This is a genomic window from Limosilactobacillus gastricus PS3 (genome assembly GCF_000247775.1).
Classification (GTDB): Bacteria; Bacillota; Bacilli; order Lactobacillales; family Lactobacillaceae; genus Limosilactobacillus; species Limosilactobacillus gastricus_A.
Genome location: NZ_AICN01000072.1, coordinates 1 through 57,671 on the forward strand (window position 1 = coordinate 1; position 57,671 = coordinate 57,671).

A 57,671-nucleotide genomic window follows, 5' to 3' on the forward strand; every position below is an offset into this window, starting at 1 on the left:
GCGCCCCATCGGACTAACCTAGAACGAATGTTGGTACAGAATGGACCGATGTGAGTTCGTAGTTAGGCTCGTGGAGCGCTTTTTGACCGTAATTACAAGTGTGATCAAAAAATGAGAGTGGGAAGAAATGTTAATCAACATTTCTTCCCACTCTCTTCTTTATTATTCAGGAATTGAAGTAACTGGTGTGTAACTTGTTGACGGTTGTACCGGAGTGTAGGTTACTGTATTGTTTGTAGTCGTCGTTGCATTGGTATTGCTGTTGCCGGCAGTGGTGTTAGTATTACTGCTTGTCCGACCGGTAGTCGTCGAAGTACCACCATTATTCGAAGTAGTTTGATTGTTGGTCGTTGTCGTCGAGTTAGAATCACTATCGTCATTATTGTTGTTAGTAGAAGTAGTTGAAGCGGCACTCGTCGTGGTTGAGCTAGTTTCATCGCTAGTCGATTCAACTTCTGATGATGACGAAGAACTCTTTTTATCCTTCTTGCTAGATGAAGATGACTTCTTTTTGGTAATGTGCTTCAAAGCCGAAGTGGCAATTTCATCGGATCCGCCTGAAGTCAAGCTGATAATTCCCCCACTTAAGCTAAAAATCATCACCAAAAGCAAAATCCAGGTGGTTACGACCCGAGGACGACTAACGGGATGCACCCCATTTTTCCGAAAGTCCCGAATTTGCATCACATACATAATGGCGTAGATGGCGATTGCTACAATTAAAATCCCAAAAAAGATCATTTCATTGTCTCCTGTATAAATATCATTCCAATTTATCATTGTAGCAAATAATCATCATAAATTCTACCTTATTTCAAACAAGTCACTTTGCTTGACCCTATTTTCATGATCGTAGATAATCATGGTAATACAAAAAGGAGGTGCTGATGATGCCAGCACAAACCATTACTACGGATACTTTCGCAACGACTATCAAAGATGGCGTGACCCTGGTCGATTTTTGGGCGACTTGGTGTCCCCCTTGTCGGATGCAAGGTCCAATTGTTGAAAAATTAAGCGAAGAATACAGTGATCAAGCCAAAGTTGCTAAGGTCGACGTTGATAGTAATCAAGAATTAGCGACCCAATTTGGGATCCAATCAATTCCGACTTTATTATTATTTAAAGATGGCGAATTAGTTAATAAATTTATTGGTTTACAAAGCAAGGATGTTTTAGATGGCGCCATAAAAGACGCTCTCGCCTAAGTTGTTTTATAAATGAGGGTGGAAAGGAATGTCAATTGACATTTCTTCCCACCCTCATTTTTTAATCGTGATAATTTACCCGCCAACTGCCACCAAAAAGTTCTTTGGCTAACAAGTCGGCCGATAAGTTACCATTATTTTCTTCAAAGCCATGGAAAGGTTTCAGGGCTTGTTGCGCCCCTTCTTGATATTTAATGGCTTTACGCATGGCATAATCGACCAATGAACCGTTGTGCAATTTTTCAACTAAGCGACCACTCGGCGTTGTTTCGGGATGATTGATCCGATATTCAAAATCATAGAGAATTTCTTGGTATTCAGGACCTGCTTGAATTTGATTAACAAATTGTTGTAAGCGTTCGATAAATGCTCGTGCCTCTTCATAATATTGAGTCCGCTCAGTCGGCATTTCTTCGGCTACTTCCCCATTCATTTGATCCGCTCGTTTTAATACGTCATTAACATCGCGATCGTTAATCGCCGGGCTCATCAAAAAGTAGCCGGCTAATAGGCGAATAAAGCGAATCGTCCCCGTTCGAATTCCTATCGAACTCGTTGGATCTAGATCTAACATCCGCAACTCCAGGTACTTAGCCCCTTCTTTAGCCAAGTCTTTCATTTCGTCGGCGCCCTTAAAGCGTACACTCCCATGATAATCAGTAGGTTTCAATAATTCACCAGCATCCACGGCTTCTTGAATCTTTTGAGCATATGTTTCGACCGAAGTGTAATCGGCGATAAAATCGTTGCCTAATCCATAACGATGGCTCTGCCGAATAGAGCGAACTGGATGATCAAAGGGTTGTTGATCGGGACCATAAAAATTAGCTTCAGCGACAGGAGAAGCGCCAAAAAGATAAGTAATGACCCAGCGATAGCGAATAAAGCCTTGCGCTAAGGTTTTATAAAGGTGGTTTTTAACCGCTTTCTCTGAGAGATCCAATTCCTGGCTCAAAAGCTTAATAACATTTTGGTTGATACTCAAATTAATATGGGCCCCTTGGGGAGTTCCTTCCGAAGGTTGATGACGTTCTAGCCAATGATCAAAATATTCCCGTTTTTCTGGCGTAGTCGCAGCAATTGGCAAATCATGAGGATCATCAGGTAAAATCGGTGGCATTGACATAGGCCAAAGATACTCACCGGGAGCCAAGGCCGTCCGTAAAGCCGTATTAATACTATATAAATAATGCATGGCATCAGTCGCATTATCAGCTGCTGGTGTCACAATTTCTGACATCGTGGAAAGAAAATCATTGGTTAACCATGGATTTTGGGCTTGGTCACCAACGGCCGCCGGGTATGGTTCGCGACTCAAATGGCCCCGTTTATCAACCCGGTTCATTTCAATTTCAATCCCCATTTTAAAGTCCGAAGCTTCCAATACGGCTTCGTGATCAAAGATAATTTGTCCAATTCGACTAAACATAGGCCCACCTCTTCATTTATTGTAAATATATTAACGTATCTATCGGCGTTTGACTAGAATAAACCTCATCATTTTCTAATTTTAGATATTTCTAACTATTTATCATCTGATTAGTGAATAAATGTCATTTTTACCGATAAAATGGTATAATGTGGTTAGATAAAAAATAGCCATAAGGAGTTCATATCATGAAACATGTTGTTATTTTGGGGGCTGGATATGCCGGCTTAAAGGTTGTTCACGAATTACAAAAGCGGGTTAAAGGTGATGTCAAACTGACTCTAGTTGACCGCAACAATTATCATTATGAGGCAACTGACTTACACGAAGTAGCTGCCGGGACGAAAAAGCCTAGTGACATCAGCTATCCAATCGCTGATGTCGTTAAACCAAGTGTTACCACTTTCATTCAGGATGAAGTGACTGCGTTAGATTTAGCCAACCAAACGGTTAAATTAGCTGACCATAAAGATTTAACTTATGATTATTTAGTTTGTGCTTTAGGCTTCGTTTCCGAAAGCTTCGGTATTCCTGGAGTTGACGAACACGCTTTGCCAATGGCAACTCTGAAAGAAGCCGAAGCAATCCACCAACACCTCCTAGCAATGATGGATAAGTATCAAGAAGTTCAAGATCCATCCTACTTAAACATTGTCATTGGTGGGGCTGGCTTCACTGGAATTGAATTAGTTGGGGCCCTTAACGATGCTCGTAAAACCTTAGCCGATCGGGCTGGAGTACAACCATCCGACATCAAAATTAACGTAATTGAAGCTTCCACTCATCTGCTACCGATGTTTAGTGAGAAATTAGCTACTTACGGAATTAATTTGGTTAAAAGTTTCGGCGTTAACCTAGTTACTGGCGCACGAATCACCAAAGTTGATGATGGACAAGTTGAATTCCAACAAGGTGACCCCGAAGATGCTGTTACCAGTACGATGGAAGCCAAAACGATCATTTGGACGACTGGGGTTAGCGGGAGTCCAATCATTGATGAAGCCGGCTTTAGCGCCCGCCGGGGACGTGTGATCCCAAGCGAACATCTGACCGATAATGATCATGATAATGTCTACCTGATCGGTGATGTGGCAGCGGTAATGCCACCTGATGGAAATCGTCCTTACCCTACTACCGCGCAAATTGCTTTAGGAATGGGTAAATACGTGGCAAACGACCTTGCCAGTCGCTTGACGAATGGTCAACATCTGACGACTCCATTTACTTATAAGTCACTTGGAACAGTGGCCTCGGTTGGTAATACCCATGCCTTTGGTGAAGCAATGGGGCATGAAGTTCGAGGCTACATGGCTTCAGCAACGAAGAAAATGATCGCCAATGAATCCCTCTTCCGGGTTGGTGGTTTCCGTGAAGTAATGAAAAAAGGCCGCTTCGATTTATATCACTAGGATATCTTAAAAGGAGATTGAGAAGAATTTCTTCCCAATCTCCTTTTTCTTAACTAATTTCCAATAAAATTCCCAGCGCAAAAGTTATCACTTGGGTTAAGGAACCAAAAAAGAGAATCTTGACGGCCGTTGAAAAAGTTTCTTTTTTGACCTGTTTATAAAATAGTAAGCGCGTTTGCTGAATAATAAAGGGAATCAATAACCAAGTTGCTAAAACGGTCCATGGTTGTAAACCGATTAATACAGTAATGGCAATCGCCATTAAGGCCACGGCATTTTTAATCGCAAAGGCCCATAAACCAGCACGGATTCCGATAAAATGAATGATCGTATGACGATGGTTATCTTCATCTTCTTTAGCATCGCAAATATTATTAGTTAATAACAAATTCGAAATCCATAACTCATTGGCCAAAGCCACCGCCCAAATTGATAATAAATTGGACCAGGACCATGTAAAGACTGAAAAAGTATTGACATAGACGCTAATCAAGGTAATCATCACACCCATTGTAAAGCCCGAAAAGAATTCCCCCACCGGCAATCCAGACATAGGAAATGGTCCTGAGGAGTATAAAAAGCCAATCGCAAAGCAGAAGATCCCCATCCATAAAACTGGGATCCCCACTAGATAAACTAGCCATAAACCTAAAGCACCAGCAATCACTACTAACACGATTAAAGCCTTTAAGATTTGCTGAGCTGATAAGGATTCACGACCAATGATATTGGTATTCTGCTGATAATCCTCAGTATCAACCGCATGAACAAAATCATGATAATTATCTAGCATATCCACGGCCATATTGAAAAGCACCATGGCCACGAAAAAGACCAGTGCTGGTAACCATTCAAAGCGTTGATAATGATACCAAGCAAAGCAGAAGCCTAATAAACACGGTAAAATACTTGCAGTCTTGGCTTTAATTTCTACTAATTCTAAAAATACTTTTAATGTCATCTGTATCCCCCTCCCCTTGATTATAACGGACTGACACAAAGAAACCACCTTGGATTTTAACCCGCGGTGGTTTTAATTTTTATAACTCCCCGGCATCGATAAGTTTCAGTCGGCGATAGCGTTCGTTAGTTTTCATTAGTGATTGCGGAGTTCCATCCATTTCAAGTTGACCATCTTCAATAAAAATTACTCGATCCATTGCTTCAATTCCTTGTAAATGATGCGTAATCCAAATGATGGTCTTTCCTTCTAACTGTTTAAAGAAGGTATCAATCACTGCTTGTTCCGTAATTGGATCCAAGCCAACTGTCGGTTCATCTAAGATTACAATCGGGACATCTTTTAACAGGATTCGGGCTAAGGATAAACGATGACGCTCCCCGCCTGAGAAACGCAGACCGGCTTCATCCACCATGGTTTGTAAACCATCTGGTAATTGAGCAATCGTTTCTTTTAGACCAACCCGGGCTAAAACATACCAAATTTCAGCTTCGCTCGCCTCTTCATTCCCGATCCTCAAGTTATTTAGTAAGGTTGTATGGAATAAGTATGGCTGTTGTTGAATGACCCCAATATAATTGGCCATTTCATCACCAAATTCACTAGTTGGAATCCCATTTAAAGTTATCTTGCCATGTGTAGGTTTCCGATCACCACGTAACAAGGCGGCTAAAGTACTCTTTCCCGAACCAGACCGACCTAAAATAGCTAACTTTTGACCCGCTTGAAGATCGATGGTGACTCCCTTGAGCACTTCCTTGGTCGTTTCAGGATAAGTATAATGAACATCTTGGACTTCCAAGTTATAGGGTCCCGTTAATTCAACGGGCGCCGATTTCGTATTCGCAACGGCTGGTAATTGATTTAATCGATCAATCGAATCCACATAGACATTGGATTCTTGCGCGGCGGCTGGCAAACCAGCGAAAGCCTCAACTAAAGGAAAAGTTGCGAGAACAAAAGCAGCAATCCAGTTGGCGGAGCCACCATAATGACCACCAAATTGCGCTACTCCCCAAAAGGCTAGACTAATCGCAATTAATAAAAACCACACTTCAATTAAGAAGGTCCGCATTTGATTAAAACGATTCAATGATTCTTGAATTCGGTATAACTTATCTTCATCAGCTATATGTTGACGGACATATTCTTCACCCCGGTTAGCAAAGACCCAGTCAGTGATCCCCATTACATTATCAGTTAGATCCTGGTACAAGTCATTTTTAAGCTGCTTCTCGGCTTCTTGCTTAGCACCATTCACCACCACTGACCAGAAAGGAATCGCCACCATGATCACGCCCAGTAAAAGTAGCATTACTAATCCATACCACCAGGAAAGAATTCCTAAGGCCACTACGATTAACAAGTATAGGCCAATGGCAACGAATTCGGGAAAGATCGTCCGTAAATAGAGGTTTTGAATGTGAGCAACATCTTCTGATAATAAACCTAAGATGTCACCTAAGCGATATTTGCTATTAAAAAAAACGGCATCTTGTTCTAGCGAATCATACATTTTTTTCCGAAACTCGGAAGTCATCTTGAAGACCCAATTATGACTAGTCAGGCGTTCGGCATACCGAAAGACCGGTCGAAAAATCCCAAAACCACGGGTAATGACAATCGGTACATAGACTGCCAAGATATTAAAAGGATGAGTAGCCGATTTGCTAATCAGATAGCCCGATACAAACATCAACCCACCAGCACAGATGAAGGTTAAAATCCCTAAGCCAATGGCTAAATATAAGGTTCGTTTGTAATGAGTTAAGAATGGTTTCACCCAACGATCATTTTTTAAAGCACGTAATAATGGAATCTTATGCATCGGTTTCCCCTCCTTTCATTTGATTAACTAGTTTTACAAATGAACCCTGATGAGCCATTAACTCGTCATAAGTTCCCTGCTCGACCAATTGACCGTGATCCATGACTAAAATGTAATCCATTTGCCGCATCCAGTGAAGTCGGTGAGTTGCGAAGAAGACCAAATGATCTTTCATCAAGGGCAGCATCGCTTCTTTTAAAGCAATTTCCGTTTCTAAATCTAGGTGAGCCGTCGGTTCGTCAAAAATCATTACCTTTCGCGATTGATCAAGAAAGGCCCGTGCCAAAGCAATCCGTTGGGCTTGACCACCACTTAAGGCCAGTTCTCCAGTCCCAATCATCGTATCCAAGCCTTCTGGTAATTCATTTACTAGGTCTGTCAAACCCACTACTTTAACCGCTTCTTGAATCTGCTCGACACTAGCATCTGGGGTATAAAAGGCAATATTATTTCGTAAGGTATCATCAAATAGATACGGACTTTGCGGGATATAAGTAATTTGTTCACGCCAAGTACTTTCATCCATTGTCGACATAGCCTGGCCTTGGACAACAAATTGGCCGGCCTTTGCTTGTAAAAAGCCACTCAGGAGATTGATTAAGGTCGTTTTCCCCGAACCACTCATCCCAATAATGCCGATCTTTTGATATCCGCGAGCCGTAAAAGAAAGCGGCTTTAATTGCGCTCCATCCTCACCATATTGAAAGGCAACTTGATCAACTTGTAATTGATCGCTAGCTGACCAGCTGTGCAGCTTGGCCGAACTGGTTTTGGGACTGGGCTCATTAATGATAGCCATAATCTTTTGGAAGGAATTCTTACCATTTAAGGTTGCATGATAATCATTGGCAAAATTCCGTAGCGGCAGGAAATATTCTGGTGCCATAATTAAAATTCCTAAAGCAGGAAAAAGCCCAATTTCACCATCAATTAGTTTAAAACCTAGAAATACCGCCATCATCGCAATTGATAAGGTGGTAAAGAAATCTAGGGCAAAGGTTGAAGTCATGGCAATTCGTAAGGTTGCCATGGTTGATAAACGGAAATTCTCACTGGAACGATAGATCGACTTGGAGTAAGGCTTACTTAAACCAAAATATTTTAAGGTATCAATGCCCCGTAAAGAATCAATAAAGTGATTTGATAGCAGTTGGAAAGTTTCAAATTGACGATCGGCCCGCGCTTGGGCAGCTAAGCCAAGAATAATAAAGAATAAAATGATTAAGGGATAGACGATCACCATAACAATTCCCGACGTTAGATCAAGATAAAAGGTTACAATCAGAATCAAGATTGGGGCAATCATCATGTTAATCATTTTAGAGAAGACTAAGGTAATGTATTCCTCAACTTGACTGATGCCATCCAAAGCCAAGGTCACCATATTACCAGTTCCTTCTCGTTGAACTACTTGTGGACCTAAGACAAAAAGCTTTGCCAATAATGATTGCCGCATTTGACGAACCGTCTGGCGCGCATAATCATCTAACCAGCGACTAGCAAGCCAATTTAAGGCATGCCGGGCCAGATAGCATCCAACAAACCAAGCTAACCAGGGCCACTCATCCAGCACCTGATGTCCTCGCCATAACCGCACTAAGAAATAACTCAGAAAAAGTGACTGACCAATGACAAGAAAAGCCTGTAGGACATATAGTCCCACAAGCTTCCCCATTAATTGTCTGATTCCCGTCAATTTAAACATAAGACGATCAATCATAAATTATTCCTCCACTGGTTGGGCTGCCGGCATGGCAATCCGTTTCCGGAAAATCCAATAAGTCCAAATGATGTAGGCCAGCACGAAAGGTAAAATGCAGACCGCGGCAATCGTCATTACCGTCAAAGTGTATTCAGAAGATGACGCACTTTGAATTAATAAATCATATTTTGGACTGATGCTTGAAATCAATACCCGTGGATACAATCCAGTAAAGATCAAAGCCACAACCCCAACCATCGTTAAACCGCTCATGATAAAGGCTAACATTTCATTATCCTTAAATAAGGCAATGTGGGCCAATAGAGCAAATAAGACGACTAATACTAAACAAACCAAAGTGCCAATTGGATGAACACTTAAGAAATCGGTTTGGAAAATTAGTAAAAGGGCAAAGACCACTAAACCAAGGTAAAGAACCCAATATAAGAACTTCGCATAGTTTTTAGCCCGATCACGGATTGCACCGACGGTCTTTAAGGCAATATAGTTTAAACCGTGAAGATACGACAAGAGTGTAACTGCAACTCCCCCAACAACAGAGAAGATATTCACATAGTCAAAGAATCCAGCATGGAAGTTACCATTAGCATCAATTGGCATCCCGTGGATCATGGAAATGAATAACATCCCGAAGAGGAAGGGAACCATCGTACTACCAAGCGTTAACATCCATCCCCAGAAGACCTTCCCTTTAGCAGCACTTTTAGCCCGGAATTCAAAGGAAACACCTCGTAAAATCAAACCGACTAAAATTAACAAGAAGACTAAGTAGTAACCACTAAAAAGTGATGCGTACCAGAACGGGAACGAGGCAAACATTGCTCCCCCAGCAGTGATTAACCAAACTTCGTTTCCATCCCAAACTGGTCCAATTGAGTGAATAATTTGATCCCGTTCTCCTTCGTTATCAGCTAAAGTATGGACGGCCATACCAACCCCATAATCGAAACCATCAAGGAAGAAGAAGCCCGAAAATAGAACAGCTAATAATAGGAACCAAATTAATTGTAAAATTGTCATTTAAAAGGCCCCCTTATCAAATGGATCTAAGATCTTCTCAGCAAATTGTGGCTGATCCATGGACATTGGATCTTTACGAAGTTGACGTACCACTAGGTAAATCATCACAATTGCTAAGGAAGTAAAGAGTAAGAAGTAAACAATATTCGATGTTAATAATGACGCAACTGAAACATTTGGTGACACACTTTGTTGAATGGTAAATAAACCATACACGGTCCATGGGAACCGACCAAATTCAGTCACAAACCAACCAGCAGTATTCCCAATAAATGGTACGAAGGTCGTTAGCGCTACAACCCATAAGGTCCACTTATGCTTGTACAAGGTTTCTGCCTTCTTCCGTGATAAGAAGAGACCAACAATCGAAACTAGCATCATCCAACCACCAACTGCGGCCATAATCCGGAAACTATAGAAGACCGTGTTAACTGGTGGATAGTATGAGATTTTTTGATTATCAATCTTTGTCCCATACTTTTTCTCAAGTTGGGCATTGATTTCCTTCATCCCTTTTACAGAACCAGAAGTTTTGTCATAGGTTAAGATCGACAAAACATATGGAATGTCAAGGTTACCCTTTGATTCATGAGTCTTTGTATCATATACACCAACGATCGTCCAAGGGGCGTGCTTCCCGGTAGTAGTAACCACCCCTTCAGCGGCCGCAAACTTCATTGGTTGTTCCTTAACCAAGTACTTCATTTGCATGTCACCCCAAGCAACAGTTAAGGCCCCAAAGATTAACATTAAAGTCAATCCTAGCCGCATGGACTTTTTGTATAGGTCCTTAACTTCGCTAGATAGTGATTGCTTTTTGAGTAATTGGAAGGCCGTCAAACCAGCCACGATCGTCCCACCCATCATTAGAGCTGCAAAGACAACGTGACCATATTCAAACCAAAGTTGTGGGTTTTTTAACAAGGCCCCAAAGTCAGTCATTACTGCCCGACCATTCTTAATGGAATAGCCGACCGGATGTTGCATGAATGAATTAGCCGTTAAGATCCAAAGAGCGGAAATCATGGATCCAATCGCAGTTAACCAGATAAAGAGAGAATGCAATCCTGGTTTTACCCGATCCCAGGTAAAGGTCCATAAACCAATGAAAGTTGATTCCATAAAGAAGGCTACTAAAGCTTCAAAGGCTAATGGTGCCCCAAAGATATCCCCCATAAACCGTGAATAATCAGACCAGTTCATCCCAAATTGGAATTCTTGGATTAAACCAGTCACAACCCCGACAGCGAAACTTAATAAGAAAATATTTCCCCAGAAACGAGCCATTTTTTTGTATGTCTCATTTTTAGTATGAACATACATCGATTCCATAATTGCAATCGCAAACGCCGTCCCAATAGAAAAGGGAACGAAAAAGAAGTGAAAGACGGTTGTCATTGCAAATTGGAATCTGGCAAGTGTCACAATTGACATTGTTCCAACCTCCTAGATTTCGTTTATCAAATGATAAACGTGCTTTATTACACCTTTATTCTACAATGATACCATGTCACTTTCAATCAAAACTTAATATAAATTTACGATTTTCTCCCTAATATCAGGTGATTAGACCACCGATTGTGAAAATAAGCGCAATTATATATGGTTACATTGATCTAAAAGCATATTAAATCGCTGTTTTATCGTAAGCACTTCCAATTTAGGCACCGTTATTTGACAAAATAAAAAGTGCCCATAAACGTCTTGCTATGGAGCACTTTAAGTCTCTTCACTCAATTTCAGTTACTTTTGATCGATTTCTTCATCCGTTTGCAAAACGGCCATAAAGGCTGCCTGGGGAACTTCAACTCTCCCGACCGCTTTCATCCGTTTCTTTCCCCGCTTTTGCTTATCAAGTAGTTTGGCCCGGCGATCTGGATCACCAGTATGGATCCGAGCTGTCACATCTTTGCGGTAAGCCTTAATGTTCGTCCGGGCAATAATTTTGGAACCAATCGCGGCTTGGATCGGAATCTCAAAGTTTTGTCGTGGAATAATTTTCTTCAGTTTCGAAGCAATTTCACGGCCCCGCTCTTCCGCAAAGGACCGGTGACTAATGAAACTAAGGGCATCTACCCGATCACCATTTAAGAGAATATCAATTTTAACTAAATCACTTGGCCGATAATCATCAATTTCATAATCTAGGGAAGCATAGCCCCGTGTACTCGACTTGAGCCGATCAAAGAAATCGTAAATAATTTCAGCGAGCGGAATATGATAAATAACGTTCACTCGGGTGTCACTAAGATACTCCATCGTATCAAACTGGCCCCGTTTTCGTTGACAGAGTTCCATGACCGCACCGACATAATCATTTGGTACCATGATCGATGCCTTCACAAAAGGTTCTTCAATCGACTTGATCAAGGTGACATCCGGCATTTCGGCTGGATTTTCAACTTCGATCATCTCACCGTCATGTTGATAGACGTGGTAAGTAACTGACGGGGCCGTCGTAATCAAATCAAGATTGAATTCCCGTTCCAAGCGTTCTTGAATCACGTCCATGTGTAACATGCCCAAGAAGCCGCACCGAAAACCAAAACCTAAAGCCTGTGACGATTCCGGCTCAAAAGTTAAGGAGGCATCATTTAATTGAAGCTTTTCAAGGGCTTCACGCAAATCATTAAACTTAGCATTATCAGTCGGATAAAGACCGGCATAGACCATCGGTTGCATTTGCCGATAACCATGCAAAGCTTCAGGTGCAGGATTATTTGCTGCCGTAATAGTATCCCCAACCCGGGCATCTTTAATGTCTTTAATAGAGGCCGTGATATAACCCACATCACCTGCCATTAAGAGATCACGCGCTAAAGGTTTCGGCGAGTTGATCCCAACCTCCGCAACTTCATATTCGGCGCCACTATTCACAAACTTAATTCGATCGCCTTTTTTGACTGTCCCCTCAAAAACCCGGACTGATAGGACTACCCCACGATAATCATCGTACTTGGAATCGAAAATCAGAGTTTTCAAAGGGGCTTCTAGATCGCCGGTAGGTGCCGGAATATCTTGCACGATTTTTTCTAAAACTTGATCTACGCCTAAACCACTTTTCGCAGAAATATCAACGGCTTCAGAAGTATCCAGACCAATTTCTTCTTCGATTTGCGCCTTGGTCCCTTCGGCATCGGCGGAAGGTAAATCAATTTTATTGATAACCGGTAAAATCTCTAAATCGTTATCTAAGGCTAAATAAACATTCGCTAGAGTCTGAGCCTCGACTCCTTGGGTGGCATCAACCACCAAAATCGCTCCTTCACAAGCGGCCAAGGAACGGGAAACCTCGTATGAAAAATCAACGTGGCCTGGGGTATCGATAAGATGAAAAATGTAATCTTCGCCGTCTTGAGCATGGTAAGTTAAAGCAACGGCGTTTAACTTAATCGTAATTCCCCGTTCGCGTTCCAACTCCATATCATCGAGAATCTGATTCTTCATCTCCCGTTTACTGATTGAATCCGCCATTTCTAAGATTCGATCAGCTAAAGTCGATTTACCATGATCGATATGGGCGACAATCGAAAAATTTCGGATTCGTTGTTGGCGTTCCTTCATTGCTGCTAAATCCATTAGCGTCCCTACTTTCTACGTGTAATGCTACTTACCAGTATATCAATCCCCATGATGACTTTCAAACCAAACAAAAAAGCTGGGAAGCAAAGCTCTTCACCAGCTAATTTATTATTCTTCAAAGGCATCTTTCAATTTTTCCCAGAAACCACCTTTAACGCCTTCAACTTCTTCACCACTGGCTTCGGCAAAAGCCATCATGGCTTCTCGTTGACGCTTATTAAGTTTCTTTGGCGTTTTGACGTGAACTTTTACGTATTCATCGCCATTCCCATTACCATGAAGAATCGGCACACCCTTCCCCCGTAAGCGGAAATCAGTTTCCGATTGGGTTCCGGCCGGAATGCTCAATTCGACATTACCATGGACCGTTTTAACCTGAATCTTATCACCCAGAGTGGCCTGAGGAATAGTAATGTCTTCTTCTACATAAATCGTGGTGCCATCTCGCTTGAAGTCCCGACTTGGGGTAACTCGGAAAACAATGTACAGGTCACCATAAGGACCCCCGTTTTTCCCAACTTCACCTTGGCCTTGTAAACGCAGTTGTTGACCATCATCAACCCCGGCTGGGATAGTTACCTTAACTTCATGACGTTCTTGGATATGTCCAACTCCGTGACACTTATCACAACGATCGGCCGGATCAATTTCTTGACCCGTCCCACCACAAGTTGGACAAACCTGTTGCGATTGCATGACCCCCATCATAGTTTGACGTTGGGTCACAATGTATCCGGTCCCGTGACATTGCGAACAGGTATGGGCTGACTTCCCTGGTTTCGCCCCAGAACCATGACAAACATCACAATTGGTTTCCCGGTTATACTTGATTTGCGATTCTTTCCCAAAAACGGCGTCCATGAAATCCAGGGTCATCGTATATTGAAGATCTCGCCCCGGTTTGGGAGCGGTAGGGTCACGACGAGTTCGCCCCCCACCAAAGAGGTCACCGAAAATATCACTAAAGTCACTGAAGCCACCCTGGGCTCCACCGCCAAAGCCACCAAAACCTCCTTGACCGCCACCGAAGCCTTGCGGCCCAGCCGAACCAAATTGATCATATTGGGACCGCTTTTGAGGATCACTCAGGGTTTCGTAAGCCTCATTAATCTCTTTAAATTTTTCTTCGGCTCCTGGTTCCTTATTTACATCCGGATGATATTTGGCAGCTAACTTCCGAAAAGCTCGCTTAATATCCTGTTCCGATGCATCTTTATCGACACCAAGAGTTTCATAATAATCTTTCTCTGCCATCAGTTCTCCTCTAGCACAAAAGGCTGGGAATTAACTCAGCCTTTTGGGTTAATTTAAATTTAATCGGTCACCGAAAAGGAAACAACTACTTCTTATCTGGATCAACTTCTTCAAAGTCACCATCGACAGTATTGCCATCGTTTGACTTGTTATCGTCAGTACCTTGAGCATCACCACCAGCTGCTTGATTAGCATCTTGAGCTTGTTGGTACAATTTTACAGAAAGATCTTGGACAATCTTGTTTAAATCATCCTTCTTTTCCTTCATGGCATCTAAGTCGTTATCTTCTTGGGCCTTCTTCAAAGCATCCTTAGCGTCTTGGGCTTTCTTCAAGTCATCTTCTGAGACCTTGTCCTTCATTTCATCAAGGACCTTGTCAGTTTGGAAGATTAATTGATCAACTTCATTCCGTAAGTCAGCTTCTTCCTTCCGCTTCTTGTCTGCTTTGGCGTTAGCTTCCGCATCCTTCTTCATTTGTTCAATTTCTTCATCTGTTAAACCAGAATTAGACTTGATCGTAATATTTTGCTTCTTGTGAGTTCCTTGATCTTCTGCGGAAACATTAACAATCCCGTTCCGGTCAATATCAAAGGTCACTTTGATTTGAGGAACCCCACGTGGTGCAGGTGGAATATCCGTTAATTGGAAGTTACCAAGGGTCTTGTTGTCAGCCGCCATTGGCCGTTCACCTTGTAAGACATGAATATCTACGGCTGGTTGATTGTCTGCGGCCGTTGAGAAGACTTGGCTCTTGGAAGTTGGAATCGTCGTGTTCCGATCAATTAACTTCGTAAAGACGCCTCCCATCGTTTCAATCCCAAGGGAAAGTGGCGTAACGTCAAGCAAGACAACGTCCTTAACATCACCAGTCAAGACCCCACCTTGGATCGCTGCTCCTAAGGCCACCGCTTCATCCGGGTTGATTGAGTGGTTTGGTTCCTTGCCAGTTAATTCCTTAACCATTTCTTGAACCGCTGGAATCCGCGTTGATCCACCGTTAAGGATCACTTCGTCAATATCACTAAATGATAAACCAGCATCCTTCATGGCGTTAAGAACTGGTTGCTTCGTGCGTTCTACCAAATCATTCGTTAATTGGTTAAACTTAGCCCGCGTTAAGGTCGTTTCCAAGTGCAAAGGACCATTATCGCCTGAAGTAATGAATGGCAAACTAATTTGCGCTTCTTGAACCCCTGAAACATCCTTCTTGGCCTTTTCAGCAGCATCCTTTAACCGTTGTAAGGCCATCTTGTCTTGTGACAAATCAATGCCGTTTTCAGCCTTGAATTCATCCACTAACCAATCGATAATCTTTTGGTCAAAGTCATCCCCACCAAGGTGCGTATCACCATTAGTTGACAGAACTTCAAAGACCCCATCCCCTAATTCTAGAATGGAAACATCGAAGGTCCCACCACCAAGGTCATAAACTAAGATCTTTTCATCACGATCGGTCTTATCCAAACCGTAAGCTAATGAAGAAGCCGTTGGTTCGTTAATGATCCGCTTAACATCTAGACCAGCAATCTTCCCAGCATCTTTCGTCGCTTGCCGTTGAGCATCGTTGAAGTATGCTGGAACCGTAATAACGGCTTCAGAAACCGTATCACCAATGTAATCTTCGGCATACTTCTTGATGTATTGAAGGATCATGGCCGAAACTTGTTGTGGAGTGTATTCCTTCCCTTCGATTTCAACCGTGTAGCCTTCTTCACCCATGTGTGACTTAATTGACTTAATCGTGTTCGGGTTAGTGATTGCTTGACGCTTGGCCACTTCCCCAACTTGAATTTCACCATTTTTAAAAGAAACAACTGATGGCGTTGTCCGGCCCCCTTCTGGGTTGGTGATAATTTTTGGTTCGCTACCTTCCATTACGGCGACGGCAGAGTTAGTCGTCCCCAAATCAATTCCGATAATCTTATTACTTGCCATATTTAATTCCCTCTTTGAGTTTAATTTCGATTTTATTGACAAACAACTACCATGGCCGGGCGCAAGACCCGATCATGTAAGGTATAACCTGCTTGCAGGACCTCAACCACGGTTTCTGGTTCCTGGCCCTCTTGAGCCGGAACGGTTTGGACCGCTTGTTGAGTATTAGGATCAAATGGATGATTTAAAGCATCAACTTCATGCACATCATGGTCAGTTAAGGCCGTTTCAAGATGATCGTGCACCATTTGAATTCCTTTTTTAAGTTGTTGACCATTCTCATCGGTGACTTCAATGGCCAACGCCCGCTTCAAGTTATCCAAGACCGGCAATAAAGATTTAGCCAGGTCTTGGCCTTCATACTTCAATAGTTGCGCTTGTTCTTTTTTCATCCGCTTTGACATGTTTTGCACTTCAGCTTGTGCGCGCAATTCCTTGTCTTCAGCTTCTGTAAGTTTCGCTTGTAAATCCGCGACTTGTTGACTTAATTCAGCAACTTGATCCTCAACTTGTTCGCTGGCTTCGGTTGTCGTTTCCACTTCATCCGCTGGCGCTTGCGTTGATTGATCTTGCGTTTGTTCTTCTTTTGCCATTCGTGCCTCCTAAGAATCATGGTAGTGATGATACTGATCAAGTAATCGTTTTGCTAACTCGCGTCGAAATGCATCAACTAACCCGATCGTACGCGAATATGACATTCGGGTCGGACCTAACACCGCAATCAAACCTTGCCCATAGCCTTCAACATTATACTTGGCGGTGATCAAGCTATAATGATCAAGCATTTGATCACCAGCTATTTCTTGACCAATTCGTACTTGAATGTCATGACTATTTTGATTAGGCTGATCTAAAATAGCGGCCATTTGATCGTCGGCATCCATCAATTGATAGATGGCCTGCATTTGTTGTGGAGTCGCCTCTTGGGTAAAGCCCAAGAGATTGGTCCGGCCCCCAACAAAGAAGCGTTCCCGCGCCGCCTGATTCAAGACTTGATCGAACAAATCAAGAAAACCTTCTGGTTGGTTAAGGTAACGCGCCATCTTTAATGGAATATCCGTTTGTAAGCGATGCATGACCTCCACTAGGGGCAAACCCTTCAACTGATCATTAATCAGACGAATTACTTTTTCTAAAGTTTCCGGATTAATCTCAGCTGGGATCGTAAAGACTTGGTTCTCCACGTCTCCACTATCTGTCACTAAGATCCCCATCACCTGATGATTTCCCAAGGGAACCATCCGAAAGCCCCCTAAATGTTGCTCTCGCTGATCAGGTCGAATCGTGAAGGTTGTATATGAAGTTAACTTTGATAATATGTCAGCCGATTGCGAGATAATCTCATCAATTTTATGAAATTCAGCCCCCAATGATTGTTGAATGACACTCAAATCATTGGAAGTTACCGCATGTTGATCTAACAAATTATCAACATAGTACCGATAGCCGTGCTTGGATGGAATCCGGCCCGAAGAAGAATGCTGTTTCAATAAGTAACCATCTTTTTCGAGCGTCGCCATTTCATTACGTACGGTAGCGGAACTAACCTTCATTGGCAATTGATCGACTAATCCTTTTGATCCCACCGGTTGTCCCGTGGTAGTATATTGACGAACAACTGCACGAAGGATTTCTTCTTGACGTTTGGTTAGCAATCTCATCACTTCCTTTTAGCACTCGTCAAGTTCAAGTGCTAAAAACTATATATAATATACCAACCCAATTTAGAAATGTCAATAAAAGTCAACAAAAGTCAAACTAATTTTGAAGGGCTCCCCCTATGACAAGCAAACAACCAACCAATCGTTATATTCAACCTCAATCTGTCCATGAAGCTTTAGGGTTAATTCAATCCTTATTTAATTCTTATCGGAATGAACCTTTAACTAACGAGTTACTAGCTTACCATAATAATCTAATCTTTCGCCTGCAATCTGATTTGAAATCAACCGCACAGCGCGATGAACCAGACCAACTTGCCCACATTGATTCGATGACTGCCGTCATGCGGTCGTGGACGAATGCCAAATTAACTGGCAAGCCATTCCAAGGAAGAATGAAAAACTTTAAATTATCGACCGCCCAACCAAAATTTAAAACTAAGGTCCATAAAATTAAGGGCGGGAGTAGTCATCGGGGAACTTGTCACTAGCATCAACAATAAGGCAGGCGCTGAAACTTATTCGTTTCGGCCCCTGCCTCATTTTTTAATCTTCAACTGTTTCTTTAGTAATGTCGACTACTTGATTTTTACGATTATATTGTTTGGTCAAGAAGATAATTAAAATGACACTCCCTACAATATAAAGGCCACTGGCAATATAGTAAGCCGTTGCATAACCACTCATCGTCCTGAATAAGTAGAATTCAGTAAACAAGCCATCAATGAACGACACGATTGCCATCACAATCTGGGTTAAAGCGGTGATAGCTGGCCGTAAATCTTTATCCACAATCGACATTTGCAAAGTATTTTGAATTGGCATTGCCGCATTAGCGATCCCTGACCGTAAGAAGTAAACAATCATGACCGTCACAACTAAGGTTGATCCAGTCCCCAAGGCGCTTCCAAAACCTAAAGTAATCATTAAGGGAGCACAAACAATGGTCGTTAAACCAATACTGACCACGGTCCCGAATTTCTTCTCTAACCACGGGGCACCAAAATATCCAATGAACATTGCAGCTGTCTGGATCGTATTAATGTTGGCAGTCATCCCCCGCGGAATATGTAAGTAATTATTTAAGTAAATCGGGATAAAAGGCGTTACCAGCATTGCCCCTAAATGCACGATGGCAATAAAGGTTAAAAAGACTAGGACTGGTTTAGTCATTAAGCCCTTCAAAGTCCGTAGCGTTAAACCTTGCTTGGATTCCTGACTAATGGTGGACTGATAGTCACTCTTTTGATCGCGCATCAAAAACTGATGAAAAAAGCAATCGCCATCATCGCCGCCGCTAACCAAAGGACAACCCGATACGCTTGGGTATAATGACTTAACATATTGGCACTCATCTGACTTTGATACCCCGACCAATATGAAGCAAGTGAATATTTAAGATGGGCTAGTTTACCAAATAGCCAAACCACAAAGTTCCCCGCAAATAAGGTCACAACCGATTGGCAAGCCAAATTATCAATTAATACGGCCGTAAATAGTTTAGTCTGTTTATCTTTAGGAACATAAGACGCAAACATAATGGGATACAAAATATCATATAGGCCAATGAAGAGCTGACTAACGATATACGCACCAACTACGACCACCACTGATTTACTAGCGGTCATAATAATGATTGATAAGATAGTCACCGGTGGTGCGATTAACATTAATTTCCGGTAACCCAACCAATGAACCGTCATGATCGAAGCCGCTGTTAAAAAGGCGACAATCGATGAACACATGGTAATTCCAGCCACAATGCGTGGGGAAATAATTTGGAGATAGGACAAGAGTTCATTATTGGTGATCCCGGTCACCCCACCTAAAATCCCATAAACAACTAAATAAACAATCACATTTCGCTTATAGCGCGGGTTCCAGCTACTATCTTCTGCACTCTCCATACTCTGATGCCTCCTATGATAGTGAGTACTCACATAACATTGTAGCCATTCTAGTCCCAGTACCTGATTTTATCAATCCTAGATATTTGAAATAATTTAAAACAGAAAAACGAAGCTAGTAAATGAGCATTTCACTTTGTCCATTTACCAGTTTCGTTTTTAAAATTAGTTTAATAAATTCCGGACTTCATCAATTGGCATCTCATGACCAGTCCAGAGTTTAAATGATTCGGCGCCCTGTTGGATCAATAATTCTAAGCCATTAAAGACGTGTTCAACTCCTGCTGTTTTGGCAATCCGCATTAACTTCGTCTCACGGGGTTCATAGACCGCATCAACTACTACCATGTCGGAATGAAACCACGATGGATCATTAACTAACGATAAGTCTGCTAACTTCCCCATCCCCACACTGGTGGCATTACAGAGGATTTGACTATTTGCAATTGATTTTTTTAAGTAGACTTGATCAGCTAAATCAACTAACTCAATTTGACATTTCATTTTTTGATTTAGTAAGCAATCTGCAGCTTGGCCGGCTCCCACTGTGGATCAGTCACCCGGTTAAAAATCACAATCTTTTCCATTCCATCCAATGCCGCTTGGACAGCAATTGGCATGCCAGCTCCCCCGCAACCAAGCATGGTCATCGTCTTGCCTTGATAATCGACCTGACGATCACGTAGGGCGTTCATAAATCCTCTTCCGTCCGTGGTATAACCGGTTAAAAAGCCATTATCATTGACGATCGTATTAACAGAATTGGCTAATTCAGCTACTGGATCGATCCGATCTAAATACTTAGCGACGACCTGCTTATTAGGCATTGATAGATTGACTCCACGAAAATCTAAAGTCCGGATCGCATTAACGGCTTGTTCAATCGTTGTCTGGTTAATCTGAAAGGCTAAATAAACATAATTAATCCCATACTTCTCGAAACTATAGTTGTGCATTCGTGGTGATAAAGTATGTTCGGCTGGATCTGCAATAAAGGCTAATAAGCGCGTGTGACCATTAATATCTTCTAACATACATTTATCCTTTATGATCATAGCGATGATCGATCGCATATTGCCGCCGACCACCAGGTTTAGGGATCATATCTTGCATCATCACGTTAATTCCTCCATCAACGTTAATCAGCTCACCATTTAAATAATCAGAGCGATCGCTAGCCATAAATAAGACAGTATTAGAAATATCATCCAAGTTACCAATTCGTCGACTAGCCACCAACCGACTCCGCCCTTGTTCAACCTTTGGATCAGCATAGAAGCCAGCTGACATTGGCGTCTTAACTAAGCGAGGACGGACACAGTTACTCCGCACCCCAAATTGTCCCCATTCAGCTGCCATTTGCTTTGACAACATGTCTACACCAGCTTTAGTGGTACTGTATGCTGCACTATAGGTTTCCGGGAATTGTGCGGCCACGGTTGAAATATGAACAAAAGTACCATGATGTTGCTTAATCATTTGACGACCAAACCGTTGTGAAACGAGAAAATAACCAGTTAAATTAACATTCAATTCCTTATTCCACTCTTCTAAGGATAAATCTTCAAGGGGCGAAAAATGTAGAATGGCTGCCGTATTAACAACAACATCAACCCGTTCAAAAGTAGCGACCGTTTTCGCAACCGCTTCATCCACTTGATGTTCATCGGTCACGTTAACGACCAAGGGTAACACTTGCACGCCGTATTGATTAGTTAACTCATTTGCTAAATCAGTGATTCGCTCAGCTGATAAATCAATCAAAACTAAACGTGCCCCTTGTTGCGCTAAATCATGGCAGAATTTTGTTCCCATTCCACCACCAGCACCAGTTACGACAATCACCTTATCCTGTAATCCTAACCATGAATCATCCATGACACCCTCCTAAAATTTCATAACGCCAAAGACCAACGCGACCAACATGACTAATAGGTTTGTAACAGTCATAATCGGCATCGCGCGTTTGGTATAGGCTTCTGGTTCGATTTCCAATAATCCAGTCCCCACATAAGTCGACGAGTTCGTCGGCGTAACTGAAGTAGCCAAGGATAAATTACATACAAATGGGGCAATGACCGCCACTGCTGGTACCCCAAAGGAAGCACCTAAGGTAATAAAAATTGGATATAAGGCGTTAAAGATTTGGAAAGGAACAAAGTAAATAATAATAGTACATAAAGCCAATAAGATCATACTAAGATACTTCAATAAGAAGCTAGGCGCATATTGCATCAAACTCTTGGAAAGGGCATCGACCATTCCGGTATTATTAAAGACTGCTTGATACATGTTAATAGCCAGTAACATTACCAAAATATTTAGGTACATCGGACCGACTTTTGCAAAAATCTTCCCATAATCTTTAGGGTAATTAATCATGGCAGTCACAACCGTCGAAACAATGAAGACCAAGTATGGAGGAATCCCATAGATTAAAGCCCCCATGGTAATGATAAAGAACAAAACATTGATCCAAAATAACTTAGGTCGTTCCAAGCCAGTAGCTTCTTTTTGCTGAACCGCTTCAGTCGTTTGTTCAACCTCGCCAAAAGTCCCATTGATTTTCTTGTGACGCCAAGCAAAAAAGAACCATTGCGCAATAATCACTGGAATAAAACACAATGCCCATGGAATTGCAGCTTTAGACAAGGCAGTTGCGCTTAAGCCCGCTGAAGAGGCCGTATAAGCCATCCCAATTCCCCAAGGAATAAAGCACATGGCTGACATTGCCGTTTGCGCAATGATAAAGGCATCCCCTTTATCAAAATTAAATCGCTCATACAAGGGCATTAACATTGGGAAAGTTACCAAATAGGCTGGAGTAAAATTACCAGTTAAAATGGCAAAGGCCCCAATAACCGTAGTTAAAACAATCAAAACGATCGCATTGATTTTTAACTTACTAGTTATCCAAGTCACAATCGTATCAAACATGCCACTATCGGTGAGCATTTGAAAATACAAAAAGGCAAACAACAGCATAAAACCAGCACTTTGCATTAACGAACTAAATTGCGCCAACACAAAAGTACTAATCTTTGTTAAACTGTGGCCTAAAATTAAGGCAATTGCCATCCATGTGATATACATAAAACAACCTCCACATGACTTTTATTCTTTGTTCACTATTATACAATATATTTGTGAAAAAAATCCCCAACATTTAGATTACCATTGTTAATCCAAATGCCGGAGATCTTTATTTATACCTAATCTTAACTATTTTAGGAATGACAAGAATGAACTGAAACAGAAGTCAAGGAATGACATTGTACCATAATTATTGATACTTTCATTTTCATCAAATTGAGTTGGTGCCTTCGCCATCATGAATTCATGTCCTGGCATGACAAAAGCATCCACACCTGGAGAATCCAGAACCTGACGAAGATTCGTTTGAGCCCGAACAGTCCCCTGAATTCCTAGGGAAGCCCCTACAATCATCACTTTCTTATCTTTCAAGGAATGACGTTCACATGATAACCATTCAAGCACACTCTTCAAAGCAGCTGGAACTGCATGGTCATATTCAGGAGTTGCAATAATAACCCCATCTGCGGCTTCGATTTTATCAGCGATTTCAGTTACTGCTGCCGGTTCATCCTTGACTAAGTCTTCATTGAACATTGGGACATCCTTAATTTCTAGGACATCAATCTTAGCCTTCAAGTAGAACATATCCTTCATGTAACGTGCTAACATCCGGTTATATGACTTGCTTGCGTTCGTACCAACGACTAAAGCCAAAGTAGGTAACTCACTAGCTGGAGTTTGATCCCGTTGATCCGCATTTTGACTAGCTTGTAAGCCAGCAAAGTAACCTGATGAAATGCCCCATGTGTTCATCATACTTGGCATGGAGTCATGACCATTGGCCCCACCGGCTACTTCACCAGCAGCAAAGTAGTTAGGCACATCTTCATCGTCCTTATTTACCAATTGTAAGGTCCGTGTATCAACCGAGTATCCACCAAGAGTTGTCGCAAACCGTCCCCGTTGTTCAACTAAGTAGAAGACGTCACCTTCAAATGGGTGAAGGAATTTGGCATCCCGATGGAATTCAGGATCAACCCCTTCAGCGGCATTCTTTTGATATTCATCCACAGTCTTTTGTAATTCGCCATAGTTAACTCCAGCTTCAGCAGCTACTTCAGCTAATGAACCCTTCACAAAGACTGGGCTTTGTCCTTTTTCATCAAAGAACTTTTGCAGTTCTTTTTCTTGGAAATCATGCAATACTAATAATTCATGAACTTCCTTCCGGGTCCGTTCGTCCATTAACATGTAAGCAATGCGATCTGGTTGGGCTAAAATGGCATCCCGGAAGTCAGTGTATGGAGCTGATTCATTAACGATCCGGTGACCTTCAGAATTAACGTAAATGCCACCTAAGTCCGTGGACTTCTTGGATGCATAAGTAGTCAATTTAGCAATTCCCGGTTCAGTTTCTACCCCATGAGGATAAATCTTGTACCAACCCATGTCATGAGTCTTCAGATCAAGTCCTTCATTGAAAGCATAAGCATCACCAGTTGCGGTCATTGGTCCGTAGTAATCGATACCTTTACTTTCTTCACCACGCATGGCTTGATTAGCACCGTAACCACCAGAGGCTAAGACCACTGATTTAGCAGCCACAACCACCCGATCGCCATTGTGTTCTGCAATAACCCCACTAACTTGATTATTAGCATCCTTAAGCATCCGGATTACCTTTGTATCAAGGAGAATTTGACCACCATTGGCTTCAAAGGCTTTGGATACCTTGTCAATAAATTCATAACTGCTTGCAGATGGCAATTCAATCTGACGTTCAACACTATGTTCAACTGTTTGCGTTTGTGCTTTTTGATAATGTAAATCAGCAAAGTCACTAATAAAATCAATGGCAGGGCCAATATTTTGTACCATTAAATTGGTCATATCAGGACAGTTAGTGTTTTTACTTTCCCGAGCCGTATCTTCTGCTAAACGAGCAGGTGAATCACCATTGTCGCCAAAAATTGCAGCAGAGACTTTCGAACCAGTTCCTGTAACATTGGACCCATTTAAAATAGTAGCTCCACCAAGGTAACCATTCTTTTCGACTAAGATAACCTTCTTACCGAGCTTCAGAGCACGTGCACCAGCAACTAGTCCGGCTTCCCCACCACCAATCACGACAACATCGGTATTGTAGTATTGGGTTTCTTTGCCTTTCTTTGGCTTCAAATGTGGCGTTAATTGGACCCCTTCTTTGTTAACAGCTTCTTTAGCGGAATCAAGGATTGATTGGGTCATATCAGTGGCCCCACTAACAGCGTCCACATCAAAGGATTGTTGTTCAACCACACTATCCTTTAATTTTTCGATTACTTGTCCAAAAATCCCACCCGTTTCAGAGTGCTTCAGGATCTTTAAATCATTAATCTTGTTATCATTTACGTCAATTTCGTATTGGATTAAGCCATTGTGACCTTGAGCTTCTCCGAGAATTTTCTTTTCGTTACTCAAAATTGTTTCTCCTTTAATCTGTTGAATGTCTGTTAAACAAATGAAAAATTAAGGCGAACCTTAATTTTTCACGTTATATCTTAACTTAATTTTAAATCTGCTAAATCTTGCTTTAAATGGTCATATGATACTTGACCAGGAGCTGAGGCTGCACCAATCGTCCCAAAGGTTAAGGTAGATCCGAAGACCTCACCCGCAATGCGTGAAACTTTACCAAGATCACCCATTGACATCGTAATAACCGGACTTTGTAAACTCAATGAAGCCCGCCGCGTCGCATTTAATGATACTAAAACGTCTTCAACTGAATTTGGCATCACGGCAATTTTAGCAACATCAGCACCGAGAGCTTTCATACTTTCTAAACGACTAACGATCTCATCTTCTTCTGGTGTCTTATCAAAATCATGATTACTCATCACAATCTTAACGTCATTTTGATGAGCTTTTTCGATAAGACCCTTTACAGAACTTTCATCATGGAAACGTTCAAGATCTAATGCATCTGTATATCCACCAGTTAAAACATTTTCACAAATTGCAAAGTATTTTTCATCATCAAGGGCTAATTCACCACCCTCACCCTTAGTCCGGAAAGTGGTTAAGAGCGCAACATCGCCAATCGTTTCGCGCAATTGCTTCCCAGCAGCCGTTAATTGATCGGCATCTTCAACTCCTTCAAAGAAGTCAATCTGCCATTCGACAACTAAATCTGTGGCAGTTTGGACAATTTCCTGAGCTTGGCTAACAATATCATCCACTGTTTTACCAGTAATTGGTACTGCAATTGCAGGACGACCTTCACCTAAAACTACATTCCGTAGTTTTACAGTTTTAAATTCTGTCATTTTGTATCTCCTTAAGCCTTAGCTTTCTTACCGAATAACTTGTAGTAGCGAATCGTGATTAAAGTTGTCACTACAAATCCTAATAAGGCAACAATCACATCAAATAAAATAACGTTTGAAAGGTTTGAAGCCATCATCCCAGTGAAAATCGGCACTGTAAATGATGCGATAGATCCCGCTGTATAGAAGATCCCGGTAACCGTTCCCTTTCCTTTCGGGAAGAAATCAGCCATAACCGTTAAACCAAGTTGCATTACCCCACCAGCGGCAGAGAAACCAACAACAAATGACATAATCGAACAAATTACCCCGGTTGGGAATAAGTACATTAATAGCAAGGCCACAAATGAAATTAATGTGTAAACACTTAAGAATTGTACTTCCTTAACCGCCTTAGCTGAAAGAACCGCAGTAACCAATACACAGATAATTGATCCAAGGCTGTAGTAACTAACTAAGGAGTGCGCTGCCGTACTTCCCATATGTGCAACTTGTGACCCATATTCAGAAACCCATTGACTAACTAAATAGAATGTCGTTTGGGAAATATATCCATATAGAATGAAGAGCGTTCCATCAAACCAAAGGCTACCCTTTTGTTCAGTAACTTCCTCTTCTTCTCCATTTTCTTCAACTTCTACATCCGTCCCAATTGGTGGAAATTTCCCAGCTGGAATCATGAAACAAAGGTTTAAAGCTAGGAAGACAGCACAAAAAACGAATGACCAACCAAACCAGAGATGATTTGCAACAAGGAAACTAACCATCAAAGGTAGCAAGAATTGACCTGCTGAAATAAAGGCCTTTAAAGTAACGTTAGAAGTCCCTTTCTTAGTTGGGAACATTTCCATTAATCCGGCATAAGTCCCTGAATCTAAGAAGGAATTTGCCATCCCGGCAATAATCCCACAAATGTAGGCGATTACTACTGAAGAACTAGCAACAATGCCGACAAAGAATAAAATATAAGTTACGGCACCTAAAATAACGAAAGGTTTCCGGCCAAGCTTATCAGAAAGATAACCCGAAATTAAGAGCACAATTAAACGACCAATCCCTAGTGAGGAAATAACCATTGAAACTCCCCCGACATTAGTGCCCCACTTTTGGGCTAAGGAAGTCATATTTTGTGCTAAGATAATTACCCCCATCCCATGGATGAAGTAGTTAAGATACAAGCTAATCGCTGTTGGCATGTATTTATTTTTCATGATTTACCTCTAATATGAATGATTTTAATTATTCGCCGAAGATTACTTCGCTGATGTAATCAACTGGCATGTCCTCACCAGTCCATAGCTTGAAGGCTGCTGCACCTTGGTAGATCATCATTCCTAAACCATTGTAGACATGTTCTACCCCGGCTTCTTCAGCCACTTCCATCAACTTAGTTGTCCGTGGAGCGTAAACCGTGTCATAAACCACTAGATCTTTGCGGAACCAACTTGGATCAGTTACCAAAGTTTGATCTTGTAATGGATTCATCCCAACACTAGTTGCATCACAGTAGATGAAGGCACTGTCAATTTCACTCTTGAAATCTTCTTGGTCCTCTAAACGGTGTAAGGTCGCATGACAATCAGTCTTTTCGTTGATAATTTCAACGTTGTGCTTAGCACTTTCCCAGAATTCATCATCCCGGTTAAAGATTGACATTTCCTTAACCCCATCCAAAGCGGCTTGAACAGCAATCGCAGTAGCGGCACCACCAGCACCAGCCAAGACCATCTTTTGACCACGAATGTTAATTCCATCAACATCTAGGGACTTCATGAAACCAATCCCATCCGTCGTATAACCAGTCAAGACACCGTTGTCGTTAACCACGGTGTTAACGGCTCCAATCATTTCGGTAGCAGGATCTAGCTTATCCAAGTAAGGAATCACCTTTTGCTTGTTTGGCATGGAAATATTTGATCCCCGCATGTCTAACGTCCGAAAGGCATCAATGGCCCCTGGTAACTTTTCATTATCAATTTCAAAAGCCAAATATGCATAATTCAAACCAAGCTTGTGAAAAGCGTGGTTATGCATTGTTGGTGACATCGAATGACGGATTGGGTACGCCATTAAACCAATTAAAATTGTGTGTCCATCTAATTCATTTAACATGATTTATACCTCTTTCGGATAATTGTTACTTACTTCACATATAATGCTACCGTTTACATCAATCAAAATAAATAATATAATATCTAAAAATAGATAGAATTCTTTTATCGATTATGGATATGGGGAAATATGCCAATGAACTTACGTCATTTAACTTTTTTATTGAATTAGCCCGGACCCAACATATGGGAAAAGCAGCCGCTAATTTGAACATCTCACAACCTAGTTTAAGTTATGCCATTCGTAAATTAGAAAATGAATTAGGCAGTCCGCTCTTTGAACCGAACGGACGCAACATTAAGTTAACTAAAATTGGTGAACTAATCCTTCCTTATATCAAATCTTCCGTCACCAATCTTGAATATACCAAAAGCCTAGTTAATCAATTGATGGATCCTAGTAGTGGACAGGTTTCATTTGAATTTACCTATACCCTTGGAGAAGAATTAGTTCCTTCACTTTTAAAGGCCTTTTTTAGCATTGAACAAAATCAAAATATCCATGTGGATATGATCCAAGACAATACCTATCAGGTATTACGTGACTTGGAAGATGAAAAAACGGACCTGGTAATCTGTTCATTTGCGGATCAATTAGATGGCCGACCGACTAATAATATTTTTCAATTTACGCCCTTATTGAATCAAGAGATCGTTCTGGCTGTTCCGGCAAAGCATCCCTTAGCCAAAAAAAGCACGTCCACGTCAGTGATCTGAACGATCAACCTTTTATCGCATATTCATATCTTAGTGGACTTCGAGTATCAATGAACGAGATCTTAGAACAGCATCACACCACGCCTGATTTTCAATATGAATTAGAAGAAGATCAAAGTGTGATTGGCTTTGTCAAACACGGTTTAGGTATTGCCCTAACGCCTAATACCACTTTAGTAGATCAAGATGTGGTGTTAAAACACCTTGAAGATAATCAAGTAATTCATAAATTATATCTAGTAACTAAACGCGAGCATTTATTAACTCCTTCTGCCGTTAGATTAAGAAACTACATTACTAATTATTGTCACCAACGGTATGTTGATAAAGGCTTGCTATTATAAACGAAAATGAGGATGAGAAGAACAATTTACGTATCTTCTCATCCTCATTCCGATTATTGAATAAAATTAGTAACCAGTTGATAAACCTCATCTCGGTTCTGATGAAGTCCATGATCACTTTCTGGAATCAAATGTAGTTCACTATGCTTATAAATGGCATGAAAACGCGTTGAAGCATAGTTATTAACAATTTGATCATCTTGACCATGAATAATTAACACTGGTCCCTGATAATTGGCCGCCACTTCATAAGTATTAATGAATTTGGCAGTTCTGAAATACCAACCATTAACTTTAAAATCACCAAAATCAAGTTCGGCCGGAACCTTGTCAGGGTCATAATCTACCCCCATACAAGTTCCTAGTTTCGCATCATCAACTAAGGTAGCAGCTGATGACATTAAGACTAATTTATCTACCTTATCAGGATAAAACCCGGCCATCATCGCTGACAAAACGCCGCCTTGGGAATGCCCAATTAGGTACAAATGACGTAATTGGGGTAATTCTAAAACATATTCCATGATGGCTTCGTAGTCTTCAAGTTCGTTATAAATAGACATTCTAGCTAAGGGGCCATCACTTAAGCCATGGCCATTAAAGTCAAACCGCACGGTTCCAATCCCTAATGCTTGCAGCTTTTGCGCTAAAACTGGTAAAAGATCATTAACTTTAGGATCCATCATCCCCACAAATCCATAGGCTAATATTGCCACGTCATATTGATCTTGATCGGGAAAAGAAACTTTAGCAGCAAGGTTTAAGCCGTCACGTTTAATAATAATATCTTTCTCCATAATGTTGCCTTCTCTATCTATTCGTGCACCGAAGCACTCGCGTTTGTATCCACCGCAACCTTATCCGAGACCGCCGTTTCAGCCGCAATCCGTCCAAATGTGAAAATGTCAGCAAGAGAATTTCCACCTAACCGATTACCAGCATGCAGGCCTCCGGCATTTTCACCAGCTGAATATAGGCCACTGATAACTTGGCCTTGCCCATTTAATACATGCGCTAGATCGTCAATCACTAAGCCCCCCATGGTATGGTGAATGGCTGGTTTACGAGGCGTAGCGTAGAATGGTGCTTGAACACATTTTAACCCAAAGACATTTTTATGGAATTCGGGATCATTTTCTTGCTCGACATAAGTATTATATTTGTCAATTGTTTCCACTAAGGTTGCCGGATCCATCCCGACTTGTTTAGCCAAACCTGCTAAAGTATCGTCACGATACAAAGTTCCCGCTGCCACTTGAGCATCAATGGATTCCTGACTAGTGTTATAAGCCGTTTCCTTAATCTTGTCATCCGCAATTAGGTAGAAGAGTCCTCCATTATCAATTGCGGCTTTTGCAAGAGTGTCCCGTTCAGCGAATTCATTCACAAACCGCTTTCCGGCTTGGTTAACCATAATGAAGTTCGCCGGTGGGGTTTGTAAGCCCGTAAATAATTCTCCCGTAACGGGATCGGAGACTGGCATTAATTGAATGAAGCCCATCCCCACTAGATCAGCCCCGGCTTCGGTCCCTAACTGAATTCCATCACCAGTAATGGCTGGAGAGTTGGTTGTCGCAATATCATCATCAATCGCTGACCAATAAGTGTTATATTGTTGGACCATTTTAGTGTTGGCTCCAAAACCACCGGCCGTTAGTATAACCGCTTTAGCGTGCACCGTCACTTGACTACCGTCCACCTTTTGAGCCTGAACCCCAACCACTTGGCCATGATCCATCAGGAGATGTTGGGCTTTAGTCTCTGTCAAAACTGGCACTTGGCGTTGTGCCAGCCAGTCTCCTAAAACGTGAATGAAGGCACAGCCCATTGGCTCCACTGGCTTATGACCACGCCGCCAAAGACCCCCGACTGGTTCCGTGACTTCTGTTTGGTCAAATTCCACACCGAGTTTTTGCAGCCAATGCACTGAATCTAAGACATTAGCTACCAACTTATGAACTAATGGATACTTCCCATAAATAGTATTGCCTTTAAGGTCCGTTCGTTTTCCACCAAGGTAGGTTTGTATTTCATGCAAGAGTACAGAATCAAAGAGATAATCTGCTCCCGAAGCTAAGTACTCCTTAATTTGTGCTTGCAATTGCCGAAAATCAGCTTGGTATTCCGGATCGATCTCATCCACCGACAAATTCATCAATTCTGTCAAAGTTTCCTTTTCCCCTGGCAGATCATGAAATTCCTTTTGCCATGCTGGATCAGCCGCATTTAAGGGACCACCTGTCCGAGTCGTATTCCCCCCAATTTGTGGAAACTTTTCTAAAACCACAACTTGATGGCCGAGTTCAACTGTTTTAACCGCCGCCGCTAAACCAGCTCCCCCAGCCCCAACGACAACGACATCGGTCGTTAACTCTTGGTCCTGAGCTTGGGAATTGTTAACTGCCTTCGTTTGCCACTGAGCAGGATCACCACCCGCTAGCTCAATAGCTTGGGCCACTCCATCAATCACCCCATGACTAGAAATCGTGGCTCCGGCCACCGTATCAACATTCAGGGTTTGTCCATCCACAATCGCTTGCGGAACTCGCTTAAAGACTTTGTCGGCTACTCCTTTAGTTTCGCCTTTAGCATCGACTTGTACAGACACAATTCGATCTTGGTCAATAGTAACTTCCATAGGCATGAATGACGATCCATGTCCCTTTGCTTTTACGTGATATGTTCCCGCTTTCATATTGCCACCATCCTTATTTGTGAATTTATTACTAACTTAATTATGCTCCTTTTTACACAAAGGTGACAAGTGATTATTCTGGTCAACACTGATTGAAAAGCAAAATAGAATACAAAACAAACCGATTAGACTCGTGAGCATGCATTATACTAGTGCAATCAAAAAAAGAGACCTGAAAAACCGTCAATTAGGTTCTTTCTGGTCTCATTGATCTTAATTAGCTAATATTTGCCGTGAGTCTACTTCATCTTGTTGAAGTTGGGCTACGAGTTCCTCAACTCCTGCAAATTTAATTTCTCCGCGGAGCCGTTGAATCCATTCAACGGTGACCTGTTCTCCATAAATTTGGTCATTAAAATCAAACAAGAATACCTCAATCGTTTTTTCGTGGTTATCGCCAAAGGTAACATTATAGCCGACACTGGCCATCCCCTGATACCAAACTTGGTTCACCCTAAAACGAACGGCATAAACGCCCACTGCAGGTAGGCGTTCATCAATCTTCCATTGAACATTCGCTGTCGGAAAGCCAATCGTTCGCCCACGGGCAAAGCCATGGACGACGATCCCATGGCTTTGGTAATGATAACCCAGCAGTTCATTGGCCTGTTCGACTAATCCTTCATCAATAGCTTGACGAATTCGCGTTGACGAGATCTTTTCACTTGATTGATCGTCAATGAACTTATCAACCGTTACCACCTCAAAGCGACCTTGAGCAAAATTTGCTAAGCGTTCCATGGTCGCAACTTGATGATCACCATAAGTATGGTCAAAACCAGCTACCACGACCTTAACGTGCATTTTTAATAGGATTTCATCCACGAATTCTTGTGGTCGCAAGGCTCCTAAATGGGAAGTGAAATCCATGACGTAAACCAGGTCCACGCCAAGCTGTTCAAGTAATTCTACCTTCCGTTCCAGGGTAGTCAAATAACGAAATCGCCCGGGGATTGATTGATAGACGATGCCTGGAAACTTGTCATAGGTTAAAACGGCTAAGGGGAGTTTTCGGTATTCTGCCTCCTGCTTAGCACGTTGAATGACTGCCTGGTGACCGCGATGAACTCCATCAAAAAATCCCATTGCTAAAACAAGTGGATTTTTAGCCACTCGTTGCAAGTTAATTGGATAATGTAAATGAACTACTTGCATTCTATGCTCCTTACTTCGTTGAAATCATTTTCTCTGGTTTATAAACCTGATCCCGATATTGGTAAATCGCTTTGGCATCATCATGGTAAGTTAAAACCACTTGTTTCGCATCTGTAGACAACTCGCTAGGCTTCAGCCAAGCACCATTTTGCACGCCAGACCATTGATCCGTCGATAATTCATGGTGTGGTAGATCCTTCAAAGCATAGTCCACTGGGTAAATATAACGCCCCATCATTTCTTCAGACACCATATCTTGAATATCAGCCAAACTAAGCGTCTGATCAATTTCAAAACCACCGCTCTTTTTCCTGGTTAATTGACTCATGACCCCAGGATAGCCTAGTTGTTTGGCTAAATCAACCGCTAATGTTCGGACATAAGTCCCCTTACTACAAGCTACCACAAACCGAGCCCGTTGGGTTTGGCTACTTTCATCATAATCCGTTGAAATCAAGCGAAAGGACGATATCGTCACTTGCCGTTGAGGCCTTTCAACGGTTTCACCTGCCCGGGCGTATTCATAAAGTCGCTTACCTTTGACCTTAACCGCCGAGTACATGGGTGGAATCTGAGTGATTTGACCAGTCATTTGCTCCATCACGGCTTGGATCTGCGCCGCCGGAATTGCTTGAGGGACAGCCTTAGTTTCCACTAATTCACCATCCAAGTCCTCCGTCGTTGTTGACTGACCAATCAGCACTTCCCCCACGTATTCTTTTCCGGAATTCATTAGGTATTCGACAACCTTAGTGCCATTACCAACACAAATTGGTAAAACCCCATCCACATTGGGATCCAAAGTCCCCGAATGACCAATCTTTTTAGTATGCAAAATCCGTCGCAAGCGACTAACACAATCAAAGCTGGTCATCCCACGCTCTTTATATAAGGGAATAATTCCATCCATTTGGACTCCTCCATTCACAACTAAACTCCCAAGTCCATGATTGAGCTTGGGAGTTTGCTTTCTTATAATTGATTTTCACGATGTAATTTATTTAATAATTCATCAATTCGATTTCCATATTCAATTGATGGATCCCGCTTAAAAATCAATTGAGGGGCTTTAAAAATGTTGAGGCGAGAGCTTAACTCTGAACGAATTAAGCTCTTAGCCTTATCCAAACCAGCTTGGGCTTTTTGACCGTCAGAAGCATATTCGGATAACAAACTGTAGTAAATGGTCGCTTGTTGTAAGTCACCAGTCACATCTACGCCGGTGATCGTTACCCCCTGGACCCGCGGATCCCGGACCCGTTTTAATAAAATATCATCAACTTCACGTTGAATTTGTTGGGCGAGACGTTCGACCCGAAATTGTTTACTCGGCATTATCGAACCTCCTTATTTAACTGGCACTTCTTTCATTTCGTAAGCTTCAATAACATCCATTTCTTTGATGTCATTGTAGTTTTCAATTGTTAATCCACATTCGTAACCAGCTTTAACTTCCTTAGCGTCATCTTTGAATCGCTTCAGACTACCTAGTTCACCTTCATAAACGACTACCCCATCACGAATCAAACGAACTTTTGAGTTTCGCGTAATTCGACCAGAAGTTACCATCCCACCAGCGATTGTACCGATCTTAGAAGCCTTGTAGATTTGCCGAACTTCAACTTGACCAATAACTTCTTCTTCAAAGACTGGTTCAAGCATCCCCTTCATGGCATCTTCAATTTCCTCAATGGCGTTGTAGATCACCCGGTGAAGTCGAATGTCAATGTTGTTTGCTTCAGATTCATTCTTTGCAATTGGCGTTGGTCGAACGTTAAAGCCGACGATAATGGCATTTGAGGCTTCCGCCAGCTTAACATCTGATTCACTAATAGCCCCAACGGCTTTATGGATAATATCAACTTGAACTCCATCAACGTCAATCTTTTGTAGAGATTGAGCTAGAGCTTCGACGGAACCTTGGACGTCAGCCTTAATGATTACTGGCAAACTCTTGATTTCACCTTGCTTCATTGTTGCAAACAGATTATCAAGGGTCACATGAGATGTCTGTTGCCGTTGCCGATCAGCAGCCCGCTTAGCTCGTTCTTCACCAGCGGCCCGGGCTGTCTTTTCGTCATCAAAGACCACGAACTTATCCCCGGCTTGAGGAACATCGTTTAACCCCGTAATTTCGACTGGAGTCGATGGCGTGGCCTTCTTCATTTCACGTCCGTTTTCGTTGGTCATCGTCCGAACTCGGCCATAAGTATCCCCAACCACAATTGGATCTCCAACATGCAGCGTCCCTTGTTGAACCAACAAAGTAGCCACGGATCCACGACCGTGATCTAGCCGTGCTTCAATCACGGTTCCGGCCGCATTTTGATCAGGGTTAGCCTTTAATTCCATCACTTCTGATTGCAGAAGAATCATGTCTAACAATTCATCAATATTCTTGTTAAACTTGGCAGAAACTGGAACGTAGATGGTGTCACCACCCCAATCTTCAGGGATTAAACCATATTCCGTCAATTGTTCCGTCACGTGATCAGGGTTAGCCCCAGGCTTATCAATCTTGTTAACCGCCACGATAATTGGCGTTTCAGCTGCCTTGGCGTGGTTAATGGCTTCGATCGTTTGTGGCATCACCCCATCATCAGCGGCAACCACTAAGACCGTCAAGTCCGTGATGTTCGCACCTCGAGCCCGCATTTCCGTAAAGGCCGCGTGTCCTGGGGTATCCAAGAAGGTAATCATCTTGTCATTGTAGCGAACTTGGTAGGCCCCGATTGCTTGAGTAATCCCACCGGCTTCACCAGCAGTAATGTGAGAGTGTCGAATTTGGTCCAACAAGGTTGTCTTCCCATGGTCAACGTGTCCCATAACTGTCACAACCGGCGGACGTGGCACTTGGTTTTCTTGGTTATCAACCTTTTCATCGAAGAAGTGATCAATATCGGCCACATCGATTTGGACTTTTTCTTTAGCTTCGATTCCATAATCAGCCGCTAAAATTTCGATAGTATCCGCATCAAGCGATTGGTTTTGGTTAACCATGACCCCGAGCATGAACAACTTCTTAATAATTTCAGCTGACGACCGGTGTAAGATCTTGGCCAAATCTTGGGTGTTCATACCTTCCGTGTATTCCAACACTTCTGGTAATGGCCATTCTTTCCGCTGGGTTGGTTGCTTTGGTGCCGTATTCTTCATCCGTTGATTACGGTTCTTCTTGCCCTTTTTACCCTTCTTATTCTTCTTACCGTTACCATTGTCAAACCAGTGAGCCCCATTCCCGCCGTTGTTGGAATTGTTATTATTGTTGTTCCGATTCCGGTTACGGTTATTGTTGTTATTGTTTTGGTTGCCTTGGTTAGACTTGTTTTGATTATTTTGGTTATTTTGACCGTTTGGCTTCTGACGCCGTTGGTGATGGTCATTGTTGCTAGATTGAGCATCGGACTTATTGTCTGCTGATGCTCGATGTGTTGACTTGTGCTGCTCGTTAGTCTTTTTCGCTGGTTTAGCTTTTGCTTGAGAAGCAGGTTTAGTCTTTGGAACAGATTTCTTTTCAGTGGCAGGCTTTGTAAAACTCTGTCGTAATTGTTGTGCTTCTTCAGTGCTGACTGAGGACATATGGCTCTTGACATCCATCCCCGCTGCTTTGGCCTTGGCCACGATTTCTTTACTAGGTACGTTGAGCTCTTTTGCTAATTCATAAATACGTTCTTTAGCCATACACTCACCCTCCTTGTGTTAATTTTGATTCAATAATTGGTTCATTTTTTTGGTAAAGCCCATTTGGGTTATTGCTAAAACACTCCGCGATTGACCAATGGCTTGGCTTAATTCGGTTCGTGTATACCGTTGGCATAAGGTGACTTGATAAGATTGGCATTTATCGCGAAACTTTTTTTGAGTCGTTGTTCCTGCATCTTGCGCGAGAAAAACTAATTTGGTTTGACCGTGTTGGATGCTCTTTAAGACCATTTCTTCACCGGTTACTAATTCGCCGGCCCGCCGCGCTATCCCTAAGAGATTTAATATTTTTTGATCGATATTAATCATTTTGACCAAAAAGTTCTTGCCGGGCTTGTTGATGATCAGTATACGCGATTAATTCATCATAGAATTCGTCGGATAATTGAACATCAAAGACCTTATCAAAGGTTCGTTTCTGTTTGGCCTTTTGGGCAACCTTCACGTCAATCGAGACATAAGCTCCCCGTCCTGGTTTCTTGCCGGTTGGATCCAGCGAAACTTCATTTTCTTTATTCCGGACCACCCGAATTAATTGTCGCTTCGGAACCATTTCACCGGTCACCACATCTTTACGCATCGGTATTTTTCGCTGTTTCATTTTTTCACCCCGTTGCTTTATTCAGCCGTTTCTTCTTCTTGGTAATCTTCCGCTACTTCCGAGTATGGCTTGATATCAATCTTGTAACCCGTCAATTGAGCAGCTAAACGAACATTTTGTCCCCGCTTTCCAATCGCTAAGGATAATTGATCATCCGGTACAATCACGGCACAACCACGATGGATCCGTGGATCGCGTTCGTTACCTTCTTCATCAACACCCATTTCTTCAACTTCACCATTATTTTCATCAAAAATAACAGCTTGAACCTCAGCTGGGTTCAGGGCATTACGAATAAACTGTTCTGGTTCTTCTTCGAACTTAACAATATCGATATTTTCGCCGCCAAGTTGGTTCACAATCGTTTGCACTCGCGTCCCCCGTGGTCCCACACAAGTCCCAACTGGGTCAATATCTTCATCCCGCGAGAAAACGGCGATTTTAGCCCGATCGCCGGCTTCCCGAACAATTCCTTTAACTTCGACTAACCCTTCACTAATTTCAGGCACTTCTTTTTCAAAGAGCCGCTTTAAGAGATCTGGTGCTGTCCGACTAACAAAGACTTGTGGCCCTCGCGTGTTTTCACTAACCCGGGTTACGTATACTTCAATCCGGTCACCAATCCGATAATTTTCATTGGGCATCCGGTCCCGAATATTCATCGCTGCTTCAACCCCATCACCTAGGTCAACGTAAATATAACGGCTATCTTCTCGCGAAACCGTCCCATTAATCAAGTCATCTTGCAGGCGGTTGTACTTTTCATATACCACTCGACGTTCTTCTTCGCGTAGCTTTTGCAAAACCACGTTCTTAGCTGTTTGGGCGGCGATTCGACCAAAGTCACGTGGCGTTACTTCAACCCGGAATTGGTCACCGACTTCATAACCACGATTAACCAAAGTTGCTTCAGCCAAGCTGATTTCTTCAACTGGGTTGGTGACTTCATCAACCACGGTCTTTAAGGCCATTAATTTGTATGCACCCGTGTTTTCATCAATTACCACTTCAACGTTAGCGTTACTATCGTCATAATTCTTTTGGTAAGCATTTACCAAGGCCGTTTTAAGAGCATCAATGATGATTTCTTTTTTGATCCCCTTCTCACGTTCCAAAACGTCCATTGCTTCCAGTAATTCTAGTCGGTCTTTTTTCTTTACTGCCATTATAATCCTCCGTAATTAAAATTTTATCGCTAAGCGTGCCTTGGCAATCTTTTGACGATCAATGGTAATTTGCTTATGGCGGGTTTTGTCAAGATAATCAAGGGTTAGTTTATCTGGTGTTAAGTCGATTAACGTCCCTTCATACACTTTTTTGCCTTCAACTGCTTGATACAGGGACACATTAATGTATTCATTGAGGGCATTTTCATAATCTCGTTCGCGTTTTAAGGGCCGTTCTGCTCCCGGCGACGATACTTCTAAGAAATAGGCCTGCGGAATTGGATCAGGTTCGACATTATCAAGCGCTTCGCTCAATTGATCACTCACCGTTGCGCAATCCTCCAAGGTAATGCCCCCCGGCTTATCAATGTACACTCGCAAATACCAACTTTGCCCCTCTTTGGTAAATTCTAGATCAAACAATTCAAAATCATATTGATCCAAAATCGGGGTCACTAAAGCTGTGACGGCAGCGATTACGTCATTGTTACTCAAATTGTCACCTCACGTTCATTTGCAATAAAAAGAGCGAGCATTGCTGCTCACCCCCATGACGAGTTATTTCATGCAATTATATTAGCATAAGAAACTGAATTTAGCAATTTTAACTATCCAGAAATACCTAATCTGACAAGGATCTTTATATGTGACTTACCTAATAAAATTAAAAAAAATTAATTTATGAGTTGACATTCAAAAATAAGCGCTCTATACTACCTTCAACAATTAAATTTCGATTAGAAAACGTTGACGGAAATTGATGAGTAATCATGCTGTTTCAGAGAGCTAATGGTTGGTGTGAATTAGCAATAGCGATTAACATCATATCCTTCCCGAGTTACCGGCTGAATCAAGTAAGCTCAGGTTGGTCACCACCCATTACAGTGGTCACAGATGATGGTCTGTGATTGAGTGACCCCATTTTGGAGTAATGTAAGATGGTACCACGCGCAAGCGCTCTTACTGTAGGTAAATCCTACAATAAGGGCGCTTTTTCTTTTCTTAATTTAATTAATTCTAGTAACTTTTTTACGATACCTGGAGGAATTGATTATGACAGAATTAAACGCACGTCAAGAAGAATTTGCTCAAGCTTTAGTTAATGCATACAAGCACAACACGGCTTTAAATGAAGAAGATTGGAAAGATGCCGTTAGTGATTTTGATACGGCCTACGCAGTTCAAGAACGGGTCATGACTTTAAAGGGTCAACCAACGGCTGGCTACAAGGTTTCCTTAACCAGTGAAGAAACCCAAAAGATGTTCGATACTGATGCTCCTTTGTACGGTCAACAAGTTGCCGAACGGTTTTTAAAGGGACCGGCTGATGTCAACGTTGATCACATGAACGAACCGCTTTTAGAAGTCGAACTGGGCTTCCGGGCCAAGGAAACTTTGTCACCAGATGATTCTTTAGAAGACCTATTACATAAGACGACTGTTTGTGGAACGGTTGAATTACCAGATGCTCGCTTCGTTAACTGGTTCCCAGCACTAGGTAAATACAATGCTTTATCCGATTGTGCGGTTGGTGGTGCGGTTGTTTACGGAGAAGAACGCGATGCTGATCAAGTCTTCTCATCAGTCGACGACGCAGCCACTGTTCACGTGGATCTCTACCACGACGGCGAAAAAGTGAGCGAAGGTGATTCTTCTGAAGTCTTAGACAACCCCTTAAACTCCCTACAATGGTTGGTTAAGAAGTTAGCCGAACAAGGTAAGGTCTTTGCTCGTGGTCAATTAGTATCTTCAGGAACCTTCTTATTGCCTCCACACTTAACGGCCGGAAAGTGGGAAGCCAAGTTCAACCATGACTTTGGAACGGTTACTGTGGATGCTCATCCAACGGTTTCTAAGCTCTAATTGGAGGAAAGCCAATGAAAGTCCTGGTTGCAGGTGTTGGCGGAATGGGAACCCGTTTTGCGCTTTGCCTAGCACATGCTGGCAATGACGTTGTGGTTGCTGATGGTTGGCAAGATCGTCTTTCCTATTTAAAAAAAGACGGTTTAAAGGCCAAATTCAACGGCCAGGAAGTTCAGGTTAGGGTCCCCGCTTATGCGCAAACGGAAGTCCCTACTGATCAACACTTTGATGTTGTCTTATTTCTTTGTAAATCAATGCAATTGGATCAAATGGTCCAAGATGTTCTACCTGCTTTTGATGACAATACTTTTGCCCTTTGTTTAATGAACGGTGTTGGGCACGAAAAGACCTTGGCTAAATATGTTGATCCTGATCGAGTTCTCCTTGGTAATACCATGTGGACTGCACAAATGACACGACCTGATCATGTCTTTTTGGGTGATGACGGATCATGTGAATTGGGTAGCCCAAACGGTAATCCAGCTTCCCAAAAAATGGCTAAACAAGTGGTTGAAGTCTTTAGTCAAGCCGGGTTAAAAGCCCACTACCTTGACAATCCTCGCTACTCAGTCTTTCGTAAGGGGTGTGTCAACGGAACCTTAAATACTCTTTGTACGCTTTTAGAATGTAATTTAACCGAATATAGTCAAACTCCAGGAGCTCATGATATGGTCGTTAAGATTGTGGATGAGTTTGCGGCCGTTGATGAAAAAGAAGGGGTCAATCTTGATCGACAAGAAGTCGTCGACCACGTCGAAGCCTCTTATGATGTCATTGGTGATCATTACCCTTCTATGTATCAAGATTTGATTAAAAATAATCGTGTCACCGAAATTGACTACATGAACGGTTATGTTTCCACTCACGGTCACAAATATGGATTAGCAACTCCCTATTGTGATCTCTTAACCGACCTCGTACATGCTAAAGAATCGGTACGGCATGCAAATAAGTCATAATAATAGACGCTTAGTTTATGAGCTAAGCGTCTTTTTTTGTAGGGATTTTTAGGTTATGTCATTTTAATTTACAGCAATAAAGAGTAGGGGCTTTGCAGGTAGTCAACCACTGTCCCTAAAAATTCAGCTGCTGGCGCCCCGTCAAGAACTTGATGATCAAAGGTTAAACTAAGTGGTAATTCCGTCCGTTCAATAACTTCGCCATCATCACCGAGGGCTAAATTCTTTTGAAGGGATCCAACGCCAAGAATTCCTATTTCTGGTGGATTTAAAATTGGCGTGAAGTACTCAACTCCTTGGGCTCCCAAGGTTGTTATTGAGAAAGTTGACCCAGCATAAAGACTCGGATCTAAAGTTCCTTTACGGGCCTCACTAGCCAGTTTTTTAATCTTTCGCCCCAGTTGACCCAAGCTTAACTGATCAGCATCTTGCACAACAGGCACCACTAGACCATCACTTAAAGCGGTCGCAATCCCGATATTAATCTGACTTTGTACTTGGTAGTCGCCTTCAAAGAACCAAGCATTAACAGCCGGGTGTTCTTGCAAAGCCTTAATGACTGCTCGTGTAATTAAAGCCGTTAAGGAAATTTCACCATTATCAAGTGGCTGTTCAACCTCGGCTTTCAATTCTTAGCGCATTGCCATTAAGCTAGTTACATCAGCTTTTCGATGCAAGGTCAGTTGCGCACTATTATGAAGGCTGTTCATCATCCGCTGAGCGATAGTTTTACGCATTCCCGTTAGGTTAGACCTAGCTGACTCGCTCACAACTGATGGCGCTGGTTCCTTAACTGGGACGAAACCTTCTACGTCGCGCCGAGTTATGCGACCGTTACCACCCGTTCCCGGAATATCTTCTATTCGATAACCTTTTTCTGTCGCTAACCGCCGCGCTACCGGTGTAATTAAGATGCGACCGGTTGATCTTGGTTTTGTAGGCTCATCGGTCGATACATCATTTACTGCAACTGGTTGCGATTCAGCAACAGGAGCTTGCGCTGGAGAAGCAGTAGTAGATTCGTCAACGGTTTCTGATGCATCACCAATAATCGCCACCGCTTGTTTACAAGGTACCGTGTCTCCATCAGCATATAGTAATTTGAGGACGGTACCCGCTTCAGGAGATTCAACTTCACTGGTTAATTTTTCTGAACTAATTTCTAAGATTGGTTGACCGGCCGTGACTTGATCACCAACCGCAACCAGCCAATGATCGATGGTGCCTTCCGTCATCGTCAGGCCCAATTTTGGCATTACAATTTCAGTAGCCATGGTTGTCCCTCCTTCCTAGCTTTTGAGATCATCAATTAATTCACTAGCCGTCTCAATTACCCGCTGCGCATTTGGAATGTATAGTTGTTCCAAATTGGTTGCGAACGGAACGGGCGTGTTCGGTGCCGTAACTCTTTTGACTGGGCCATCGAGATAATCAAAGGCTTGATCCGTCACAACGGCCGCAATATCAGTTGCCGTGTTGTTATGTGGATTGGATTCATCAATAATAATTAAACGTCCCGTCTTTTTAACCGAATTAAGGACAGTTTCTTGGTCCCATGGAGCAACTGTCCGTAAATCAATCACTTCCGTCGAGATGCCGTCTTTAGCTAATTGATCGGCAACCTCGTAGGCAACATACAGCATTTTACCGATAGTAACAATCGTTAAATCTGATCCTTCTCGACGCACAGCCGCTTTCCCAATCGGAATTGTGTAATATTCTTCGGGAACTTCGCCCTTCATCCCATAAAGGGTTTTGTCTTCTGAAAAGATGACGATATTGTCCTCTTCAATGGATGATAAAAGTAATCCTTTCGCATCATATGGAGTAGCTGGTACAACTACTTTTAACCCTGGGATCGATCCAAATAAACCATAATAAGTCCCCGAGTGCTGCGCTGCAGCGGAAGCCCCCGCCCCGTGCATAGTCCGAACAGTCATTGGAACTTTGGCTTTACCACCAAACATATAGCGCTTTTTTGAACCTTGCCCCAGCAAAGCATCAAAACAAAAGCCAATAAAATCATTGAACATTAATTCTGGAACCGGACGTAATCCAGTTACGGCCATCCCCACTGACGATGACATGTAACCATGTTCTGAAATTGGGGTATCAATCACCCGTTCCCGACCATATTTTTGCATTAGGCCTTTGGTGACCCCCATTACGCCACCCCAGGCATCTTCATTTTGTTCTTCTAAGTGCTTTACTTCTGCCCCACCGGCAATATCTTCACCCAGGAGGACTACTGTTTCGTCTTTTGCCATTGCTTGGTCTAAAGCTTCATTGATCGCTTTCATAAATAAAATTTCGCGAGCCATTTTTTGATCCTCCCATCTTTAATCGGCAAAAACATCGTCCAATAGTGATTCCGGTTCTGGAATTGGACTGTTTTGGGCAAATTCAATCGCTTCTTTAACAGCTTGTTCTGATTCTTGCGCTAACTGATCTAATTCTTCAGCGGTTAGCAATTCATGCTCAATAGCATAGTCATAAAAGACTTGCATTGGATCAACATCAGCCCAGGCTTTTTCTTCCCCATCAGGGGCCTTATACTTTTGTTCATCCCCCTCAAAGTGGCCATAATTCTGATAAGTAACGGCTTCAATTAAGGTTGGCCCTTCTCCATTACGAGCTCGTTCAACTGCATCTTTAGTAACCTCGTAAACGGCAATGATATCTTTCCCATTTACCCGAACTCCCGGCATGTTGTATGCCGCAGCCCGTTCAGCAATCGTTCCCGATCCGGAAGAGTACCATTGGGGCGTTGATTCGGCAAAGAGGTTGTTTTCATTAACAAAGATTACTGGTAATTTCCAAATGGAAGCCATATTAAGACATTCATGAAAATTCCCTTCATTCGCTGCCCCATCACCAAAGAAGCAGACAGCAACATCATTAGTATGTAAATATTTATTCCGCATAGCTGCTCCGGTAGCTAGTCCGAAACCACCACCAACCATCCCGTTAGCTCCAAGGATTCCTTTATCCAAGTCGGCGATGTGCATAGACCCACCTTTACCTTTACCTAGTCCGGTCGAGCGGCCAAAAATTTCGGCCATCATCCCTTTCAGATCGCCACCTTTAGCAACACAGTGACCGTGCCCCCGGTGAGTACTCGTAATATAGTCACGATCAGTTAAGTTGGCACAAACTCCGGTAGCGATCGCTTCTTCCCCTGCATACAAGTGGACAAAGCCAGGAATTTGTCCAGCAGCAAAGAAGCGGCGGGCGTTTTCTTCAAAATTCCGGATATTCCACATCGTTTTGTACATTACTTGAGCTTGTTCCGAAGTGATTCCTTCAACTTCCACATCCGTCGACGCATGAACTTGCAAATCGACTAATGGAGATACCGCTCCTTCATTGCGGGTTTTCGTTAATTCTTGTGGTAATTCACGGTAATCTGTCATGATCGTGCTCCTTTCGCAATTACTTGTTTCGCCACATCTTGAATTAATTCCGAAATTGTTGGGTGAGCATAGACACTATCGACAATTTGATCTAAGGTTCCTTCAGCATTTTTGAGTAAGATTAGCTCTTGTAATAGATCAGTAGCGTGATCCCCAACAATTAAAGCGCCTAAAATCAAATGATACTGTTTTTCTGAAATTAACCGAATGAAACCGTCCGTTTTCGCCGTCGCAATCGCGCGTCCGTTGTATGCAAAGGGCAGTTGTCCTGTTACAACATCAAAGCCGGCCGCACGTGCCGCTTCTTCATTCATCCCAAAAGAGGCTACTTCAGGACTCGTATATAGGGAACGGGGTATTGCATCTGCATCAACTGGGTCCTCAGCTTGCCGACAAATTGCCCGTACAGCTTTAATTCCCTCTGCACTGGCCACATGCGCTAACATGTAGGTTGGCAAGAGATCCCCAATCGCATAAAAATGGGCTTTCGAACTTTCATAATATTGATCAACTGCTACAAAACCACGATCCGTTAGTTCTAGTCCAATTGCTTTAGCAAGATCAGTATTTGGTTTGCGTCCAGTTGCCACTAATAATTGATCAAACCTTTGTGGACTTTCGCCTACAAGTTCAACCTGCTCTGGTTTAACATTTGCGATTTGAGCCCCTTCAAATATTTGTACCCCTAGGTCTTTTAATTTTTGTCTGATAATCTCGCGCGCTACTGGATCTTCCGTTAATAAGATCTCGGGAGCAACTTCAATCACGGTCACTTCCACGCCTAAGGGTCGCATTGCAAAGGCTAATTCAATTGCAATGACACCTCCCCCTATGACTACGAACCGTTTTGGTAAAGTTGCTAAATCAAAAAATTCGTCAGTCGTCAGATAGTTCACCTGGTCAATTCCGTTAATTTGGGGAACGAATGGGTGACTACCGGTTGCTAAAATCACGTCTTTACCAGTTATTCTTTCACCATCAACTAAGAAGGTCGTCCCTTTAAAATATTGAGCTTCGCCGGCAAAATAGTCGATCTTTGCCTGTTTAAAGGTGGTCCGGATCCCATTTTGCAAACTGGCAACCACTTGATCTTTATGTGCGTGTAGTTTCGCAAAATCAAGCTGTTGAACCTGGATTTCAATACCATACTGACGAGCCTGATCAAAGGTCAGTAGCCATTGACTATGTTGTAAATAAGTTTTGGAAGGGATACACCCTACATTTAAACAAGCCCCACCGATCGCCTTTTTTTCGATCACTGCGACCGTTTTTCCCAACCGGGCAGCTTCTTCGGCTGCTACATAGCCTCCAGGGCCTGCGCCGATCACTAATACATCATAATTCGCCAAAAGTATCACTCCCTTCATAATCGGGAGAAGCAATAGCTTTTAGTTCCTGAAGATTAGGTTATTTTTACTTAATTTTCTTTTGCCCCATTTAACTATTCCATCCAAACCGATCAATTCTTCTTCTCACCCCATCAGGGTTAATTAAGTCATTATTCCTAATGAACTTAGACTATTTGCTTGTGCACCGATCTGTTAATTTCTTGAAATAAGGGTTAAATCATCAAAGAAAACGCTTTCTACACTTTGAATTATATCAACTAGTTTGTGAAAAATAAATAGTTTTTGTGATGTTATATAAATAAAATCCGTTGATATATCATGTATATCAACGGATTTTAAATTTACTTTACTTGTGAAATATAACAATTACTTTTGGTTAATTGTGAAACCACTCTGATCTTGGGTAATGTAATAGGTTGAAGAACTATCACGCGTTTGCCTGATAATTTTCTTTGCTAACGGCGTTTCAATCATTTGAACAATTGTTCTTTGTAAAGGCCGGGCCCCAAAGACCGGATCGAAACCGACATGGGCCAGATAGGTAACGACAGCTGGATCAAATTCAAGATTAACATGCTGATTTTGCAGTCGTTCGGTTAATTCGGCTAACATTAATTTAACAATCTGCTCGGCATCAGTACTAGTAAGTGGATTAAAGAGAATGATATCATCAATTCGATTTAAAAATTCCGGTCGGAATTGGTGTTTCAAGTCTTCTAGGACCGAATTTCTGGTAGAAGATACGAGTTCCCCATTTTCTTCTAAGCTTTCCAAAATTTTCGTCGATCCCAAGTTAGAAGTCATGATTAAAATCGTGTTTTTAAAATCAATCGTGCGACCTTTAGCATCAGTGAGCCGCCCTTCATCAAGCAATTGCAAAAGAAGATTAAAGACATCTGGATGTGCTTTTTCAATTTCATCCAACAAAATGACTGCTGACATCCGTTGACGGACTGCTTCGGTCAACTGGCCGCCTTCTTCATAGCCAACATAGCCCGGTGGCGGCCCGACTAGTCGAGCTACCGCATGTTTTTCCATGTATTCCGACATATCAATCCGGATCATTTCATTTTGGTCGCCATACAAAACTTCTGCTAAGCGTTTCGCCAAGGCCGTTTTGCCAACCCCGGTTGGACCTAAGAAGAGAAAAGAACCGATTGGCCGCTGAGGATTTTGAATCCCCGCCCGCGACCGAATAATCGCATTGGCAACTTTTTCAACCGCCTCATCTTGTCCAATAATTTTAGCGTGCAGCATGGGAACTAAGTTTAATAGATGGTCCCGTTCTGTTGCCATTACTCCCCGCACTTTCACCCCGGTATGACGCTCAACGATATAAGCTAAATCGTCAGGGGTTACTTTTTGGGACCCATCATTACCTTGCATGGCGCCCGCTTCATCTAATAAGTCCAAGGCTTTATCGGGTAAAGCCCGTTCACTCAGGTATCGGTTTGACAAATTAATTGCTACCCTTATACAATCCCATTGATAACTGACCCCATGATAAGCAGCAAAACGGTCCTCCCAGACTGCTAAAATCTCAGTTACTTCGCGTTCATTGGGCTCTTCAATAGTAATTCTTTGAAAGTGACGGGCTAACGCGGGATCGGGATCAAGACTTTCGCGAAACTCGGCATGAGTCATTGAGGTAATCAACTGAATTGCCCCGGCCTCAAGAATTGGTTTAAGCATTTCTGCCGCACTTATGGCGCCATCTGCCTGACCAATGGTCGTTAATCCCGGTAAGTCATCAACGTAAAGAATAATTTTTTCATCCAATTCTTGCAAATTATTCAGTAGCTTCGTAAAGCGCTCTTCAAACTCACCGCGATATTTAGTCCCCGCTACTAACTGACCTAAATCTAATCGATAAATTTTGGTGGCCTTGGTCTGATCCAAATGTTTAATTAGATCTCTGATAATCGTCCGTTTACCAACACCCGGAGGACCCACCAAGAGCGCGTTGTTTTTAGTTTGTCGATTCAAGACCCGAATTAAATCGGTTAGTTCACTCTGCCGACCGATTACTGGTAGATCAGAATCAGCTTGTAATTCTTGCAGATATTTGGGACCGTTGTCGGTTTGATTATTGCTTGATGGTTTGGACTTATTTAAAGCCACCATTAACCGGTCTTCATTAACTAATTGTGCCCGCAAAAAAATGGTGATGGGATTACTAGCTTGTTGATTTAAAGCTAAAATCAAATGCTCAACCGTTAATCTTTCATCCGCAAATTCTCTTTGATACTGTTCAGCCCGATCCAACAAACGTTTTAAACGTTGACTGTAAGTTTTACCATAAAGGCTTGAATCACTTTGTTCAAACCGCGGTAGTTTGTCTAATTCTTGATCAACGATGGCGCGAAGGCGATCAGGATTAACGCCTAAGCCTTGATAAAAATCGGCTGCCAAATGATCCGGTTGGATAAGTGAAGCCCAGAGATGTGGAATGTCTAATTGATAATTTTGTCTTGCTACCGCTAATTGATGAGCCTCATTTAAGGCTTGATCAACTAGGCGGTCATTTTGTCTTGCCATAAGTTAGTCCTCCTAAAACTGTCCTACTTTCTTATGACAATTAACCCTTATTTATGGTTAGTATAGCATATTGAAAGGGTTTAAAAAAACATCGACCCACGTCAAGGTAGATCGATGTTAATGTTAAAAATCAAATAAACTTAACTGGTTTTCGTCAGGCAAAGCATCAAGCACATGATTTTCCGTCATAAACTCAATTAAGGTATTGGAAACCTTCCCCCGCTCCTTTAAATCTTGTTTCGAGAGAAATTCTTTTTCCTCACGCGCCGCCACGATCTGTTTAGCAACGTTAATCCCTAAACCAGGAATTGCCCTGAACGGCGCAATTAAGGTATCATCACCATCCATTAACCAATCAGTGGCATCCGATCGTTCTAGATCAACCATCTTAAACTTGAATCCCCGTTCCAACATTTCGTTAGCTAATTCTAGGATGGTTAAGAGCCCCTTTTCCTTAGCAGAGGCGTCATTCCCCTTATCATTAATTTCCTTCATGGCAGCTTTAACCGCTTCTTTACCCCGCGACATAGCAACTACATCAAAGTCATCTGCCCGAACCGAGAAGAATGCAGCATAGTAAACCAGTGGGAAATAGGTTTTAAAGTAAGCAATTCGCAGAGCCATCAACACATAAGCTGCCGCATGGGCCCGGGGGAACATATACTTAATCTTTAAACATGAATCTAAATACCATTGGGGAACGCCAACTTCCAGCATTTTTTCTTGCCATTCATCTGGGATCCCCTTCCCTTTACGGACATGTTCCATCACCTGGAAAGAAGTTTCCGAATCAAGACCATAGTGAATTAAGTCGGTCATAATGTTATCCCGACATCCAATCACATTAGCAATCGTGGCTGTTCCCTTTTGAATTAATTCTTGGGCGTTTTCCAACCACACGCCAGTCCCGTGGGATAAACCGGAAATTTGTAATAATTCCGAATAGTTCGAAGGATGAGTATCTTCCAACATTCCACGGACGAACCGGGTCCCAAATTCGGGAATTCCCAGGGTCCCGGTTTTACTATTAATTTGTTCTTCGGTCACGCCCAGTTGCTCAGGGCTGGAGAAGAGACTCATCACCCCAGGATCATCCATCGGAATCGTTTGGGGATCAATTCCTGACAAATCTTGTAAGGCCCGGATCATCGTGGGATCATCATGACCTAAAATATCCATTTTCAAAATATTATCGTGGATCGAATGGAAATCAAAGTGCGTGGTTTCCCAAGCAGCACTTTGGTCATCCGCTGGATATTGGACAGGCGTAAAATCATAAATTTCCTTATCATCCGGCACAATCAAAATTCCGGCTGGGTGTTGCCCGGTCGTTCGTTTAACCCCCGTTGCCCCTTTCGCTAACCGATCTTCTTCGGCTTTACGGAATTGAATTTCATGATCGCGCTCATATCCCTTGACGTAACCGTAGGCCGTCTTATCCGCCACCGTCCCAATCGTTCCGGCTCGGTAGACATTGTTTTCACCAAAGAGCACTTTCATATAATTATGAGCAATTGGTTGATAGTCCCCCGAGAAGTTCAAATCGATATCGGGAACCTTATTACCACTAAATCCTAAGAAGGTTTGGAAAGGAATATCGTGCCCGTCACCGATCATCAGGGTCCCACATTCTGGACAATTCTTATCGGGTAAATCAAAGCCCGAACTATACTCCCCTTTAGTGAAGAACTCGCTGTGCTGACACTCCGGACAACGATAATGTGGGGGCAGTGGATTGACTTCAGTAATCCCAGTAAAGGTCGCCACCACACTAGAACCAACTGAGCCCCGCGAACCAACTAAATAACCATCTTTATTGGATTTGGCCACTAACCGTTGAGCAATTAAGTAAATCACCGCAAATCCATTGCCAATGATACTATCAAGTTCAATCTTAATACGCTCTTTGACGAAGTCTGGCATGTTTTCGCCATACCATTTTTTGGCCGTTTCCCAGGTCCGGTTATAAAGCTCATCATTAGCCCCGGGAATGTTCGGCGGATACAGTTTATCCTGCACTGGATGGATCCCATCATCCACCATTTTAGCAACTGCTTGGGTATTAGTAACCACAATCTGATGAGCCGTATCTTCACCTAAGAAATCAAAGAGCGCTAACATTTCATCAGTCGTTCGGAAGGGTACTTCAGGACGTTGGGTCCGGTTCAGTTGGTTAGCTCCCCCTTGCGAACTAATTAAAATCTTCCGGTAGATGGCATCTTCTGGATTCAGGTAATGGGCATCCCCCGTCGCCACTACTGGTTTGTCCAATTCTTGACCCAACTTCACCATATTCTTGATGATGTCTTCAAGGTGACCCTCATCCGCCACCATCTGTTGTTCAATTAAAGGCATATAATTGGGTTTGGGTTGAACTTCCAAATAGTCGTAGTAGCGCGCCTTTTGTTTCGCCTCGGCATAACCCTTTTGCATCATGGCCGTAAAGACTTCCCCATTGGCACATGCGCTTCCTAACAATAAGCCCTCACGATATTGATTTAAAACACTCCGCGGAATTCGCGGCACCCGATAGAAGTAATCAACATTGGACATCGAAATCAACTTATAGAGATTCTTTAAGCCGGCTTGGGTTTGCGCAATAATCGATACGTGGAAGGGACGAGCATGCCGATAAGCATTATTATCCGCCATGTGTTTGTTTAGGTCGTCCACAAATTGAATCTGATAGCGTTCTTCTGCTTCTTTTAAGAAAATATGTAACAGATGACCCGTCGCTTCCGAATCAAAGCTGGCCAAGTGGTGATGTTCCAAAGGGATTTTGAACTTCTTACTTAGGGTATTCAAACGATATCCCCGCAAGTCTGGATACAAGAAACGAGCCAACGGTAAGGTATCAATTACTGGCGCGGAAATTATAGACATGTGGGCCCGGTCATAAGCCGTATTCATAAAGCCCAAATCAAAGGAAACGTTATGACCAGTAATAATTGCATCTCCACAAAAGTCCCGGAATAATTGCAGCACTTCTGCTTCCGTCTTGGATCCTCGCACCATTTCATTGGTAATGCTGGTTAATTCAGTAGTTTGGGCGGACAAAGGAAAACCAGGATCGATAAATTCATCAAAACGATCAAGGACTTCGCCGTCTTGCATCTTCACCGCCGAAACCTGAATCAAGCGATCATAAATTGCTGAAAGTCCCGTGGTTTCCACGTCAAAAATTACGTAAACGTGACCAGCTAAGGCGGTATGATCTTCGTTATAAACTAAAGGCACGCCATCATCAACCACATTGGCTTCGACCCCATAGAGCATCTTAATCTTATCCTGTTTCTTCTTACCATCATAAGCGGTATTAAAAGCTTCCGGATAAGCTTGAACGCCAGCATGATCAGTGATAGCAATCGCCGGGTGTCCCCACTTAATCGCCTGTTTAACGTAATCTCCGACCGAATTAGTCGCATCCATAGTACTCATGGTCGAATGCAGATGCAATTCAACTCGTTTTTCACCTTCAGGAGCAGTATCTTGACGTTCTTGGTGGGTCACTTGATTAATGTCATAAGCATTAATGGTAAGGTCATTCATGTAGGTGTCTTCTTGTACCGATCCACGAACTTTAACCCACATTCCTTCTTTCAGGGTATTAAATTGAGCTTCGTCATTTTTATCACGAGAAAATTTCTTCACGGCAAAAGAGGAAGTATAGTCCGTAATCTCAATTACCATCAACTGACGACCCGAACGTAATTCGCGAATTTCTTTAGCGAAGACATAGCCTTCAACAACTACGCTCCGTTCTTCTTCCACAATGGTCCGCATCCGTTGCAAGTCAAATTTAGGATTGATTTCCTTGCCAATTACTACGGGACCATCAACCGGCTCAAGGGCTTGGCTTTGTTCCTTATGTTGTTGGATTTGTTGCATGGCTTGAGCCATTAACTTTTGTTCTGCTGCCTCTTGTTTAGCCTGAATAGCCTCCCGTTTAGCAACAGACGCATCTTCATCGACAAAGGTTTTAATTCGAAAGGCCGGGAAACCTACCTCTTGGTAGCCGGTCTCAATTAAGCCTAGTAACCGCCGTTGAACAAATTCTGCGACTTTCGCATTTTCTAAGGTTAATTGAACTTGATTATCAACGACCTGGGGTTCCTTGGTTTGACTTAATTCACGGGCCATTCCAGTATCACCAGCAACCATTTTAATAACCCCTGACCAATAAGCGCCCACGAGTTGATTATCTAAACTGGTAGTCTCAGTCGCAATGTGAATTTTAACATTGGCTTGCGCTAAATGTTGAAAGCTCATCACCATGGCCTGATAAAACTGTTGGAAAACTGGATATGGCAACACTTGATCCAAATGAATATATAATTCCCATACCCGAGATTTTTGGTGAACCGTTACTTGAGTCAATTCCCCATTTGATAAGGATGGATCGGTAAAATTAATTTGTTGAAGTAATTTATTAAATTGTTCTTTTGAACTTAAAGCCATTACATTTCTCCATCTTGAAAGGTAAAAAGGTCGATGCCAAAGACATCGAACCTATTACTAATCTTCACTTGTATCGGCAGCTTGCTTTAATAAAATCCCAATATTGGTGACCAATTCTTCCGCGTTAACTTCCAAGGTTTCGCCAGTTCGCCGTAGTTTAATTTCGACAATACCTTCCGCAGCCTTTTTACCAACGGTCACCCGAATTGGTAAGCCAATCAGATCCGCATCCGCAAATTTAACGCCGGCACGTTCCTGACGATCATCAACTAGGACTTCGTAGCCTGCGGATTCCAATTCTTGAGTTAACTTTTCAGCAAGCTCCATTTGATCCGTCTTCTTAGGGTTAACTGGAATTACATGGACATCAAATGGGGCGACACTATCGGGCCAAACCAAGCCCTGATCATCCGCATTCTGTTCCGCAATAGCAGACAGTAATCGAGAAATTCCAATCCCATATGATCCCATGATCACGTCAGTTTCACGACCGTTTTGATCAAGCACTTTCGCACCAAGGGTTTCTGAATAGCGGGTTCCTAATTTGAAAATATGACCAATTTCAATTCCCCGCGTAAACTTCAAAGGCATACCATCGGGAGCTAATTCCCCTTCTTGAACATTCCGGAAATCCCCAAATGCATCGACCCTAAAATCACGATCTAGGTTAGCATTCCGATAGTGATAACCATCATCATTCGCTCCTAAGGCCATATTGACCAAGACCTTGACATAATTATCTGCCAAGATCGTGACATTTTCACCAACCCCAACAGGGCCTAAGGAGCCGGGATGTGCGCCTAACAATTGTTCAGCTTCCTCTTCCGTAGCTAAGTGAAGTTCATCAGCTTTTAGATGACTAGCAACCTTAACTTCGTTGACTTCGTCATTTCCCCGCATTAACACCATGACCGGTGATTCTTCACCGTCAATCGTTGCCATGTAGAACATCGATTTCAGCACTTGACTAGCCGGTAAGCCTAAACTTTCAGCAGCTTCGTCAACCGTATGAGCTCCAGGAGTAGCTACTTTTTCCATGGTTTCCGTAGCGGCCGTTTGTTGAACTCCGGTGAACTGGCTCTTGGCAATTTCAATATTGGCCGCGTAATCACCATCCGTATATGCAATGGTATCTTCACCCACCGCAGCCGGAGCCGAAAATTCTTGTGACCCATTTCCACCCATGGCACCAGAGTCGGCATAAATAACTTTATAGTCCAAGCCAACACGGTCAAAAATATTCCGATATGCAACGGCCATTTGATCATAGACCTTATCCAAACCCGCTTGATCAGCAGTAAAGGAATAGGCATCCTTCATAATGAATTCTTTACCCCGTAAAATTCCGTACCGCGGACGATCTTCATCCCGTAACTTATCCTGAATTTGGTATAAGACCAACGGCAACTTCTTGTAGGAATGAATGGAATCACGAATGATTTCAGTAAAGGTTTCTTCGTGTGTCGGTCCTAAAATCATATCCCGCGCTTTGCGGTCTTTAAGCTTGAATAAATTGGGACCATACGATTCATATCGTTGAGACTGTTGCCATAACTCGGCCGGTAATAAGACTGGCGTCATCATTTCAACGGCCTCAATTTTATCCATTTCCTCGCGAATAATCTGGTTAATCTTTTTGATTACGCGGTCCGCTAAGGGCAGATAAGCCCAAACCCCGGCCGAAACCTGATAAATATAGCCGGCGCGCACCATCATTTGGTGACTAATCGCCTCCGCATCACTTGGCGCTTCTTTCAGCGTCGGCATTAAAATTCGTGATTGTTTCATTCTGATCTCCTTCTACATAAAGTAACGTTGGATGTCATTCCAAGTCACTAGAATCATTAATAACATTAAAAAGGCAAAACCGATTAAATTAATGGCTAATTCAAATTTCTCTGGTATCGGCCGCCGAATAATTGCTTCGCAGATATTCAATAATAATTTACCACCATCTAAAGCGGGAATTGGTAATAGGTTGACAATTCCTAAATTAATAGAAAGCATCGCTAAAAAGCTTAGGACTCCCGTAACCCCCAGCGAAGTTGCTTGAGATGTCCCCGCATAAATCGCGACTGGTCCACCTAAATCGTTTAAGGAGAAGCCGCGGGTGAACATGTGGCCTAAGGTCGTAAAGATTAACGTAGCTGAGTAGGTAAACATGTGCCATCCATAGCCCAAACGAGCCTTAAAATTGGTAGTAGTCTTTTCGGTAATTCCTAGTTGACCATAACTTTGCCCATTTTGAACAATCTTTTTCGTGGTGGCACTCGTATGGTGGGTAACGCCATTCCTTACGAAAGTAATTTGCAACTTCTTACCCGGTTGATCGGAAATGTATGACGACATCGTGTCCCAGTTCTTAACCGTAGTAGAATTAATCTTGGTAATTTGATCATTAGCCTTTAAGCCAGCTTTAGCGGCCGGTGAATTATTAACGACCGATCCCAAGCGATTACTATTAGTCGGAATCGCCGCTACCATAAAGCCTACAATCACAAAAACCACCAGTGATAAGATGAAATTGTTCATGGCCCCAGCAAAGTTGGTCATCATCCGTGCTGGTAGACTGGCCGAATTAAATTGGACGTCTAAAGGAGCAATCCGAACTTCCGTACCATCCTTTTCGATGATGGTAGCATCATGGTCCACATCATAGCGTTTGACCTCAGTTTCATCATCACTCAAGTAACCACTAATCCAGAGGTCCTTTTCTAAATCAAAATCAACCACTCGCAAGGGGACTCCTTGAAAGAGGGTTGTTTGATTGCTAGCATTAATCGTCGTAACTTTCCCTTGATCGTTTAACAGTAATGAAACCGCTAAACCAGGTCGCAACGAGTCACTATCATCATCCATCCCGGCCATGCGAACATAGCCACCTAACGGTAAAATCCGGATCGTATAAGTGGTCCCATGGCGTCGTTTCCACCAGATTTTTGGCCCCATACCAATCGAAAATTCACGAACCAAAATTCCGGCACGCTTAGCAAAGAAATAATGACCGTATTCATGAACTAGGACTAAAATTCCGAAAATTATAATAAATGCAATAATCGTAATTATCAAATAACTTACCTCGTATTAAAGCATTCCTAAAATATACATTGCTGGTAAGACCACTAACATACTGTCAAAGCGATCTAAGATTCCACCATGCCCTGGCAAAATCTTCCCAGAATCTTTTACTCCGTAATAACGTTTCAGGGCTGATTCAATTAAGTCCCCAATTTGACCAATGATTGATAAAACCAGGGTCATTAAAATCATCATGAACACATTATGATAGCCAACTGGGAAAATCAACAGATAAATCGCTAATACTACGGTAGCAATCACCGTACCGGCAATCGATCCTTCCCAGGTCTTATTAGGACTAACCTTGGGTGCCAACTTATGTTTACCAATTTTGCGACCACAAATATAAGCAAAACTATCCGTTAACCAGACGATCAACATGCCATATAATAAAGTTTGAAAATTGACGGAACGAGCGATGACAAAGGCATTGAAACCAAACCCAATGTAAATCATCCCCAACACTAATACCCCTGTATCTTCAAAAGTGAAGCGTTGACGATGAAAAACGGTGTGGGCAAGTAACAAAATAACAATAATGTACAAAAGTGACATCCGCCCCAACTGATCAGGCATCCAGGCGACCCAAGAAGAAGGCATGGCTACCACCAAAACACCTAAAAAGCTTAAGATAGCCGCAAACGATGTCAGAAACATTTTTTTCATCACTAATAATTCACTCATAGCGATTAATGATAAGGCCATCGCGAAGATCGTTAAAGGCAAACCACCATATAAAATAAAGGGAATAAAGACAATTAAGGCAATTACCGCCGTTATAACACGTGTTTTCAAAAGACACCCTCCTACTTATTAACTAATCCGCCAAACCGCCGATGCCGATTTTGGTACACGGCAATTGAGCGTCGCAGTGATTCACCATCAAAATCCGGCCAATGTTCATCAACAAACACCAATTCACTATAGGCTAATTGCCATAGCATAAAATTGCTAATACGTTCTTCTCCACTAGTCCGAATCAATAATTCAGGATCAGCATATTCGCCTAAAGATCCAGTCATCATTGCCTGGCTAAGTATGTCTTCATCTAGATCATCAATGGTTAACTCATCACTGGCGACTTGTCCGGCTAGATATTTAGTCGCACGCAGGATTTCATCTCGTCCGCCGTAATTCAAGGCAAAGTTCAAGATCATCCCATCGCAAGCGGCCGTATCGGCAATGGCATCATTAACCGCTTTTTGGGTAGCCTTTGGTAATTGGCTGATATCCCCCATGACCCGAACCTGAACGTTATTT

General features: G+C 42.5%; 43 protein-coding genes and 5 pseudogenes (1 of these 48 running past the window's edge). 6 read left to right on the top strand and 42 right to left on the bottom strand.

Annotation, left to right across the window (positions count from 1 at the left end; genetic code table 11):
* Positions 1 to 162: 162 nt before the first annotated feature.
* Positions 163 to 741: a hypothetical protein gene (locus PS3_RS09960; RefSeq protein ID WP_050950900.1), complete on the bottom strand. Its 579-nt coding sequence runs from the start codon at positions 739 to 741 to the stop codon at positions 163 to 165.
* A 149-nt stretch (positions 742 to 890) separates the two neighbouring features.
* Here PS3_RS09960 and trxA point away from each other — a divergent pair, with 149 nt between their 5' ends.
* Entirely contained in the window at positions 891 to 1,208 is a 318-nt protein-coding gene (gene trxA / locus PS3_RS08065; RefSeq protein WP_040468721.1) for a thioredoxin, read from the top strand.
* Between the two features lie 61 nt (positions 1,209 to 1,269).
* Here the strand turns inward: trxA and PS3_RS08070 are convergent, their stop codons facing one another.
* Complete coding sequence (locus tag PS3_RS08070) at positions 1,270 to 2,637, bottom strand: glutamate--cysteine ligase (protein WP_007122611.1); 1,368 nt, start codon at positions 2,635 to 2,637, stop codon at positions 1,270 to 1,272.
* A gap of 188 nt (positions 2,638 to 2,825) precedes the next feature.
* Here PS3_RS08070 and PS3_RS08075 point away from each other — a divergent pair, with 188 nt between their 5' ends.
* The gene (locus tag PS3_RS08075) at positions 2,826 to 4,046 is read left to right on the top strand and encodes an NAD(P)/FAD-dependent oxidoreductase (protein WP_007122612.1); all 1,221 of its coding nucleotides are present in this window, start codon (positions 2,826 to 2,828) and stop codon (positions 4,044 to 4,046) included.
* Positions 4,047 to 4,095: 49 nt separating this feature from the next.
* Here the strand turns inward: PS3_RS08075 and PS3_RS08080 are convergent, their stop codons facing one another.
* From PS3_RS08080 to hrcA, 10 genes are all read right to left on the bottom strand, one after another.
* Entirely contained in the window at positions 4,096 to 5,007 is a 912-nt protein-coding gene (locus PS3_RS08080) for a prenyltransferase (RefSeq protein ID WP_007122613.1), read from the bottom strand.
* Positions 5,008 to 5,086: 79 nt separating this feature from the next.
* On the bottom strand, positions 5,087 to 6,835 hold the full coding sequence (gene cydC, locus PS3_RS08085; protein WP_007122614.1) for a thiol reductant ABC exporter subunit CydC: 1,749 nt from the start codon (positions 6,833 to 6,835) through the stop codon (positions 5,087 to 5,089).
* Positions 6,828 to 8,555 (bottom strand): thiol reductant ABC exporter subunit CydD, encoded by a 1,728-nt coding sequence (gene cydD, locus PS3_RS08090; protein ID WP_007122615.1) that lies wholly within the window; start codon positions 8,553 to 8,555, stop codon positions 6,828 to 6,830. The genes cydC and cydD overlap by 8 nt, the downstream gene beginning before the upstream one ends.
* A gap of 3 nt (positions 8,556 to 8,558) precedes the next feature.
* A complete protein-coding gene (gene cydB / locus PS3_RS08095) occupies positions 8,559 to 9,578 on the bottom strand; it encodes a cytochrome d ubiquinol oxidase subunit II (RefSeq protein ID WP_007122616.1) in 1,020 nt (339 codons plus the stop codon).
* On the bottom strand, positions 9,579 to 11,012 hold the full coding sequence (locus tag PS3_RS08100) for a cytochrome ubiquinol oxidase subunit I (protein WP_007122617.1): 1,434 nt from the start codon (positions 11,010 to 11,012) through the stop codon (positions 9,579 to 9,581).
* Positions 11,013 to 11,321: 309 nt separating this feature from the next.
* The gene (lepA, locus tag PS3_RS08105; RefSeq protein ID WP_007122618.1) at positions 11,322 to 13,157 is read right to left on the bottom strand and encodes a translation elongation factor 4; all 1,836 of its coding nucleotides are present in this window, start codon (positions 13,155 to 13,157) and stop codon (positions 11,322 to 11,324) included.
* 111 nt (positions 13,158 to 13,268) lie between these two features.
* On the bottom strand, positions 13,269 to 14,414 hold the full coding sequence (dnaJ, locus tag PS3_RS08110) for a molecular chaperone DnaJ (protein ID WP_007122619.1): 1,146 nt from the start codon (positions 14,412 to 14,414) through the stop codon (positions 13,269 to 13,271).
* Positions 14,415 to 14,499: 85 nt separating this feature from the next.
* The gene (gene dnaK, locus PS3_RS08115) at positions 14,500 to 16,350 is read right to left on the bottom strand and encodes a molecular chaperone DnaK (RefSeq protein ID WP_007122620.1); all 1,851 of its coding nucleotides are present in this window, start codon (positions 16,348 to 16,350) and stop codon (positions 14,500 to 14,502) included.
* Positions 16,351 to 16,382: 32 nt separating this feature from the next.
* Positions 16,383 to 16,943 carry a nucleotide exchange factor GrpE gene (gene grpE, locus PS3_RS08120; protein WP_007122621.1) on the bottom strand — a complete coding sequence of 187 codons (561 nt, stop codon included), beginning with the start codon at positions 16,941 to 16,943 and terminating at the stop codon, positions 16,383 to 16,385.
* A 9-nt stretch (positions 16,944 to 16,952) separates the two neighbouring features.
* Positions 16,953 to 18,005 (bottom strand): heat-inducible transcriptional repressor HrcA, encoded by a 1,053-nt coding sequence (hrcA, locus tag PS3_RS08125; RefSeq protein ID WP_007122622.1) that lies wholly within the window; start codon positions 18,003 to 18,005, stop codon positions 16,953 to 16,955.
* Between the two features lie 125 nt (positions 18,006 to 18,130).
* Here hrcA and PS3_RS08130 point away from each other — a divergent pair, with 125 nt between their 5' ends.
* Complete coding sequence (locus PS3_RS08130) at positions 18,131 to 18,502, top strand: hypothetical protein (RefSeq protein WP_040468725.1); 372 nt, start codon at positions 18,131 to 18,133, stop codon at positions 18,500 to 18,502.
* 55 nt (positions 18,503 to 18,557) lie between these two features.
* Here the strand turns inward: PS3_RS08130 and PS3_RS09965 are convergent, their stop codons facing one another.
* From PS3_RS09965 to PS3_RS08170, 9 genes and pseudogenes are all read right to left on the bottom strand, one after another.
* Positions 18,558 to 19,184 (bottom strand): MFS transporter, encoded by a 627-nt coding sequence (locus PS3_RS09965; protein WP_176662268.1) that lies wholly within the window; start codon positions 19,182 to 19,184, stop codon positions 18,558 to 18,560.
* A gap of 83 nt (positions 19,185 to 19,267) precedes the next feature.
* Positions 19,268 to 19,918: a hypothetical protein gene (locus PS3_RS09970; RefSeq protein WP_050950902.1), complete on the bottom strand. Its 651-nt coding sequence runs from the start codon at positions 19,916 to 19,918 to the stop codon at positions 19,268 to 19,270.
* Positions 19,919 to 20,083: 165 nt separating this feature from the next.
* Positions 20,084 to 20,952 (bottom strand): annotated as a pseudogene (locus tag PS3_RS08140) (quinate/shikimate dehydrogenase).
* A gap of 4 nt (positions 20,953 to 20,956) precedes the next feature.
* Positions 20,957 to 21,796, bottom strand: a complete 840-nt coding sequence (locus PS3_RS08145; RefSeq protein ID WP_007122623.1) for an SDR family NAD(P)-dependent oxidoreductase — start codon at positions 21,794 to 21,796, stop codon at positions 20,957 to 20,959.
* Between the two features lie 9 nt (positions 21,797 to 21,805).
* Positions 21,806 to 23,011, bottom strand: coding sequence for an SLC13 family permease (locus PS3_RS08150; protein ID WP_050950903.1), 1,206 nt, complete (start codon positions 23,009 to 23,011; stop codon positions 21,806 to 21,808).
* A 129-nt stretch (positions 23,012 to 23,140) separates the two neighbouring features.
* Complete coding sequence (locus tag PS3_RS08155) at positions 23,141 to 25,414, bottom strand: FAD-dependent oxidoreductase (RefSeq protein ID WP_040468727.1); 2,274 nt, start codon at positions 25,412 to 25,414, stop codon at positions 23,141 to 23,143.
* A gap of 80 nt (positions 25,415 to 25,494) precedes the next feature.
* Positions 25,495 to 26,262, bottom strand: coding sequence for a type I 3-dehydroquinate dehydratase (gene aroD, locus PS3_RS08160; protein ID WP_040468728.1), 768 nt, complete (start codon positions 26,260 to 26,262; stop codon positions 25,495 to 25,497).
* Between the two features lie 11 nt (positions 26,263 to 26,273).
* Entirely contained in the window at positions 26,274 to 27,473 is a 1,200-nt protein-coding gene (locus PS3_RS08165; RefSeq protein WP_040468730.1) for an MFS transporter, read from the bottom strand.
* 28 nt (positions 27,474 to 27,501) lie between these two features.
* A complete protein-coding gene (locus PS3_RS08170; protein WP_007122625.1) occupies positions 27,502 to 28,374 on the bottom strand; it encodes a shikimate dehydrogenase in 873 nt (290 codons plus the stop codon).
* A gap of 185 nt (positions 28,375 to 28,559) precedes the next feature.
* Here PS3_RS08170 and PS3_RS08175 point away from each other — a divergent pair.
* Positions 28,560 to 29,434 (top strand): annotated as a pseudogene (locus PS3_RS08175) (LysR family transcriptional regulator).
* A 53-nt stretch (positions 29,435 to 29,487) separates the two neighbouring features.
* On the opposite strand, the gene PS3_RS08180 reads toward PS3_RS08175, so the two are convergent.
* The 11 genes and pseudogenes from PS3_RS08180 to rimP all read right to left on the bottom strand — a co-directional run bounded on the left by PS3_RS08180 (position 29,488) and on the right by rimP (position 39,248).
* Positions 29,488 to 30,231 carry an alpha/beta hydrolase gene (locus PS3_RS08180; RefSeq protein ID WP_007122626.1) on the bottom strand — a complete coding sequence of 248 codons (744 nt, stop codon included), beginning with the start codon at positions 30,229 to 30,231 and terminating at the stop codon, positions 29,488 to 29,490.
* Positions 30,232 to 30,248: 17 nt separating this feature from the next.
* Entirely contained in the window at positions 30,249 to 32,129 is a 1,881-nt protein-coding gene (locus PS3_RS08185; RefSeq protein ID WP_007122627.1) for a flavocytochrome c, read from the bottom strand.
* 213 nt (positions 32,130 to 32,342) lie between these two features.
* Positions 32,343 to 33,284: a bifunctional riboflavin kinase/FAD synthetase gene (locus PS3_RS08190; RefSeq protein WP_007122628.1), complete on the bottom strand. Its 942-nt coding sequence runs from the start codon at positions 33,282 to 33,284 to the stop codon at positions 32,343 to 32,345.
* 10 nt (positions 33,285 to 33,294) lie between these two features.
* Positions 33,295 to 34,194 carry a tRNA pseudouridine(55) synthase TruB gene (truB, locus tag PS3_RS08195; protein WP_040468732.1) on the bottom strand — a complete coding sequence of 300 codons (900 nt, stop codon included), beginning with the start codon at positions 34,192 to 34,194 and terminating at the stop codon, positions 33,295 to 33,297.
* A gap of 62 nt (positions 34,195 to 34,256) precedes the next feature.
* Positions 34,257 to 34,619 (bottom strand): 30S ribosome-binding factor RbfA, encoded by a 363-nt coding sequence (rbfA, locus tag PS3_RS08200; RefSeq protein ID WP_007122630.1) that lies wholly within the window; start codon positions 34,617 to 34,619, stop codon positions 34,257 to 34,259.
* A 12-nt stretch (positions 34,620 to 34,631) separates the two neighbouring features.
* A pseudogene (gene infB / locus PS3_RS08205) lies at positions 34,632 to 36,491 on the bottom strand (translation initiation factor IF-2); the annotation flags it as partial.
* A 230-nt stretch (positions 36,492 to 36,721) separates the two neighbouring features.
* Positions 36,722 to 36,965: pseudogene (locus tag PS3_RS10895) on the bottom strand (translation initiation factor IF-2 N-terminal domain-containing protein); the annotation flags it as partial.
* 18 nt (positions 36,966 to 36,983) lie between these two features.
* The gene (locus tag PS3_RS08210) at positions 36,984 to 37,295 is read right to left on the bottom strand and encodes a YlxQ-related RNA-binding protein (protein ID WP_040468735.1); all 312 of its coding nucleotides are present in this window, start codon (positions 37,293 to 37,295) and stop codon (positions 36,984 to 36,986) included.
* Positions 37,288 to 37,587: an RNase P modulator RnpM gene (rnpM, locus tag PS3_RS08215; protein ID WP_007122632.1), complete on the bottom strand. Its 300-nt coding sequence runs from the start codon at positions 37,585 to 37,587 to the stop codon at positions 37,288 to 37,290. Before rnpM ends, PS3_RS08210 begins: the two co-directional genes overlap by 8 nt.
* 17 nt (positions 37,588 to 37,604) lie before the next feature.
* Positions 37,605 to 38,753, bottom strand: a complete 1,149-nt coding sequence (gene nusA / locus PS3_RS08220; RefSeq protein WP_007122633.1) for a transcription termination factor NusA — start codon at positions 38,751 to 38,753, stop codon at positions 37,605 to 37,607.
* Positions 38,754 to 38,768: 15 nt separating this feature from the next.
* Positions 38,769 to 39,248 carry a ribosome maturation factor RimP gene (gene rimP / locus PS3_RS08225; protein WP_007122634.1) on the bottom strand — a complete coding sequence of 160 codons (480 nt, stop codon included), beginning with the start codon at positions 39,246 to 39,248 and terminating at the stop codon, positions 38,769 to 38,771.
* A 558-nt stretch (positions 39,249 to 39,806) separates the two neighbouring features.
* On the opposite strand from rimP, the gene PS3_RS08230 reads away from it, so the two are divergent.
* The gene (locus PS3_RS08230; protein WP_007122635.1) at positions 39,807 to 40,616 is read left to right on the top strand and encodes a 2-keto-4-pentenoate hydratase; all 810 of its coding nucleotides are present in this window, start codon (positions 39,807 to 39,809) and stop codon (positions 40,614 to 40,616) included.
* 14 nt (positions 40,617 to 40,630) lie between these two features.
* Positions 40,631 to 41,575: a 2-dehydropantoate 2-reductase gene (locus tag PS3_RS08235; protein ID WP_007122636.1), complete on the top strand. Its 945-nt coding sequence runs from the start codon at positions 40,631 to 40,633 to the stop codon at positions 41,573 to 41,575.
* Positions 41,576 to 41,643: 68 nt separating this feature from the next.
* Here PS3_RS08235 and PS3_RS08240 read toward each other — a convergent pair.
* The 10 genes and pseudogenes from PS3_RS08240 to PS3_RS08285 form a co-directional block, all read right to left on the bottom strand.
* Positions 41,644 to 42,849, bottom strand: a pseudogene (locus PS3_RS08240) (dihydrolipoamide acetyltransferase family protein).
* 15 nt (positions 42,850 to 42,864) lie between these two features.
* The gene (locus PS3_RS08245) at positions 42,865 to 43,896 is read right to left on the bottom strand and encodes an alpha-ketoacid dehydrogenase subunit beta (RefSeq protein WP_007122637.1); all 1,032 of its coding nucleotides are present in this window, start codon (positions 43,894 to 43,896) and stop codon (positions 42,865 to 42,867) included.
* Between the two features lie 18 nt (positions 43,897 to 43,914).
* Positions 43,915 to 44,988, bottom strand: coding sequence for a thiamine pyrophosphate-dependent dehydrogenase E1 component subunit alpha (locus tag PS3_RS08250; protein ID WP_040468737.1), 1,074 nt, complete (start codon positions 44,986 to 44,988; stop codon positions 43,915 to 43,917).
* Positions 44,985 to 46,337, bottom strand: coding sequence for a dihydrolipoyl dehydrogenase (lpdA, locus tag PS3_RS08255; RefSeq protein WP_007122639.1), 1,353 nt, complete (start codon positions 46,335 to 46,337; stop codon positions 44,985 to 44,987). Before lpdA ends, PS3_RS08250 begins: the two co-directional genes overlap by 4 nt.
* Before the next feature lie 366 nt (positions 46,338 to 46,703).
* Positions 46,704 to 48,875: an AAA family ATPase gene (locus tag PS3_RS08260; protein WP_040468738.1), complete on the bottom strand. Its 2,172-nt coding sequence runs from the start codon at positions 48,873 to 48,875 to the stop codon at positions 46,704 to 46,706.
* A 123-nt stretch (positions 48,876 to 48,998) separates the two neighbouring features.
* Positions 48,999 to 53,333 (bottom strand): PolC-type DNA polymerase III, encoded by a 4,335-nt coding sequence (locus tag PS3_RS08265; RefSeq protein ID WP_007122641.1) that lies wholly within the window; start codon positions 53,331 to 53,333, stop codon positions 48,999 to 49,001.
* A gap of 57 nt (positions 53,334 to 53,390) precedes the next feature.
* The gene (locus tag PS3_RS08270; protein ID WP_007122642.1) at positions 53,391 to 55,121 is read right to left on the bottom strand and encodes a proline--tRNA ligase; all 1,731 of its coding nucleotides are present in this window, start codon (positions 55,119 to 55,121) and stop codon (positions 53,391 to 53,393) included.
* Positions 55,122 to 55,133: 12 nt separating this feature from the next.
* Positions 55,134 to 56,402, bottom strand: coding sequence for an RIP metalloprotease RseP (gene rseP / locus PS3_RS08275; protein WP_007122643.1), 1,269 nt, complete (start codon positions 56,400 to 56,402; stop codon positions 55,134 to 55,136).
* 15 nt (positions 56,403 to 56,417) lie between these two features.
* Complete coding sequence (locus PS3_RS08280; protein ID WP_007122644.1) at positions 56,418 to 57,206, bottom strand: phosphatidate cytidylyltransferase; 789 nt, start codon at positions 57,204 to 57,206, stop codon at positions 56,418 to 56,420.
* Positions 57,207 to 57,217: 11 nt separating this feature from the next.
* On the bottom strand, positions 57,218 to 57,671 hold the 3' portion of the coding sequence (locus tag PS3_RS08285) for an isoprenyl transferase (protein WP_040468740.1). It continues 293 nt past the right edge of the window; the window shows 454 of its 747 coding nt (coding positions 294–747); the start codon falls outside the window, past its right edge — the gene reads right to left on this strand; it ends in the stop codon at positions 57,218 to 57,220.

Bases quoted from the DNA above. Each gene is read 5' to 3' on its own strand.
- PS3_RS09960 (WP_050950900.1), bottom strand. From the start codon at position 741: ATGATCTTTTTTGGGATTTTAATTGTAGCAATCGCCATCTACGCCATT.
- trxA (WP_040468721.1), top strand. From the start codon at position 891: ATGCCAGCACAAACCATTACTACGGATACTTTCGCAACGACTATCAAA.
- PS3_RS08070 (WP_007122611.1), bottom strand. From the start codon at position 2,637: ATGTTTAGTCGAATTGGACAAATTATCTTTGATCACGAAGCCGTATTG.
- PS3_RS08075 (WP_007122612.1), top strand. From the start codon at position 2,826: ATGAAACATGTTGTTATTTTGGGGGCTGGATATGCCGGCTTAAAGGTT.
- PS3_RS08080 (WP_007122613.1), bottom strand. From the start codon at position 5,007: ATGACATTAAAAGTATTTTTAGAATTAGTAGAAATTAAAGCCAAGACT.
- cydC (WP_007122614.1), bottom strand. From the start codon at position 6,835: ATGCATAAGATTCCATTATTACGTGCTTTAAAAAATGATCGTTGGGTG.
- cydD (WP_007122615.1), bottom strand. From the start codon at position 8,555: ATGATTGATCGTCTTATGTTTAAATTGACGGGAATCAGACAATTAATG.
- cydB (WP_007122616.1), bottom strand. From the start codon at position 9,578: ATGACAATTTTACAATTAATTTGGTTCCTATTATTAGCTGTTCTATTT.
- PS3_RS08100 (WP_007122617.1), bottom strand. From the start codon at position 11,012: ATGTCAATTGTGACACTTGCCAGATTCCAATTTGCAATGACAACCGTC.
- lepA (WP_007122618.1), bottom strand. From the start codon at position 13,157: ATGGATTTAGCAGCAATGAAGGAACGCCAACAACGAATCCGAAATTTT.
- dnaJ (WP_007122619.1), bottom strand. From the start codon at position 14,414: ATGGCAGAGAAAGATTATTATGAAACTCTTGGTGTCGATAAAGATGCA.
- dnaK (WP_007122620.1), bottom strand. From the start codon at position 16,350: ATGGCAAGTAATAAGATTATCGGAATTGATTTGGGGACGACTAACTCT.
- grpE (WP_007122621.1), bottom strand. From the start codon at position 16,943: ATGGCAAAAGAAGAACAAACGCAAGATCAATCAACGCAAGCGCCAGCG.
- PS3_RS08130 (WP_040468725.1), top strand. From the start codon at position 18,131: ATGACAAGCAAACAACCAACCAATCGTTATATTCAACCTCAATCTGTC.
- PS3_RS09965 (WP_176662268.1), bottom strand. From the start codon at position 19,184: ATGACTAAACCAGTCCTAGTCTTTTTAACCTTTATTGCCATCGTGCAT.
- PS3_RS09970 (WP_050950902.1), bottom strand. From the start codon at position 19,918: ATGGAGAGTGCAGAAGATAGTAGCTGGAACCCGCGCTATAAGCGAAAT.
- PS3_RS08145 (WP_007122623.1), bottom strand. From the start codon at position 21,796: ATGGATGATTCATGGTTAGGATTACAGGATAAGGTGATTGTCGTAACT.
- PS3_RS08150 (WP_050950903.1), bottom strand. From the start codon at position 23,011: ATGTATATCACATGGATGGCAATTGCCTTAATTTTAGGCCACAGTTTA.
- aroD (WP_040468728.1), bottom strand. From the start codon at position 26,262: ATGACAGAATTTAAAACTGTAAAACTACGGAATGTAGTTTTAGGTGAA.
- PS3_RS08165 (WP_040468730.1), bottom strand. From the start codon at position 27,473: ATGAAAAATAAATACATGCCAACAGCGATTAGCTTGTATCTTAACTAC.
- PS3_RS08170 (WP_007122625.1), bottom strand. From the start codon at position 28,374: ATGTTAAATGAATTAGATGGACACACAATTTTAATTGGTTTAATGGCG.
- PS3_RS08180 (WP_007122626.1), bottom strand. From the start codon at position 30,231: ATGGAGAAAGATATTATTATTAAACGTGACGGCTTAAACCTTGCTGCT.
- PS3_RS08185 (WP_007122627.1), bottom strand. From the start codon at position 32,129: ATGAAAGCGGGAACATATCACGTAAAAGCAAAGGGACATGGATCGTCA.
- PS3_RS08190 (WP_007122628.1), bottom strand. From the start codon at position 33,284: ATGCAAGTAGTTCATTTACATTATCCAATTAACTTGCAACGAGTGGCT.
- truB (WP_040468732.1), bottom strand. From the start codon at position 34,194: ATGGATGGAATTATTCCCTTATATAAAGAGCGTGGGATGACCAGCTTT.
- rbfA (WP_007122630.1), bottom strand. From the start codon at position 34,619: ATGCCGAGTAAACAATTTCGGGTCGAACGTCTCGCCCAACAAATTCAA.
- PS3_RS08210 (WP_040468735.1), bottom strand. From the start codon at position 37,295: ATGATTAATATCGATCAAAAAATATTAAATCTCTTAGGGATAGCGCGG.
- rnpM (WP_007122632.1), bottom strand. From the start codon at position 37,587: ATGAAACAGCGAAAAATACCGATGCGTAAAGATGTGGTGACCGGTGAA.
- nusA (WP_007122633.1), bottom strand. From the start codon at position 38,753: ATGGCAGTAAAGAAAAAAGACCGACTAGAATTACTGGAAGCAATGGAC.
- PS3_RS08230 (WP_007122635.1), top strand. From the start codon at position 39,807: ATGACAGAATTAAACGCACGTCAAGAAGAATTTGCTCAAGCTTTAGTT.
- PS3_RS08235 (WP_007122636.1), top strand. From the start codon at position 40,631: ATGAAAGTCCTGGTTGCAGGTGTTGGCGGAATGGGAACCCGTTTTGCG.
- PS3_RS08245 (WP_007122637.1), bottom strand. From the start codon at position 43,896: ATGGCTCGCGAAATTTTATTTATGAAAGCGATCAATGAAGCTTTAGAC.
- PS3_RS08250 (WP_040468737.1), bottom strand. From the start codon at position 44,988: ATGACAGATTACCGTGAATTACCACAAGAATTAACGAAAACCCGCAAT.
- PS3_RS08260 (WP_040468738.1), bottom strand. From the start codon at position 48,875: ATGGCAAGACAAAATGACCGCCTAGTTGATCAAGCCTTAAATGAGGCT.
- PS3_RS08265 (WP_007122641.1), bottom strand. From the start codon at position 53,333: ATGGCTTTAAGTTCAAAAGAACAATTTAATAAATTACTTCAACAAATT.
- PS3_RS08270 (WP_007122642.1), bottom strand. From the start codon at position 55,121: ATGAAACAATCACGAATTTTAATGCCGACGCTGAAAGAAGCGCCAAGT.